Annotated in this window: 57 protein-coding genes and 1 pseudogene (1 of these 58 only partly in view); 29 read left to right on the top strand and 29 right to left on the bottom strand. The window is 66.2% G+C overall.

The window, feature by feature from the left end; genetic code table 11:
- Positions 1-61, top strand: the 3' portion of a protein-coding gene (locus tag A7W11_RS22135) for a VOC family protein (RefSeq protein WP_066419497.1). Its footprint begins 419 nt before the window's first position; only the last 61 of its 480 coding nucleotides appear in the window; its start codon lies off the left edge, out of view; it ends in the stop codon at positions 59-61.
- A gap of 107 nt (positions 62-168) precedes the next feature.
- Positions 169-585: a hypothetical protein gene (locus A7W11_RS22130; RefSeq protein WP_066419495.1), complete on the top strand. Its 417-nt coding sequence runs from the start codon at positions 169-171 to the stop codon at positions 583-585.
- Positions 586-680: 95 nt separating this feature from the next.
- Here the strand turns inward: A7W11_RS22130 and A7W11_RS22125 are convergent, their stop codons facing one another.
- From A7W11_RS22125 to A7W11_RS22115, 3 genes are all read right to left on the bottom strand, one after another.
- Positions 681-1,184, bottom strand: a complete 504-nt coding sequence (locus A7W11_RS22125) for a hypothetical protein (protein WP_082887428.1) — start codon at positions 1,182-1,184, stop codon at positions 681-683.
- Between the two features lie 146 nt (positions 1,185-1,330).
- On the bottom strand, positions 1,331-2,248 hold the full coding sequence (locus tag A7W11_RS22120; RefSeq protein WP_066419487.1) for an MBL fold metallo-hydrolase: 918 nt from the start codon (positions 2,246-2,248) through the stop codon (positions 1,331-1,333).
- A 37-nt stretch (positions 2,249-2,285) separates the two neighbouring features.
- A complete protein-coding gene (locus tag A7W11_RS22115) occupies positions 2,286-3,248 on the bottom strand; it encodes an alpha/beta fold hydrolase (protein ID WP_066419483.1) in 963 nt (320 codons plus the stop codon).
- Positions 3,249-3,519: 271 nt separating this feature from the next.
- Here A7W11_RS22115 and A7W11_RS22110 point away from each other — a divergent pair, with 271 nt between their 5' ends.
- The 4 genes from A7W11_RS22110 to A7W11_RS22095 all read left to right on the top strand — a co-directional run bounded on the left by A7W11_RS22110 (position 3,520) and on the right by A7W11_RS22095 (position 7,233).
- Positions 3,520-4,521, top strand: coding sequence for a bestrophin family protein (locus A7W11_RS22110; RefSeq protein WP_066419481.1), 1,002 nt, complete (start codon positions 3,520-3,522; stop codon positions 4,519-4,521).
- Positions 4,522-4,612: 91 nt separating this feature from the next.
- The gene (locus A7W11_RS22105) at positions 4,613-5,485 is read left to right on the top strand and encodes an RNA polymerase sigma-70 factor (protein WP_066419475.1); all 873 of its coding nucleotides are present in this window, start codon (positions 4,613-4,615) and stop codon (positions 5,483-5,485) included.
- A 144-nt stretch (positions 5,486-5,629) separates the two neighbouring features.
- Positions 5,630-6,085: a cupin domain-containing protein gene (locus tag A7W11_RS22100; protein ID WP_082887427.1), complete on the top strand. Its 456-nt coding sequence runs from the start codon at positions 5,630-5,632 to the stop codon at positions 6,083-6,085.
- Positions 6,086-6,231: 146 nt separating this feature from the next.
- Positions 6,232-7,233: a LysR family transcriptional regulator gene (locus A7W11_RS22095; protein ID WP_066419471.1), complete on the top strand. Its 1,002-nt coding sequence runs from the start codon at positions 6,232-6,234 to the stop codon at positions 7,231-7,233.
- Between the two features lie 8 nt (positions 7,234-7,241).
- Here the strand turns inward: A7W11_RS22095 and A7W11_RS22090 are convergent, their stop codons facing one another.
- From A7W11_RS22090 to A7W11_RS22075, 4 genes are all read right to left on the bottom strand, one after another.
- Positions 7,242-7,736 carry an Ohr family peroxiredoxin gene (locus A7W11_RS22090; protein WP_066419469.1) on the bottom strand — a complete coding sequence of 165 codons (495 nt, stop codon included), beginning with the start codon at positions 7,734-7,736 and terminating at the stop codon, positions 7,242-7,244.
- 23 nt (positions 7,737-7,759) lie between these two features.
- Positions 7,760-8,515, bottom strand: coding sequence for an SDR family oxidoreductase (locus tag A7W11_RS22085; protein ID WP_066419468.1), 756 nt, complete (start codon positions 8,513-8,515; stop codon positions 7,760-7,762).
- A 9-nt stretch (positions 8,516-8,524) separates the two neighbouring features.
- Positions 8,525-9,004 carry a carboxymuconolactone decarboxylase family protein gene (locus tag A7W11_RS22080; protein WP_066419464.1) on the bottom strand — a complete coding sequence of 160 codons (480 nt, stop codon included), beginning with the start codon at positions 9,002-9,004 and terminating at the stop codon, positions 8,525-8,527.
- A gap of 118 nt (positions 9,005-9,122) precedes the next feature.
- Positions 9,123-10,049: a LysR family transcriptional regulator gene (locus A7W11_RS22075; RefSeq protein WP_066419461.1), complete on the bottom strand. Its 927-nt coding sequence runs from the start codon at positions 10,047-10,049 to the stop codon at positions 9,123-9,125.
- 92 nt (positions 10,050-10,141) lie between these two features.
- Between A7W11_RS22075 and A7W11_RS22070 the strand changes: the two genes are divergently transcribed.
- The 5 genes from A7W11_RS22070 (at position 10,142) to A7W11_RS22050 (ending at position 14,476) form a co-directional block, all read left to right on the top strand.
- Entirely contained in the window at positions 10,142-10,936 is a 795-nt protein-coding gene (locus A7W11_RS22070; protein ID WP_066419455.1) for an SDR family NAD(P)-dependent oxidoreductase, read from the top strand.
- A gap of 15 nt (positions 10,937-10,951) precedes the next feature.
- On the top strand, positions 10,952-11,767 hold the full coding sequence (locus A7W11_RS22065; RefSeq protein WP_066419452.1) for an SDR family NAD(P)-dependent oxidoreductase: 816 nt from the start codon (positions 10,952-10,954) through the stop codon (positions 11,765-11,767).
- A 96-nt stretch (positions 11,768-11,863) separates the two neighbouring features.
- Positions 11,864-12,376 carry a carboxymuconolactone decarboxylase family protein gene (locus A7W11_RS22060; protein ID WP_066419450.1) on the top strand — a complete coding sequence of 171 codons (513 nt, stop codon included), beginning with the start codon at positions 11,864-11,866 and terminating at the stop codon, positions 12,374-12,376.
- Between the two features lie 63 nt (positions 12,377-12,439).
- Positions 12,440-13,411 (top strand): Bug family tripartite tricarboxylate transporter substrate binding protein, encoded by a 972-nt coding sequence (locus A7W11_RS22055; protein WP_066419448.1) that lies wholly within the window; start codon positions 12,440-12,442, stop codon positions 13,409-13,411.
- A gap of 156 nt (positions 13,412-13,567) precedes the next feature.
- Complete coding sequence (locus A7W11_RS22050; protein ID WP_066419446.1) at positions 13,568-14,476, top strand: DUF808 domain-containing protein; 909 nt, start codon at positions 13,568-13,570, stop codon at positions 14,474-14,476.
- Positions 14,477-14,515: 39 nt separating this feature from the next.
- On the opposite strand, the gene A7W11_RS22045 is transcribed toward A7W11_RS22050, so the two are convergent.
- Positions 14,516-15,277, bottom strand: coding sequence for a hypothetical protein (locus tag A7W11_RS22045; RefSeq protein WP_066419444.1), 762 nt, complete (start codon positions 15,275-15,277; stop codon positions 14,516-14,518).
- 25 nt (positions 15,278-15,302) lie between these two features.
- Complete coding sequence (locus tag A7W11_RS22040) at positions 15,303-15,911, bottom strand: LysE family translocator (protein ID WP_066419442.1); 609 nt, start codon at positions 15,909-15,911, stop codon at positions 15,303-15,305.
- 120 nt (positions 15,912-16,031) lie between these two features.
- On the opposite strand from A7W11_RS22040, the gene gcvA reads away from it, so the two are divergent.
- Entirely contained in the window at positions 16,032-16,928 is an 897-nt protein-coding gene (gene gcvA / locus A7W11_RS22035) for a transcriptional regulator GcvA (protein ID WP_066419440.1), read from the top strand.
- A gap of 34 nt (positions 16,929-16,962) precedes the next feature.
- Here gcvA and A7W11_RS22030 read toward each other — a convergent pair whose 3' ends face one another.
- The gene (locus A7W11_RS22030) at positions 16,963-17,139 is read right to left on the bottom strand and encodes a hypothetical protein (protein WP_175582041.1); all 177 of its coding nucleotides are present in this window, start codon (positions 17,137-17,139) and stop codon (positions 16,963-16,965) included.
- Positions 17,140-17,183: 44 nt separating this feature from the next.
- On the opposite strand from A7W11_RS22030, the gene pdxR reads away from it, so the two are divergent.
- The 9 genes from pdxR (at position 17,184) to A7W11_RS21985 (ending at position 26,865) form a co-directional block, all read left to right on the top strand.
- The gene (gene pdxR / locus A7W11_RS22025) at positions 17,184-18,653 is read left to right on the top strand and encodes a MocR-like pyridoxine biosynthesis transcription factor PdxR (RefSeq protein WP_156523199.1); all 1,470 of its coding nucleotides are present in this window, start codon (positions 17,184-17,186) and stop codon (positions 18,651-18,653) included.
- Positions 18,654-18,794: 141 nt separating this feature from the next.
- Complete coding sequence (locus A7W11_RS22020; RefSeq protein ID WP_066419432.1) at positions 18,795-19,346, top strand: helix-turn-helix domain-containing protein; 552 nt, start codon at positions 18,795-18,797, stop codon at positions 19,344-19,346.
- Positions 19,347-19,453: 107 nt separating this feature from the next.
- Positions 19,454-20,371 (top strand): LysR family transcriptional regulator, encoded by a 918-nt coding sequence (locus A7W11_RS22015; RefSeq protein ID WP_066419430.1) that lies wholly within the window; start codon positions 19,454-19,456, stop codon positions 20,369-20,371.
- 392 nt (positions 20,372-20,763) lie between these two features.
- The gene (locus tag A7W11_RS22010; protein WP_066419428.1) at positions 20,764-21,816 is read left to right on the top strand and encodes a TRAP transporter substrate-binding protein; all 1,053 of its coding nucleotides are present in this window, start codon (positions 20,764-20,766) and stop codon (positions 21,814-21,816) included.
- Positions 21,817-21,924: 108 nt separating this feature from the next.
- Positions 21,925-22,545 (top strand): TRAP transporter small permease subunit, encoded by a 621-nt coding sequence (locus A7W11_RS22005; RefSeq protein WP_066421564.1) that lies wholly within the window; start codon positions 21,925-21,927, stop codon positions 22,543-22,545.
- On the top strand, positions 22,542-23,825 hold the full coding sequence (locus A7W11_RS22000) for a TRAP transporter large permease (protein WP_066419426.1): 1,284 nt from the start codon (positions 22,542-22,544) through the stop codon (positions 23,823-23,825). Before A7W11_RS22005 ends, A7W11_RS22000 begins: the two co-directional genes overlap by 4 nt.
- Before the next feature lie 70 nt (positions 23,826-23,895).
- On the top strand, positions 23,896-24,582 hold the full coding sequence (locus tag A7W11_RS21995; protein ID WP_066419420.1) for a DUF2848 domain-containing protein: 687 nt from the start codon (positions 23,896-23,898) through the stop codon (positions 24,580-24,582).
- Positions 24,583-24,644: 62 nt separating this feature from the next.
- Positions 24,645-25,997 carry an amidase gene (locus tag A7W11_RS21990; protein ID WP_066419416.1) on the top strand — a complete coding sequence of 451 codons (1,353 nt, stop codon included), beginning with the start codon at positions 24,645-24,647 and terminating at the stop codon, positions 25,995-25,997.
- Between the two features lie 79 nt (positions 25,998-26,076).
- Positions 26,077-26,865, top strand: a complete 789-nt coding sequence (locus tag A7W11_RS21985) for a putative hydro-lyase (RefSeq protein ID WP_066419415.1) — start codon at positions 26,077-26,079, stop codon at positions 26,863-26,865.
- A 65-nt stretch (positions 26,866-26,930) separates the two neighbouring features.
- On the opposite strand, the gene A7W11_RS21980 is transcribed toward A7W11_RS21985, so the two are convergent.
- From A7W11_RS21980 to A7W11_RS21960, 5 genes are all read right to left on the bottom strand, one after another.
- Positions 26,931-28,229, bottom strand: a complete 1,299-nt coding sequence (locus tag A7W11_RS21980) for a TRAP transporter large permease (protein ID WP_066419414.1) — start codon at positions 28,227-28,229, stop codon at positions 26,931-26,933.
- Positions 28,222-28,722, bottom strand: coding sequence for a TRAP transporter small permease (locus A7W11_RS21975; protein WP_066419411.1), 501 nt, complete (start codon positions 28,720-28,722; stop codon positions 28,222-28,224). Before A7W11_RS21975 ends, A7W11_RS21980 begins: the two co-directional genes overlap by 8 nt.
- Before the next feature lie 6 nt (positions 28,723-28,728).
- Positions 28,729-29,703, bottom strand: coding sequence for a TRAP transporter substrate-binding protein (locus A7W11_RS21970; RefSeq protein WP_066419408.1), 975 nt, complete (start codon positions 29,701-29,703; stop codon positions 28,729-28,731).
- Between the two features lie 132 nt (positions 29,704-29,835).
- Positions 29,836-30,489 carry a hypothetical protein gene (locus A7W11_RS21965; RefSeq protein WP_328587244.1) on the bottom strand — a complete coding sequence of 218 codons (654 nt, stop codon included), beginning with the start codon at positions 30,487-30,489 and terminating at the stop codon, positions 29,836-29,838.
- Positions 30,490-30,716: 227 nt separating this feature from the next.
- On the bottom strand, positions 30,717-31,649 hold the full coding sequence (locus A7W11_RS21960; RefSeq protein ID WP_066419403.1) for a LysR family transcriptional regulator: 933 nt from the start codon (positions 31,647-31,649) through the stop codon (positions 30,717-30,719).
- Between the two features lie 128 nt (positions 31,650-31,777).
- Here A7W11_RS21960 and A7W11_RS21955 point away from each other — a divergent pair, with 128 nt between their 5' ends.
- Together A7W11_RS21955 and A7W11_RS21950 are read left to right on the top strand one after the other, a co-directional pair.
- Complete coding sequence (locus tag A7W11_RS21955; protein ID WP_066419401.1) at positions 31,778-32,290, top strand: winged helix DNA-binding protein; 513 nt, start codon at positions 31,778-31,780, stop codon at positions 32,288-32,290.
- Between the two features lie 98 nt (positions 32,291-32,388).
- Entirely contained in the window at positions 32,389-36,012 is a 3,624-nt protein-coding gene (locus A7W11_RS21950; protein ID WP_066419398.1) for a hydantoinase B/oxoprolinase family protein, read from the top strand.
- Positions 36,013-36,067: 55 nt separating this feature from the next.
- Here the strand turns inward: A7W11_RS21950 and A7W11_RS21945 are convergent, their stop codons facing one another.
- Entirely contained in the window at positions 36,068-37,090 is a 1,023-nt protein-coding gene (locus A7W11_RS21945; protein WP_066419396.1) for a C45 family autoproteolytic acyltransferase/hydolase, read from the bottom strand.
- A gap of 303 nt (positions 37,091-37,393) precedes the next feature.
- Between A7W11_RS21945 and glnH the strand changes: the two genes are divergently transcribed.
- From glnH to glnQ, 4 genes and pseudogenes are all read left to right on the top strand, one after another.
- Entirely contained in the window at positions 37,394-38,146 is a 753-nt protein-coding gene (gene glnH, locus A7W11_RS21940) for a glutamine ABC transporter substrate-binding protein GlnH (RefSeq protein WP_066419394.1), read from the top strand.
- A gap of 196 nt (positions 38,147-38,342) precedes the next feature.
- Positions 38,343-38,483: pseudogene (glnP, locus tag A7W11_RS29180) on the top strand (glutamine ABC transporter permease GlnP); the annotation flags it as partial.
- 141 nt (positions 38,484-38,624) lie between these two features.
- Positions 38,625-39,215 carry an ABC transporter permease subunit gene (locus A7W11_RS21935; RefSeq protein WP_082887513.1) on the top strand — a complete coding sequence of 197 codons (591 nt, stop codon included), beginning with the start codon at positions 38,625-38,627 and terminating at the stop codon, positions 39,213-39,215.
- A gap of 106 nt (positions 39,216-39,321) precedes the next feature.
- On the top strand, positions 39,322-40,050 hold the full coding sequence (gene glnQ, locus A7W11_RS21930) for a glutamine ABC transporter ATP-binding protein GlnQ (RefSeq protein ID WP_066419392.1): 729 nt from the start codon (positions 39,322-39,324) through the stop codon (positions 40,048-40,050).
- 77 nt (positions 40,051-40,127) lie between these two features.
- Here the strand turns inward: glnQ and A7W11_RS21925 are convergent, their stop codons facing one another.
- From A7W11_RS21925 to gmk, 8 genes are all read right to left on the bottom strand, one after another.
- Entirely contained in the window at positions 40,128-40,763 is a 636-nt protein-coding gene (locus tag A7W11_RS21925; protein WP_066419390.1) for a hypothetical protein, read from the bottom strand.
- The gene (locus A7W11_RS28875) at positions 40,763-41,146 is read right to left on the bottom strand and encodes a hypothetical protein (protein WP_156523198.1); all 384 of its coding nucleotides are present in this window, start codon (positions 41,144-41,146) and stop codon (positions 40,763-40,765) included. The genes A7W11_RS21925 and A7W11_RS28875 overlap by 1 nt, the downstream gene beginning before the upstream one ends.
- A gap of 92 nt (positions 41,147-41,238) precedes the next feature.
- Positions 41,239-41,787 carry a hypothetical protein gene (locus A7W11_RS21920; RefSeq protein WP_066419388.1) on the bottom strand — a complete coding sequence of 183 codons (549 nt, stop codon included), beginning with the start codon at positions 41,785-41,787 and terminating at the stop codon, positions 41,239-41,241.
- Between the two features lie 20 nt (positions 41,788-41,807).
- Complete coding sequence (locus A7W11_RS21915; RefSeq protein ID WP_066419384.1) at positions 41,808-42,539, bottom strand: site-2 protease family protein; 732 nt, start codon at positions 42,537-42,539, stop codon at positions 41,808-41,810.
- Positions 42,540-42,546: 7 nt separating this feature from the next.
- Entirely contained in the window at positions 42,547-43,455 is a 909-nt protein-coding gene (locus tag A7W11_RS21910; protein ID WP_066419382.1) for a DUF2167 domain-containing protein, read from the bottom strand.
- A gap of 138 nt (positions 43,456-43,593) precedes the next feature.
- Positions 43,594-45,879 (bottom strand): RelA/SpoT family protein, encoded by a 2,286-nt coding sequence (locus A7W11_RS21905; RefSeq protein ID WP_066419380.1) that lies wholly within the window; start codon positions 45,877-45,879, stop codon positions 43,594-43,596.
- Between the two features lie 21 nt (positions 45,880-45,900).
- Positions 45,901-46,104, bottom strand: a complete 204-nt coding sequence (rpoZ, locus tag A7W11_RS21900) for a DNA-directed RNA polymerase subunit omega (RefSeq protein WP_025516363.1) — start codon at positions 46,102-46,104, stop codon at positions 45,901-45,903.
- 58 nt (positions 46,105-46,162) lie between these two features.
- Positions 46,163-46,795 carry a guanylate kinase gene (gene gmk / locus A7W11_RS21895; protein ID WP_082887426.1) on the bottom strand — a complete coding sequence of 211 codons (633 nt, stop codon included), beginning with the start codon at positions 46,793-46,795 and terminating at the stop codon, positions 46,163-46,165.
- Between the two features lie 147 nt (positions 46,796-46,942).
- Between gmk and A7W11_RS21890 the strand changes: the two genes are divergently transcribed.
- Entirely contained in the window at positions 46,943-47,710 is a 768-nt protein-coding gene (locus A7W11_RS21890) for an SDR family oxidoreductase (RefSeq protein WP_066419375.1), read from the top strand.
- A 76-nt stretch (positions 47,711-47,786) separates the two neighbouring features.
- Here A7W11_RS21890 and A7W11_RS21885 read toward each other — a convergent pair whose 3' ends face one another.
- The 4 genes from A7W11_RS21885 to A7W11_RS21875 form a co-directional block, all read right to left on the bottom strand.
- The gene (locus A7W11_RS21885) at positions 47,787-48,377 is read right to left on the bottom strand and encodes a C40 family peptidase (protein WP_066419373.1); all 591 of its coding nucleotides are present in this window, start codon (positions 48,375-48,377) and stop codon (positions 47,787-47,789) included.
- Positions 48,374-48,526 carry a hypothetical protein gene (locus A7W11_RS28135; RefSeq protein ID WP_156523197.1) on the bottom strand — a complete coding sequence of 51 codons (153 nt, stop codon included), beginning with the start codon at positions 48,524-48,526 and terminating at the stop codon, positions 48,374-48,376. Before A7W11_RS28135 ends, A7W11_RS21885 begins: the two co-directional genes overlap by 4 nt.
- Positions 48,527-48,602: 76 nt before the next feature.
- Positions 48,603-50,693 (bottom strand): TonB-dependent receptor, encoded by a 2,091-nt coding sequence (locus A7W11_RS21880; protein ID WP_066419371.1) that lies wholly within the window; start codon positions 50,691-50,693, stop codon positions 48,603-48,605.
- Positions 50,694-50,840: 147 nt separating this feature from the next.
- Positions 50,841-51,203, bottom strand: a complete 363-nt coding sequence (locus A7W11_RS21875; RefSeq protein ID WP_066419370.1) for a DUF2946 family protein — start codon at positions 51,201-51,203, stop codon at positions 50,841-50,843.
- Positions 51,204-51,367: 164 nt separating this feature from the next.
- On the opposite strand from A7W11_RS21875, the gene A7W11_RS21870 reads away from it, so the two are divergent.
- Positions 51,368-52,858 (top strand): AMP nucleosidase, encoded by a 1,491-nt coding sequence (locus A7W11_RS21870; RefSeq protein WP_066421557.1) that lies wholly within the window; start codon positions 51,368-51,370, stop codon positions 52,856-52,858.
- 18 nt (positions 52,859-52,876) lie between these two features.
- Here the strand turns inward: A7W11_RS21870 and A7W11_RS21865 are convergent, their stop codons facing one another.
- Positions 52,877-53,857, bottom strand: coding sequence for a LysR substrate-binding domain-containing protein (locus A7W11_RS21865; protein WP_066419367.1), 981 nt, complete (start codon positions 53,855-53,857; stop codon positions 52,877-52,879).
- Positions 53,858-54,129: the final 272 nt, after the last annotated feature.

The following is a 54,129-nucleotide window of genomic DNA, read 5'->3' as shown; positions in this document are numbered from 1 at the left end:
GGCGATGATGACCATGATGAAGATCGATGTCGCGAAGATCGAGGCGGCTGTCCGGGGATAGATGGGCGTTGGAGAATTCCGGCCTGCCGGAACCGGGGAGCGCCCTGTGGAGGATGGCAGTCCGCCAAGGATGCGAACGTAATTGCCGACGTGAGAGACCCCCCATCAATGGATGGCCTGACGTACTTCATGAACCGCATGGGCGAGGGCGAACTGGAGCGCCTGGTCGGCCAGCGCAAGTCGTTCTACCTTGAGAACATCGTCGACTACGACGCCACGGTTGCCCAGGTCCGCCGAGGCGTCGTGGCGCTGGGGCTGACCTGGGGACGCAGGCCGGATTCCAAATTCGTCTGGAACGTTCCGAACGTGCTTGAAGTGTTGGCCCAGCCTGGATCGATATTGATCTTGTGGGTGTTCGCCATTTTCAGGGTTACCTATGGACGGTCCGCTGAGGCCCGCATCAATGCGCTGGGCGGGGCGAAGGATCCCGACGTTGTTATCGAGAGAAACGGCGATAGCGCCATGGCGGTCCACTTCGTCGACCGCATCGCAGAAGGCGCCAGCCCAGGGGTTCAACAGCGGTAGTGTTCACTGTCCCACGAAGACCTGAGTGCCGGAGACATCGCGGACAGGATCCGTGGCGTACAAACAGATCCTGCTGTGACAGTCGGCCGGCGCGGTCAGTAGTAGATGTCGACGTAGTCGGTCAGTCCGCCGCACACTTCCATCTGCTGAAGCCGCCAGTACTTGCGCTTGCCGGTGGCGCGGAATTCGTAGTCGCCGGTGCGCTCGCAACGGCGGCCCTTGTCCGGCGCATCCAGGATCAGGATGGTGCCGCGAAAGGTGAAACGGTCGGCCGAGATCGACACCACCTCGCCCTTGAGTTCGAGCTTGCCGGATTGATTGCTCTGGCCGCCTTCCAGGCGAATCACGTCTTTTTCATCCACGGCCTTCAACTGGCCACGCGTGTCGGCCCAGAGCCACTGCAGGCTGATGCCGCTGTTGTGCAGCAGGCGCTCATAGGCGGTCTGGTCCTTGATCTCGGTTTTCTGAACCGGTTGCAAGGTCGACGTGCTGGCGGATGTCTGGTCCTGGGCTGCCGAGGCGGTGGAGAAGCAGGCTACGGCGATGCTCAACGCCAGCACGGACAGGCTGGCCTTCCATGCCTTCCCTGCGCGATTCAAGAGACGATCCGGGTTCGTTTGCATGGTGGATAAGAAATGGATGGATAGCTTGGTTCGCGCACTGCGTCCAGGGCGCGAACGGGGGCTAACTTAGCACGCGGAGTCCGCCCAGGAAAGCCGCGCGCGCCTGCCTTCGCGGCAGAAGGTCAGTAATCCCAGATGACCGGCACCCAGCGGTACGCGTCGCCCTCCACGGCCACGCGGCCGACGGACGGGAAGGGCAGGTGGGCCGCCACCAGCAGGCCGCGGTTCTGCGCGAGTTCATTGAACAGGTCGATGCGTACGCGCGCCGACACTTCCGGATCGTGCTCGAAGCCGTTGTGCCAGCCCGGATGGTCGAAGCCGACCGGAAACACGGCGTCGCCGGCGAACGTCAGGCGTTCGCCGCCCGAGACCAGATCCACCACGCAGTGGCCGGGCGTATGGCCGCCGGTGAGGCGGGCCGTGACGCCCGGGGCGACTTCCTGCCGGTCGTCGAAAATGCAGAGGCGGTCGCGGTACGTCTCGTAGAAGCTGGCGGCAGTGGTCCGCAGCACGGCGGGCACCGGCTTGGGCATGACGGTGTGGGTGAAGTCGGGCGACGTCCAGAAGGCCACTTCGGTGGCGCTGACGTGGATGCGCACGTCGGCCCGCAGGCGCTGCCTGACGCCTTCGACCAGCAGTCCGCCTACGTGGTCCATGTGCATGTGCGTGATGATCACGTCGGTCACGGATTCGAGCGGGATGCCGGCGGCTTCGAGGCGCTGGGGAAACTGCCCGGCGCGCGGGAAACCGGGGAATTGCCCGCCCAGGCCGGCGTCGATCAGGATGGTCTGGTCGCCGCTGCGGGCGACCATGACATTCAGCGGCCAGTCGAATGCGTCCGGCGGCATGAACATGTGATCCAGCCATTGCGCCAGGTCGGCGGGGTCGGCGTTGGTGGCCATGGTGGAGGTCGGCAACGGCAGCACGCCGTCGCTGACCACCAGCGCCTCGATCTCGCCGATCTTCACGGCATAGCGGGAGGGGACCAGGTCCGTGGGGGCGGCGGCGGGGGCGGCCGGCGGTCGGGTTGCGGTAAGCATGGTGATAGCTCCAGAGAGGTGAGAGGCCGGACGGATGTCAGGCCGAGGTGCGGATGAAGGCCAGCAGGTCGGCGTTGATGCGGTCCTGCATGGTGGCCGTCAGGCCGTGGGGGGCGCCGGGGTAATAACGTTCTTGGGCGTTCTTCACCAGCCGCGCGGCCTTCATCGCGGAGGTATGCAGCGGCACGATCTGGTCGTCCTCGCCGTGCATGAAGAGCGTGGGCACGGTGATCTTCTTCAGGTCTTCGGTGAAATCCGTCTCTGAGAACGCCTTGATGCATTCGTAGGCATTCTTCTGGCCGCTTTGCATGCCCCACAGCCAGAACTGGTCCAGCGTGCCCTGCGGCACCTGGGCGCCGGCGCGGTTGGCGCCATAGAAGGGCACGGCGAATTCCCGGTAGAACTGCGAGCGGTTGCCGGCCAGGCCTGCCCGGATGCCGTCGAACACGTCGATGGGCAGGCCCTCGGGATTGGCGCCCGACTTCAGCATCACGGGCGTCACGGCGCCGATCAGCACCGCCCGGGCGACGCGCGTGTTGCCATGGCGGCCGATGTAGCGCGCGACTTCGCCGCCGCCCGTGGAGTGGCCGACCATCGTGATCTGCTTCAGGTCGAGCGCCTCGATCAGTTGCGCCAGGTCATCGGCATAGCCGTCCATGTGATTGCCCGACGACGGCTGCGACGAGCGGCCATGGCCTCGGCGGTCGTGCGCGATCACGCGAAAGCCGTTGTTGACCAGGAACTGCATCTGGCCGTCCCAGGCATCCGCGTTCAGCGGCCAGCCGTGCGAGAACGTGACGGCCGGGCCTTCGCCCCAGTCCTTGAAATAGATCTGCGCGCCATCGCGGGTGGTGAGGGTATCGCCGGTGATGGCGCCGCGCCGGCCGGCTTTGGCCGGATGCGGCGGAGCGGCGTCGGCGCGCATCGCGAGCGTGCTGGCCGCCAGGGCGGCGCTGCCGGCGATGAGGCCGCGCCGGACCGGGTTGTGTAGGTCGTTCATGAGGGATTCCTGGGAAGGGGTGGACAGTGGCGCCATCCTAGGTTCGGCCCGCCAGGCGCGGTAGGCGTGCGAAGCGAAGCATGCTGTTGTGCGGTTTGCACCAATGGCGCCTGTTCTCCCGGGACATTCCGCGGCCGGGCGGGCGCGCGGATTGTTGCCGCCAAGGCAACGCCGCGCGTCCTTTCCGGCCGCTACCGCCGCGGGCGCCGTTTCTTTAGCATCCGTCGTCACGCGCGGCCGATCGCGCGTCCCGGTGAAACAGGAGCGGCACATGCATCTGGGCAAGTCTTATCGCTTGTGCGAATTCGTCGTATGGAGCCGCAGAAGCATCTATGCACTGCTGGGGTTGGGGCTGGTGCCGGTGCTGCTGCACCAGGTGGCGGGCGTCCGATGGTTCACGTTGCCGCTGTCGGTGGTGACGCTGCTGGGCACGGCCACGACTTTCGTCGTGGGGTTCAAGAATGCGCAGACCTACGCCCGCACCGCGGACGCGCAGCGGATCTGGATGGGCATCGTCAGTACGAGCCGCTATTGGGGCGTGCTCAGCCATGCCTGCGCCCGCGATGCCGCGCAGACCGACGCATTGATACGGCGCCATCTGGCCTGGCTGACGGCCTTGCGCTATCAATTGCGCGAGCCGCGCGCCTGGGAAACGCTGGGCAAGCCCATCAATGCCGAATACCGCAGACACTATGTGATTCCGGAGCAGTGCGAGCCGCTGCCGGACGCGTTGCGCCGCTATCTGCCGTCCCAGGCGGTGGATGCGCTGATGCGGGCCGACGACAAGGCCGCGCAATTGCTGGCCGCGCAGGGGCTGGCCGTGCGGCAACTGCTGGATGCGGGCGTCATCACGGTCGCGGAATACGCGGACTGCAATGGCCGCCTGCGCGAATTATCGGATCTGCAGGGGCAGGCCGAGCGCATCAAGAATTTTCCGTATCCACGCCAGTACGCCATCATCAACACGCTTTTCGTGCGGTCCTTCTGCGTGGTGCTGCCCTTCGGCCTGACGGCGCAGTTCGACCAGGTCGGGCAGAGCCTGCCGGGCGTCATGCAGGGTCACATGGTGTGGCTGGCGGTGCCCTTCAGCGTGATCGTCTCCTGGATCTACACCGCGCTGGAGCAGGTGGGCGAGAGCACGGAGAATCCGTTCGAAGGGGGCGCCAACGATGTGCCGATCAGCCACCTGAGCACGATGATCGAACGGGATCTCAGGCAGATGCAGGGACATGCGGATCTGCCTTCGCTGTCCGCTGGCCGGATCGTCCTCTAGCCCCAGCCCGGCAGGTATGCTGGCCGCTTGTTGCGGCCGGCCCTCTGCTGCAAAATAGCCTGCCCCGCTTGCCGCGGGGCCTGACCGCGCCATGACCGATTCCGTCCACCTGTTCGACCGCCACCGTCCGCGCCTGTACGGCATCGCCTACCGCATGCTGGGCGCGGTCGCGGAAGCCGAGGACGTCGTGCAGGATGCCTGGCTCCGGTGGCACGGCGCCGACCGGACCGCAGTGGAAAATACCGAGGCCTGGCTGGTGCGGGTCACCACCCGCCTGGCGATCGACCGGCTGCGCGCGGCCAAGGCCGAACGCGAATCCTATGTCGGCGTATGGCTGCCCGAACCCATGCTGATGGCCGCGCCCGCCACCCCCGAACAGATCCACGAGCTGGCCGACGACGTGTCGGTCGCGTTCTTGTTCCTGCTGGAACGCCTGTCGCCCGACGCGCGCGCGGCCTTCCTGATGCGTGACGTGTTCGATTCGGAGTATGCCGATATCGCGCGGATACTCGACAAGACCGAGGCGGCCACGCGTCAATTGGTGCGCCGGGCCAGGCTGCAGTTGCGCGACGGCGCCCCGCGCGAGACCGTGCCGCGCGCCACGCTGCGGCGTCTCTTGCTGGCCTTCTCCGATGCGATGCAGCGCAGCGACTTCCATGGCCTGCATGCCTTGCTGAGCGACGATGCCCAGTTGATCGGCGACGGCGGAGGCAAGGTCGCCAGCTTCGCCAGCCTGGTGGGCGGCAAGCGCCTGGCCCAGTTGTTCTACGCAGGAAAGCGCCGCTTCCGCGAGACGATGCGCACCGAAGTGGTGGAGGTGAACGGCCAATGGACCCTGTTGCGCTTCATCGGGGACGAACTCGAATCGGTGCAGTCCTATGAAACCGATGGCCGGCGCCTGACCCGCGTGCTGGTGCAGCGCAATCCCGACAAGCTCGCCCGGATCGCGCGAGCGCTGGGATAGCACACTAGGGCCTGTTCACACTAAAAGGAGCCTGGCGCAGGGCTTTGGTGCGCGGCGGGCAACACGATGGTCCCTCGCGGGGATCTACTGCGGCGCGGCCCGCGCTTCTACGATGGGCTGCCATTCCCCAACCGAGGACAGTCCATGTCAAAGATTGCGAAGTCCGTTGCACCGCCGGCCGCTGCCGCGCTGGCCGCCGCCGCGCTGCTCGCGTTCAGCCTCACCACCGCCGCGGCTGGGCCGCATCACGCCGCGCCCGCCGCCCGCGCCGCCGACCCTGTCGTCACGGCGTTGATGACGCAGGCCCTGGCGGACAGCCCGGGCAAGGAGGGCATGATGATTCTGGTCGACTATCCGCCCGGCGGCGCCGATCCTGTCCATCGCCACGATGCCTCCGCGTTCGTCTACGTGCTGCAAGGCAGCATCGTCATGCAGGTCGAGGGCGGCAAGGAGGTGACGCTGACGCCCGGGCAGACGTTCTACGAGGGCCCGGACGACGTCCATACCGTCGGCCGCAACGCCAGCCTGACGGAACCCGCCAGGTTCCTGGCCGTGCTGTTCAAGAAACAGGGCGCCCCCGCACTGATTCCCGTGCCGTAGCGGGGCATCGCCGCCCCGCGCCGGCCAGGCTGGTCGGCTGGGGCGGCAAGCCGCAGGCGCCGCGTGTTTTTTTCACGGACGGTGTCACAAGTGGGCAGGCTGGCCCGTCTTGGTGGGTAGGATCAACCCATCACGGTGCCGCCACCATGACGACTCTCTGTTCCGCCTCGCCCCACGCCCCGGCCCAGCCGCCGGATTCCCTCGCCGATACCTTTGCCGCCAGCTACGCCGGCGTGATGGCCTTCATGGCCGTCGCCGCCGAAGGCAACTTCGCCAAGGCGGGCGACCGGTTGGGCATCGGCCGCTCGGCCGTCAGCCGCAGCGTGCAGAAGCTCGAAGACCAGTTGGGCACGCGCCTGTTCGTGCGCACCACGCGCAGCACCGTCCTGACCACGGAGGGACAGCGGTTCTATGAACAATGCCATCCGGGGGTCGAGCGCATCGTCCAGGCGCTGGACGACATCCGCGAGCTGCGCGAGGGGCCCCCGGCGGGGGAACTGCGCGTCTGCGCGACCGTGGGATTCGGCCGCAAGGTCGTGGCGCCGCTGCTGCGCGGCTTTTGCGCGGCGTATCCCAACGTCAGCGTCGATCTCCTGCTCGATGATGGCGTGACCGACTTCACCACCGACCGCGTCGACCTGTCTTTCCGCAACGGCCGGATGGAAGACAGCCAGGTCATCGCCAAGAAACTGATCCCGATGCAGATGATGCTGTGCGCCTCGCCCGAGTATGCCGCCCGGCATGGCATGCCGGCCAGCGTGGAGGCCCTCGCGGATCACCGTTGCATCAATTTCCGTCTGTCCTCGGGACGCGTCTATGAGTGGGAGTTCAAGGTGGATGGCCAGTTGCGCAAGTTCGCGCCGTCCGCCATGCTGACCTTCAACGATGCCGATCTCGTGCTGCAGGCGGTGCTGCAGGGGCAGGGCATCGCGCAGATCGCCGGCTACCAGGCGGTCGGGCCTCTGCGCGAGGGGACGCTGCTGTCCTGCCTGCCGCAGCATGCGCCGGACGACCGCGGCCATTACCTGTGTTTCCTGAGCCGCCAGCATCTGCCCGCGCGCATGCGCGTGTTCATCGACTACATGACCGAGCACATCCGCGCCCTGGACCTGCACGGCATCGAGGTGACGCTCGCCAGGCAGGCATGACAGGCTGTTTATGGCGTGAGGACCACCGAGCTTCGGATGCCGTCCTGCGCCATCTTGGCGTAGGGGCAGAGGCGCTCGGTGTTGCGCACCAGCTCCTCGGCCAAGGCCCTGTCGACGCCGGGCATGTGTATGTTGATGTCCGCCTGCAAGGCGAACAGCCCATCCACCGCATCCCGGCCGAACGACACTGTCACGGTCACTGCGGCATCCCCGAACGGGACGCCGGCGCGTTCGGCCAGCAGGGCCAGCGCCCCGTGGAAGCAGGCCGCATAGCTGGCGGCGAACAGTTGTTCGGGGTTGGTGCCGCCTCCGGCCCCGCCCAATTCGACCGGCAGACGCAACTCGACCGCCAGTTCGCCGTCATCCGACATCGCGATGCCGGACGCGCGGCCGTGCTGGGCCTCGCCGCCTCGCACCGTCACGCTGGTGGTGTACAGCGCGTGGAATGGCTGGCCCTGGTACTTGTCGAGAAACGCGGGAGAGGGCCGTTGCGGTCTGCTCATGGGGGATCCCTCGTGCGCCGTGATCAGGCCCTGGCGCCCGCGCGGCTGAACCAGGTGTCGAAGTCGATCGTGCCCAGGCGGGGGGACGTTCCGGGAACCAGCGTGCTGTCGTCGAGCAGCGCGCCGAAATAGCGCGCGCGCCGGTCGGCCACGACGGTGCGTGTGTCACCGATCTTGCCCATGTAGTCCAGCACCAGGTCCGCCAGGCGGACCCGCTGCGGGCCGGCGATCTCCACCGTACCGTTCAGCGGCCTTCCCACAGCGAAGTCGGCCATGGCCTGCGCTACGTCGTCCGAGGCGATGGGCTGGACAAACGCGGGCGACAGCCGGACTTCGTTGCCGACGGCGCCCGCTTGCAGGATGCCTCCCAGGAACTCGAAGAACTGGGTGCTGTGCACGATCGTGTAGGGGATCTTGCCCGCCTGGATGAGCGCCTCCTGCGCAATCTTGCCGCGGAAGTAGCCGCTTTCGGCCAGCCGCTGCGTGCCGACCACCGACAGCGCCACGTGATGGCGCACGCCGGCGCGCGCCTCGGCCGCCAGCAGGTTGCGGCCGGAGGCCTGGAAGAACGCCAGCACGGCTTCGTCTTCGAAGGAAGGCGAATTGGCCACGTCCACCACGGTGTCCACGCCGGCCAGCGCCGCATCCAGGCCTTCTCCGGTCACCGTGTTCACCCCGGTGGCGGGCGAGGCCGGGATCGTCTGGTGTCCGGCTTCGGCCAGCCGCTTCACGAGTTTCGAGCCGATCAGGCCCGTACCGCCGATAACGAGGATCTTCATGTCCGGTCCTCAGTTGAACTTGGCCTTGTCCAGGCCATAGGCCTTGTCGGCCGAGCCCGGCACGGTCTGGAACCCCACGTTCAGGCGGTTCCAGCCATTGATCGCCATGACCGCGAAGCTGAGGTCGGAGATCTCCTTTTCCGACAGTTGCGTGCGCACGCGCTCGTAGATCTCGTCGGATACGCCGTGGGCGCCCAGCGTCGTCAGGGCTTCCGTCCAAGCCAGGCAGGCGCGTTCGCGTGGCGTGAACTCCGTCGATTCGCGCCAGATCGCCAGGTGGTGCAGGCGCAGCTCGTGTTCACCATCGATCTTCGCCTGCTTGACGTGCATGTCCAGGCAGAACCCGCAGCCGTTGAGCTGCGACGCGCGGATCTCGATCAGGTGCAGGATCGGCTGCTCGATCGCGCCGGACTTCAACAGCATGCCGAATTCGATGAATTTCTTGAAAAGCTCCGGCGATTGCGCAAACGCGTTCAGACGTTGACTCATGATGGGATTTCTCCATTGGAAAAGGGGGCCGGCGGTGCGGCGGCGCCGCCCGTGGCGGGAGGAAGTGCATGGGAATCGTAGGTCTGGGGGCGGCGCGGCAGAAGGTAGGGCGATGGGATCATGGTGTTGCCCTGCCGGAAACAATGGCGTCAATCTGTCGATCTCTGCCCGCTAATCTCAACTCGGCCAGAGCCATTCCCACCAAGGCCGACGCTCGATACTCTCTCCTCACGTACATTCCCACTGACCGCGTCAAAGCCCCTCGCAGCAGGCCTTTACGCATTCCCCTCTGCCCCTCGCTATCAATCGACGATTCCGGTAATAGCGCCACCCCACATTCCCCCTGCACGAACCGAGTGATCGTATTCAAGTCCCTCAACGAGTACACCGGATTAAAGGGCTGTCCAGCCTCCTGGAACGCCCGCTCCGTCAACACCCGCACGCTAGTGCCCGGCGGCATGCTGATCAACGGCAACTCCGCTAGCGCTGCTGGCGACCACTCCTTCACGGACGGCACCATCCGCTCACTGTGAAACAGCACGAACGGTTCGGTAAACAACTCCTCATAAACCAAGTCCGCAGCACTCTCATCCTGCTTCGCCGTCACCGCAATATCCACCCTCCGATCCCTGAGTAACGCCAACGCCTCATTAGCCACCGGATCAAACACCTCCACCCGAATCCTCGGATCCCTGGCCGTCAAATTCCGAATCACCTGCGGAATCACCGACGCGGCCAACGTCGGCAACGCCGCCAACGCCACCCGGTTATTCCTCTCCCGCAACCGCTGCTCCAACTCCTGCATCCCCTTCGCATGCAGCGCCGTAATCCTCTTCGCCGTCTCCAGAATATCCTGCCCCTCCCGCGACAACCTCACCATCCGGGTACTCCGCTCGAACAGCTTGATCCCCAACCCTTCCTCGATCTCCTTCACCAGCTTGCTCAACGTGGGCTGCGTCACATGCAGCATCTCCGCCGTTCGATGAAAGCTAAGCGTCTCCGCCAGCAACACAAATATCCTGAGTTGTCTCGTCGTCAGATTCATTCTTTTTGTCTATGAATAGCGTTCACATCGGAACTTAATCTCCCTGCCAACCTGCCTTAGCCTGTCCATCACGATCTCTCTTTGGAGCTGGGATGTTTCGCCTTGATGGAAAGGTAGCGCTCGTGACAGGGTGCGGCACGCTGGGTGAGGGGTGGGGCAATGGCAAGGCGACCGCGGCGGTGCTCGCGAGGCAAGGCGCCTCGATCTACGGCTGCGACCTGAACCTCGACGCCGCCAAACAATCGGCAAACGTCATCGCCGAAGCCGGCGGCAAGATCGCGGTACAGCAAAGCGACGTCACAGACGGCGCGCAAGTGCAGCAGCTTATAAAGGCCTGCCTCGACACCTACGGCCGCATCGACATCCTGGTCAACAACGTGGGCCGATCCGAACCCGGCGACCCCGTCAGCATGAGCGAGGAGGCCTGGCACGATCAGATCCAGGTCAACCTGACCTCCGCCTTCCTGTGCTGCAAGCACGTCATTCCTCTCATGAAGGAAGCGGGCGGCGGGTCCATCATCAATATTTCATCCATTGCCGGCCTGCGTTATGCGGGCAAACCCCAGGTAGGCTATGCGGCGGCCAAGGCGGCGTTGATGCAGATGACGGCCACGACCGCCGTCCTGTACGCCCAGGACGGCGTGCGCCTGAATTCGGTGGTGCCTGGCCTGATGTTCACGCCATTGGTGGAACGTCTGGCGCAGAAGTACGCGAAGGGCGACTACGAGGGCTTCGTGGCTCACCGGCACAAGCAGGTGCCGGCCGGCCGCATGGGCGATGCCTGGGACGTGGCGCACGCGGTGGCCTTCCTGGCCAGCGACGAAAGCCGCTACATCACGGGCCAGCAGATCGTGGTGGACGGCGGCATCACCATGGCCACGCGCTGACGGGAGACGCAATCGATGCAGGCATCTGAAAGCACGGGGCGTCTGGCCGGCAAGGTGGCATTGGTCTTCGGAGCGGGTTGCGTGGGGCCGGGCTGGGGTAACGGACGCGCCATCACCGTGCGCTTCGCTCAGGAAGGCGCCACGGTGATCGCCGTGGACAACCGGCCAGAGTCGCTGCCCGAAACACTGGAACGCGCTGGAACAAGCCGCGGGCGTATCGAAACGAAGATCTGCGATGTGCTGGACGAGAAGCAGGTCGCGGAGCTGGTGCGAGACGCCCATCAACGCCACGGCCGCATCGATATCCTGATCAACAACGTGGGCGGCCCCATCTCCGGCGGCCCGACCGCCTTGTCGCAAGCGGACTGGCAGAAGCAGCTCGACCTGAATCTGACCTCGGTCTTCACGACCTGCCAGCACGTGCTGCCCATCATGCAGGAGCAGGGCGGCGGCGCGGTGGTGAACGTGTCTTCGACATCGGCCATCCGCTGGACCGGTGCGGCGCAGGTGGGCTACGCCGCTGCCAAGGCCGGCGTGATGCAGTTCGGGCGCGTGGTGGGCGTGGAGCTGGCGGCGAAGGGGGTGCGCATCAACACGGTGCTGCCCGGGCAACTGCATACGCCATTGGTCGATGCCTTCCTGGCCCGCCAGCAGAGTTCGGGCGATGTGGAGGCCTTGCTGCAACGCCGCCGCAAGCGCATTCCCATGCTGGTGGAGGGCGATGGGCGGGACACGGCGAATGCCGTCTTGTTTCTGGCCTCGGACGAGGCTCGCTTCATTACAGGCACCGAGCTGGTGGTGGATGGCGGCATGAGCGCCCGCTGCGATTGATCGAATAATCACTATCCCCTGGACGCGCAGGCAAGGCCAAACGCCTCGTCTAGAAGACAACGCACGATACACAGACCCGAAGGAGACAGAAAGAAGATGGCACGAGTCGATTACGCCGACATCAACCACCCCGACACCCGCCCGCTGGTGGAGCGCATCCGGAAAGAGCGTTCCAGCCTGCCCAATCTGTACCGCATGCTGCTGAACAGCCCGCCCGTGGCCGAAGGCTGGCTGACCTATCTGACGGCGATCCGCCAGAAAAGCAGCCTGACCCCGAGGCTGCGCGAACTGCTGATCCTGCGGGTCGCGGTGCTGAACGACGCGGACTACGAGTTCGAGCAGCATCTGCCCATCGCGGTGAAAGCGGGCTGCACCGATGCCCAGGTGGCCGCGCTGAAGACCGGCGACTTCAGCACGCTGGAAAAAGGCGAGGGCGCCGCGCTGACCTACTGCGACGAGATGACGCGAAACATCCGTGTGAAGGACACGACGTTTGCCGCCTTGCGCGCCGCCTTCAACGACAAGGAGATCGTCGAGATCACCGCCACGGTAGGGGCCTACAACATGGTGTCGCGCTTTTTGGAGGCCATCCAGGTAGACCACGAATGACTGATCAGTAGAAAAGCCGGCAAAAACGACAAAGCCGGCCCGTCCAAACCAAAGGAGACAGACATGCAACACATCCACGCATGGCGAGGCGCGTTGGCGTCGATCGCGCTCGGATTGGCGATGAGCGGCCCGGTGCTGGCCCAGAAGGCCTTTCCCGACAAGCCAGTGCAACTGGTGATTCCCTTCGCGCCCGGCGACACTGACCAGATGCTGCGGCCCGTGACGGAACGCATGGGTCAGTACCTGGGGCATCCCATCGTGATGAACTACAAGCCTGGCGCAGGCGGTGGTATTGGCGCGGCCTTCACGGCCTCGGCGCCGCCGGACGGCTATACCATCGTGGGCAGTTCGCCAGGCTCTCTGGTGGTGGTGCCTCTGGCCAACAAGGAGATGAAATACACCACCGACTCCTTCGCGCCGGTGGCGGGCATTTCGCTGGGCGGCATGATGATCGTGGCGCCGGGCAAGTCGAAGTACAAGACGCTGGCCGACGTGGTGGCCGACGCGAAGGCGCGGCCCGATGGCATTGCGTACGGCACCTCGGGCGCGCTGGGCATCAGCCATCTGCTGGGCGAGACCTTTGCCCATGAGGCCAGGATCAAGCTGCGCCATATCCCGTTCCAGGGCAGCACGCCGGCCGTGACGGCGCTGCTGGGCGGCCATACGGACATCGCCGTGTCCGCCGTGGGACCGGCGCAAGCGCATATCCAGTCTGGCGGGTTGCGGCCACTGGCCGTGTTCAGCGACAAGCGCCTGGCGGTCTATCCGGACGTGCCGACGGTGCGCGAGCTGGGCTACGATGTGGGCAGCCCGACGATCTACGGCGTGGTGGCGCCCAAGGATACGCCGCCCGAGGTGGTCGACAAGCTGTACCAGGCGGTGCGCAAGGTGGTGGCCGAGCATGGTGACGAGGTGACCAAGACGCTGGGCACGATCGGGGCGGAAACCCGCGTGCTGGGGCCGAAGGAGTACGGCCAATATCTGCAGGAACAGCGGGCACTGTTCTCCAAGGCGATCGGGTATATCCGGGAGTGACACGCATGCGGGACGGCTGCACGCAGGCCCGCCGCATGCTCCCGTGCCACACAGCAGGTGTCAAAACTTCCTGAAACGGCGATACGCACCCTTACATAGCCCGTCATATCCCGCGGATACACTCCCGCCATTCTCGGCTTTCAATGGGCTTAAAAAATGGCGGGCAGCAGCTTTTTCGCGGTATTCGATGACATCGCCATGCTGTTGGACGACGTGGCGGCCATGAGCAAGGTCGCCCTGAAGAAGTCCGCCGGCGTCTTGGGCGACGATCTGGCCCTGAATGCGCAACAGGTCACGGGCGTGCCGGTCAACCGCGAGCTGGCCGTGGTCTGGGCGGTGGCCAAGGGATCGTTGCTGAACAAGGTGATCCTGGTGCCGGCCGCCTTGCTGATCAGCGCGTTCGCGCCCTGGCTGGTGACCCCGCTGCTGATGCTGGGCGGGGCCTTTCTCTGCTACGAGGGCTTCGAGAAGGTGATGCACAAGGTGCTGCATGCCGATGAAGGCAGGCATGCCGAACGCGTGCGGGCCTTGCAGGACCCGAACGTGGACGTGGTGGCCTTCGAGAAGACCAAGATCAAGGGCGCGGTGCGTACCGACTTCATCCTGTCCGCCGAAATCATCGCCATCGCGCTGGGCGCGGTGGCGGGCGCGACGCTGATGACGCAGGCGCTGACGCTGGCGGGCGTGGCCTTGTTGGTGACGGTGGGCGTGTATGCCCTTGTGGCCGGCATCGTGCGGCTGGACGACTGGGGCCTGGCGCTGAGCCAGCGCAGTTCGGCGTTCGCCCAGGGCCTGGGCCGGGGCATCGTCTCGGCTGCACCCTATCTGATGAAGACCTTGTCGGTGGTCGGCACGGCGGCCATGTTCATGGTCGGCGGCTCGATCCTGGTGCACGGCGTGCCCGCGGTGGCGCATGCCGTCGAGGCGGTGGTGGCGGCCAGCGGGTCGAATGGGCTGGTGCAGGGGTTGGTCAATACCCTGGCCGGGGCAATCGTCGGCATCGTGGCCGGTGGCGTCATCGTCGGAGCCGTGATGCTGATCAAGAAGATGCTTGGCCGGAGATAAGCCCAAGACCGCCTGAGCACTGATCGGTGAGGCGGGCGACTAGACGGATGCCCGGATCAAACGCAATGCCATGGCTTGAACGCCCAGTGCGCAGACAATAGCCAGCCCATAAGCCACGCCATAGGGCAGGCGCGTTACAGCAAGGCTGACGACGTAGAAGAAGGCGGCAAACCCGAACAGGCCGGCGCACAGGCCTCGCATCACGAGCCTCGCCGATTCAGCGCCTTGCATTCGATGGGCGAAGCCTCCCAATACGGCGGCCATGAAAGGAAAGGATGCCAGGACGCCTGCCGGGCCGGCGCCCATATGCCGGGCGCCCATCGTCACGCCCAACACCAGGCCGGCCATGATCACGATCCGTGCGGGCAGATCCCACCACAGCGATCGCGGCAGGCTGGTGGCGTGCTGTCCTGCCGGCATCCATTGCAGCGCCGTCCCCAGCGCCAGTATTGCGATGAGAAACAGCGCAATACCCGGCGGCCCGCTCCATTGAAGCGTCATGGCTGCCGCCACGAATGCGATGCTTGCGCCAGACAACGCCGTCGACCAACCTTTGCCTGCCAAAGCGTAATACGCGGCGGCGAATGCCGCCTGGCCGGTCGTGGCCGCCAAGGAGCCCGCCGACGCGTGCATGGCGAACAACGGGCCCTGCTCCAACGCGAGAAACAGTGAGACAGGGCCGGAAGTCAGCGGAAGCCCGACGAGGAACCCCCCTATGGCGGCTCCCCAGCGCCTTGCGGCGAGACTGGCCGTCAGCAGCAGCAGCGGGGCGCAAACTAACTTGATGAGCAAGAGATCCATGCGGTTGCCAGGGCCAAGGCATGCATCAGCGCAATGGCAGCAGGGCTCCCACGGCGACGAACAGCCCGCCGCAAACCCGATTGAACCGGCGGCCCATCCTGCCGAGCCAGGGGCGGACGCGATCCGCGGTGGCGGCGATCAGGTACTCCACCACGAATTCCGCCGCAAGATAGGTGGCCGTAACCACCACGAACTGCGTCAGCAGGCTGCGATGCGGATCGATGAACTGCGGCAGGAATGCGCTGAACAGCAGCAGCGCCTTGGGGTTCGCCAACGCTGAGAAAAGACCCTGGCGAAACAACACGGCCGGGCGGGCCGACCGGCTGTCGATCGGGGCCGACACCTGCATCGGCGGCGCGCGCCACAAGCCGGCGCCCAGCCAGATGAGATAGGCGCCGCCTATCCATTTCAGGGCGGTCAGCCCGTGCACCGAAGCCTGGACCAGTGCGGCGATTCCGAACAGGCACAGGGCGATCATGGCCACGAATCCGGCAAGGCCGCCCGCGATGGTGGACAGGGTCCTTCTTGAGCCGTGCATGGCGCCGTGTGTCAGGACCAGAAGGGCGTTGGGTCCCGGCGTCAATGAGATGCCGAGGGTAGTGACCAGGAGCAAAAGCCAGGTGTTGAACTGCATGCGACTACTTCCGCTGAAAGACGTCAAAAAAACCAAGCGCCCAATGCTCCTCCTGCCGCAGGGTTGCTGACAATCGATTTGATGTCCCATAATGCGTGAGCAGAATTCACACGTAGAGCCATGTTCGACCATCTTCCTCCGCTGCAGACACTGCGCGCCTTCGAGGCTGCTGCCCGGCATCTCAGCATGTCCATCGCGGCGGATGAGCTTCATGTCACGCACGGCGCGATCAGCAGGAACATCAAGACGCTGGAAGGGCACCTGGGCGTTCCGCTATTCCTGAGGCTGACGCGGCGTATCGTCCTGACCGAAGCCGGTGCTGCCTATCATCTGGCCATCGCCCGGTTATTGGGTGAGCTGACTCGCGAGTCCGAGCGGCTGCGCACGGAAACCGGCGCAACGCGCCTGCGCATCAGCACCAGCGTGTCGTTTGCAAGCAAATGGCTTGCACCCCGCCTGCATCGCCTGCGCGCGCGGCATCCCGAATTCGACATCCATCTGGACGTTACTGACGTCAATGTCGAGCTCGATGATGGCCAGGTCGACGTGGCGGTCCGTTACGGGTATGGCCGCTACCCGCGGGCCGCTGCCGAGCGGATATTCGAGGAACACGTCACGCCGGTGTGCAGCCCAGGCTACCGGGACGCGCATGGCGGCCTGGCCGAGCCTGCGGATCTTGCCCATTGCATGCTGCTGCACGAAGACCGCATGCTGGCCAACTGGGATCAATGGCTGGCGGCCGAAGGGATGAACAGGCGACTGGCGCGGCGCGGACCTTTTTACAGCCACGGCAGCATGGCGATCGAAGCGGCGATCCGGGGAGAGGGCGTGGCTTTGGGCAGAAGCGCCCTGGTCGCCGAAGACATCGCCTGCGGCCGATTGGTTGCGCTGTTTCCGGAACGCACCTTGAAAGCCGATAAAGGCTATGACCTGGTCTACTGTCACGGCAACGAGCAACACCCGAAGGTCAAGGCATTACGATCCTGGCTGGACGAAGAGACCAAGACTCTCGATTAGGCTGGGCGTGCCTGGTGGTCCGGCTCAGGACGCGTCATTCTTCTGGCGGATTCAAGGGATGAGGAATGCGTCTATTCCCATACGATCCGATCACCTCGCACACCACCACCTGATATCCCTTGAGCCAGCGCGCCTGCCGCTGCTTGGCGGCGAGATGCGCGGGATGCCGCATCAACTGCTGCATTGCTTGTGGCACAATGAAAACATCCACTCGCAATGTTTTTTATCAGTCCAGTTTTGCCTGGATCCCACGCCATGCGCGCCAGCCGGACCCTCTACGAATCCTTGCGCAGCCAGATCGTCCAGGGCGAAAGGGCGGCGGGCACGCAACTGCCGTCGACACGCGTGCTGGCCGAAGAACTGGGCGTGTCGCGCACCACGATCACCGCCGTCTACGAGCAGCTTGCCGCCGAAGGTTATGTGGAAACCTCGGCCGGCACCAAGGCGCGGGTGGCTTCGGGCGTGGCGGCGCGGGCGGAACACGGCAATGGCACTGCACGCGAGGCCGCTTCGCGCACGCAGGCGGCCTCGCTTTCCCGCTTCGGCAGCCGGGTCGCGGGCTTCACCGGCAGTTCCGCTCGCCTGGATCAAACGAAGCGCTCCATCGACTTCCTGTACGGCGCCGTCGCCTTCGACGACTTTCCCACGCTGGCCTGGCGCCGCGCGTACAACCGCGTGATCGTGCAGCGCCAGCCCCGTCTGTACTACGAAGAACCCGAAGGCGAGCTGGCCCTGCGCGAGGCCTTGCAGGGATATCTGCTGCGCGCCCGCGGCATGCGGTGCCGGGCCGAACAGATCCTGATCGTGCACGGCTCGCAGCAGGCGCTGGACCTGTGCGCCCGGGTGCTGCTGGATACCGGCGACGACATGGTGATCGAAGAACCGTGCTATCTCATGGCGCGCCGCCTCTTCGAGGCCATGGGCGCGCGCCTCCATGCCTGCCCGGTGGACGAGCAGGGCCTGAACACGACGGCCTTGGCCGATCTGCAAGGCAAGCTGGTCTACGTGACGCCGTCGCACCAGTTCCCCTTGGGCGGCGTCATGCCCATCGGCCGGCGCCGCGAGTTGCTGGACTGGGCCAGCCGGGTGGGCGCCTGGGTGATCGAGGACGACTACGACGGCGAGTTCCGCTATGGCCTGCGGCCCGTGGACGCCCTGCAATCGGTGGACGGGACCGGCCGCGTCATCTACCTGGGCACGTTCTCCAAGACGCTGTCGCCGCAGATGCGCCTGGGCTACATGGTGCTGCCGCCCGCGCTGGTGCACGTGTTCCGCGAAGCCAAGCGCCTGATGGACCGCCATGCGCCCAGCGTCGAGCAGCGGGTGCTGGCGGCGCTGATCGAGGACGGCTCGTACGAGCGCCACGTGCGCAGGTGCCGCCGCGAGAACGAGCAGCGCCGCGAGGCCTTGTTGAAGGCGTTGCAGCGGCATGTCGGCGACGGCGTGGACGTGGAGGGCTCGGCCTCGGGCCTGCATGTGGTGGCCTGGTTCACTCGGGTTGCCCGTAAGAATGAGAACGCGCTGGTCGAGCAGGCGAAGGCTCGGGGCGTGGGCGTGCGGCCCATCTCGCCGCTGTACGCGCAGACAGCGCATCCTGGCCGGCGTCCCTGCGCGGGGTTGATCCTGGGTTACGCCAGCCTGGATACGGCCAGCATCGAAACCGGCGTACGCCAGTTGGCGCAGGCGGTCCAGGCGTTGGCCCTAAGCCCGACTTCACCGGCCTGAGAATGCCCAGCGTTTATGCTTGATAAAAAAACAGAGACAGGCCATGACCGGTGTGGGCGCCGCAATGCCTACAATCGCCCGATCACGCACGCGGCACGCCGGCCATCGGCCGGAAAAGAAGATTCGTCTAAGGGTTAATTCGTGGCATTGAAGCTGAAACTACTGCGCGTCCAGGCAGGCCTGACCCTGGAGCAACTGGCCCAGGCCTGCGGCCTGAGCCGCAGCTACCTGTCCAAGGTCGAGCGCGGCATCTCCACGCCTTCCATCGAGACCGCCTTCAAGTTGTCGCACGCGCTGGGCGTGAACGTGGACCGCCTGTTCGGCAAGACGGAACAGGAGCCCGAGGCCTCGTTCTTCCGCGCCAGGGATGTCGATCCCGAAGAGGCCAACGAGTACCTGTCGCTGGTGGCGGGCGCCGACGGCAACCGCCTGATGCGGGCCTTCGTCATCCGTCCCGGCCAGTTCAATGGCGGCCGCGCCAAGAAGCGCGTGCTGAGCCACCACGATGGCGAAGAGCTGCTGTACGTGCTGTCCGGCAAGCTGGAACTGACCATCGGCTCGCGCAAGGAAGTGCTGGAAGAGGGCGATTGCGTGCAGTTCAACTCATCGATGCCGCACAAGCTGGTATCCGTGGGCCGCAAGGAGGGCCGCGCGCTGATTGTGGTGACCAGCCGCGATCCGCTGTCCTTGTAGGGCTCGTTCGTCGCGCGGCGGGCGACGCCACGGCCTGCCCCGTCTGCGCCGGGCCACGCTGCATCTGCCTCTAAAATGCCGTCTAGCCCCAACCGGACCCGCCTCAATTGATAGACCTGCGTCACATCGAGACCTTTTTCTGGGTGGCGAATCTGGGTAGTTTTCGAGCCGCTTCGGAGAAGCTCAACACCACCCAGCCCGCCATCTCGCAACGTATCGCCTCGCTGGAAAGCGACCTGGGCGTGCGCCTGTTCGAGCGCGATGCGCGCGGCGTCACGCTGACCGGCAAGGGCCAGGAGCTGCTGTCCCACGCCGAACGCATGCTGCAGATGCGCGCCGACATGATGCAGGCGGCGCGCGAGCAGAACGTGATGAGCGGCACGGTGCGCATGGGCGTGGCCGAGACTATCGTGCAGACTTGGCTGCCTGCCTTGATCGAGCACGTGCACACTGCCTATCCCGCGCTGGTGCTGCAGATCGAGGTGGACACCACGCCCATGCTGCGCGCGCAATTGCTGGCGCGACAGATCGACCTGGCGTTTCTCATGGGGCCCTTGCGCGAGGCGCGGGTCGAGAACCTGCCGCTGTGCACGTATCCGCTGGCCTGGGTGGCCAGCCCCCGGCTGGATCTCGGGCCCGAGCCCCTGACGATGGAGCGCATCGGGCAACTGCCGGTCATCACGTATCCGTCCAGCAGCAGTCCCTACCGCGCCGTGCAGGACATGCTGACGCGCGCCGGCGTGGCCGCGCCGCGCATGTATGGCAGCGCCTCGCTGTCGATGGTCGTGCGGATGACGATGGACTGCATCGGCACCAGCGTCATCGCGCCGGTGTTCCTGGACAAGGAACTGGCCCGCGGGGAACTGCGTCTGCTGCACGTGCAGGCCGAGCCGCTGCCCGACCTGGCCTTCACGGCCACCTGGGTCGAAGGACCCGACAGCCACGCCGCGCGGGCCATTGCCCGGCTGGCGCAACGCATCGCCGCCGAACACGAACGGGCGCGCTCGCCGCAACCGGAAATCTGACGCCCACGCCACATTTTCAGGTGGCGCAAGGATAGGGACTTACCCTTGCTGCAAGGCATGGCGCGGCGTTTTTCTGCGCTCGGCCAATGCATGGGGAGTCGTCTGCAAGTCCTTGTCGGGATTGGGTTTTCTGGCTGTTCTCCAAGGCTGGGACATGAGGGTTAAGAGAAATTTATACCCCCTCATCCCAACTAACGATTGGACGCTCCAGACCCCCTGCGTTGCAATGCGCAACATCGAGATTTACTTATAACCACACACGGGGAATGGACGCATGCGCGGCGCGGGCCGCGCCGCCTGTCCGCTTGCCCGTGGCATTTTCCCAAGCGCGCCGCCAAGGGTGACGGGGCCCGGCGCGCGACGAAATCCCGCCCATGCCAGGAGCTCTCTCCATGATGAAGTCGCTTGCCTACGCTGTTGCCGCCGCCGCCGCCGCCGCGCTGACCGGTACCGCTCACTCGCAGGAACTGCCCAAGACCGAACTGAAGGTGGTGGGCGGCCTGAGCAACCTGACGGCCTACCAGGACTACGAAGCGCCGTTCTGGACCAAGACCATTCCGGAACTGTCCAAGGGCCAGGTAACGGCCCAGATCAAGGGCTTCAACGAAATGGGACTGAAAGGTCCGGAACTGCTGCGCCTGATGTCGCAGGGCGTGGTCGAGTTCGGCACCGCCACGCTGTCGTACTTCGCCAGCGACAACCCCATCAACGAAGCCATCGACCTGGCCGGCCTGGCCCCGGACATCAAGACCGCGCGCCAGGTGACCGACGCCTTCACGCCCATCTACTCCAAGACCTACGGCGACGGCGCCAACGTGAAGCTGCTGGGCATCTCGACCTATCCCGCCCAGGTACTGTTCTGCAACGCCACCATCAACAGCCTGGCCGACATGAAGGGCAAGAAGGTGCGCACCAGCAGCCGCACCCAGGCCGAGTTCGTCGAGGCGCTGGGCGGCACCAGCGTCACCATGGCCTTCGGCGAGGTCGTGCCGGCCATGCAGAACAAGGTGGTCGATTGCGCCATCACCGGCTCGCTGTCGGGCTACTCGGCCAAGTGGTACGAAGTGTCGACCCACTTGGTGGCGCTGCCCATCAACTGGAACCAGCAGATCCACGCCGTCAACCAGAAGGCCTGGGACAAGCTGGATCCCAAGGTGCGCACCTTCCTGCAGGAAAACGTCACCAAGCTCGTGTCCGACATCTGGGACGCCGCTGCGCGCCAGACGCAGGAAGGCTATGACTGCAACACCGGCGCGGCGGCCTGCCCGTTCCCGGTCAAGGGCAAGATGACGCTGGTGCAGCCGTCGGATGCCGACCGCGCCCTGCTGAAGAAGATCACCGAAGAGCAAGTGCTGCCGAAGTGGGCCGCCCGTTGTTCGGCCCAGTGCGTCAGCGACTTCAACGCCACCATCGGCAAGCAGCTGGGCCTGGTCGCCAAGAAGTAACAGGCCCGCAAGGGCTCGTGTAAGCGGCCGGAGCCCTCCGGCCTCATGCAATACGCCGGCATGGACGTCCCGATCGGGGCGTGGCCATGCCGGCCTCTGGGTTCCATCATGACTCGAACTGAACATTTCCAAGTGCTGGGCGCCTTGCTGCGCCGCGCGGAGACGTGCTCGCGCGTGGCGGTCTGGGCGGGCGGCGCGCTCACCCTCGCCAGCGTGCTGCTGATCTCCTTCGAAGTGCTGGCGCGCAAGTTCTTCGGCTTCACCACCGGTGGCGCCGATGAGCTGTCCAGCTACGCCTTCGCCATCAGCACCTCGTGGGCGCTGGCCTTCGCCACGCTGCAGCGCGCCAACGTGCGCGTGGACGTGCTCTATCAATACCTGCCCGTGCGCCTGTCCGCGCTGGTGGACTGGATCGCGCTGGTCGCGCTGGGCGTGTTCATGGTGATACTGACCCGCTATGCCTTCGACGTGGTCGAGGCCTCGTGGGTGCAGAAGTCCGCGGCCAACACGCCGCTGGCCACGCCGCTGTGGATTCCGCAGGCGCTGTGGCTGGTGGGCCTGGCCTGGATGTGCATCACGGTGGCGCTGATGCTGGTGCGCGCCTCGGCCGCGCTGGTCACGGGCGACGTCGAGCTGGTCAAGGCCATCTGCGGCGTGCGTTCGGCCAAGGAAGAAGCCGAGGAAGAAGCCGCCGCCGGCGAGCGCATGGTCAAGGGAGACGCCGCATGATCGCCACCGCATTGACCCTTCTGCTGGTCCTGATCGGCATTTCCATTCCCGTGGGCGCCGCCCTGGGCGTGCTGGGCCTGATCCTGGATCCGCTGTATTCGATGCTGCCGCTGACGCGCGCCATCGGCGAGCTGTCCTGGAGCACCAACAACGAATTCCTGCTGGTCGCCATTCCGCTGTTCATCCTGCTGGGCGAAGTGTTGCTGCGCTCCGGCTTTGCCGAACGCATGTACGGCGCGATGGCCCTGTGGCTGTCGTGGCTGCCCGGCGGCCTGATGCACGCCAACATCGGCGCCTCCACGCTGTTCTCGGCGACCTCGGGTTCCAGCGTGGCCACGGCCGCCACGGTGGGCACGGTGTCCATTCCCCAGATCAAGAAGTACGGCTACAACGAGCCACTGTTCCTGGGCAGCCTGGCTGCCGGCGGCACGCTGGGTATCCTGATCCCGCCCTCGATCAACCTGGTGATATACGGCGTGCTGACCAACTCGTCGGTGCCCAAGCTGTACCTGGCCGGCATCATCCCCGGCTTCATGATGGCAGGCCTGTTCATGCTGACGGTGATCGTGGCCTGCGTGCTGCGTCCGTCGTGGGGCGGCCAGAAGATCCGGGCCTCATGGGGCGAACGCCTGGCCAGCCTGGTGCACCTGGCGCCGCCGATGGGCATCTTCCTGCTGGTGGTGGGTTCCATCTACGCCGGACTGGCCACGCCCACCGAGGCGGCCGCGCTGGGCGTGCTGGGCGCGCTGATCCTGGCCGCGTGCTTCGGCAGGCTGTCGCTGAAGATGCTGCGCGAGGCGGTGGAAGGCACGATGCGCTCGACCGCCATGATCATGCTGATCGTGATCGCCGCCAGCTTCCTGAACTTCGTCATGTCGGCCACCGGCCTGACCGACGCGCTGACGCAGTCCATCTCCGGCCTGGGCCTGTCGCCCGCCTGGATGCTGCTGATCATCGTGGTCTTCTACCTGGTGCTGGGCTGCTTCATGGAAACGCTGTCCATGATGATCACGACCATTCCCATCGTGGCGCCCATCATGATCGGCCTGGGCTATGACCCGATCTGGCTGGGCATTCTCATCATTATCCTGGTGGAAGCCGCGCTGATCACGCCGCCCGTGGGCCTGAACCTGTTCGTGGTGCAGAGCCTGCGCAAGAGCGGCTCGATGAGCGCCGTCATCAACGGCAGCCTGCCGTTCGTGGCCGCCATGTTCGTGATGCTGCTGCTGCTGGCGCTGTTCCCGGACCTGGCGCTGTGGCTGCCGCAGGTGTTCGGCTGATTCCTTCATCGTGCCGGCTTCCGATGGGGGCCGGCCATTACAGATTCCCTTGTGTAGGACCCTGATTCCCATGAAGACCGTATTCCAGATCGAAAGCAACGGCACGACGCGTACCGCCGAAGTGGACATCCGCAACCTGGTGGTGGCGGGCTGGGCCGGCCGCGACCGCGCGGCCATCGAGCATCACATCGAGGAACTGGCCGCCATCGGCGTGCCGCGTCCCAGCAGCGTGCCGCTGTACTACCGCGTGGCCTTCAACCAGGTGACGCAGGACGAGCGCGTGCAGGCCGTGGGCGGCGAGTCGTCGGGCGAAGTCGAGCCCTTCGTGTTCATGCTGGACGGCGAACTGCACGTCAGCATCGCCTCGGACCACACCGATCGCAAGCTGGAGGCGCACAGCGTGGCGCTGTCCAAGCAGTTGTGCGTCAAGCCCGTGGCGCGCCAGGCCTGGCGCCATGCCGACGTGGCCGGCCACTGGGACGAGCTGGTGCTGCGTTCGCGCATCGTCGAGAACGGCGCGGAAGTGCTGTATCAAGAGGGGCCGCTGTCCTCGCTGCGCACGCCGCTGGAACTGATCGAAGGCTACACGCAGGGCGGCAAGTCGCTGCCGGACGGCACCGGCATGACCTGCGGCACCGTGGGCGCCATCGGCGGCATCCGCCCGTCGGCCACCTTCATCATGGAACTGCACGATCCGCGCCTGGGCCGCACGATCAGCCATCGTTATGATGTCGAGGTCTTGCCCGAAATCGCCTGATCGAGGCGGCCGCTTCGGCGGCCGTTGTTCTTCCCACCTTTGCCTGGCGTCAGCCGTCCATCATGTCCATCTCCTTGCATGAACAAGCCCAGGCCCTGCAGCAGGGCCGTACCTCGTCGCTGGAACTGACCGAAGCCGCCATCGCGCGCGCGGCGGACCCGTCGGGCGAGGGCGCCCGCGTCTATACCAGGCGCTACACCGAGCGCGCGCTTGCGGCGGCCCGCGCTTCCGACCTGATGCGCGGGGCCGGCCTGACGCGCTCGGTCATCGACGGCCTGCCGATCTCCATCAAGGACCTGTTCGACGTGGCCGGCGAGGCCACCCCGGCGGGGTCCGTGGCCTTGCGCGACGCCGCGCCCGCCGCCGCCCACTCGGTGGTGGTACAGCGTCTGCTGGCCGCCGGCGCGGTGCTGACCGGCCGTACCAACATGACCGAGTTCGCCTATTCGGGCCTGGGCATCAATCCGCACTACGGCACCCCGTTGAATCCCTGGGATCGAGCCACGGGACGCATTCCCGGTGGCTCGTCCTCCGGCGCCGCGGTGTCGGTGGCCGACGGCATGGCCATTGCCGCCATCGGTTCGGACACGGGTGGTTCGGTGCGCATTCCCGCCGCGCTGTGCGGCCTGACGGGTTTCAAGCCCAGCGCGCAGCGCGTGCCGATGGACGGCGTGCTGCCACTGTCGGCGCAGCTCGACTCCATCGGCCCGCTGGCGCCGACCGTGCGCTGCTGCGCGGCGGTCGACGCCGTGCTGGCGGGCGACGTCGATCCGACGCTGCCGGAACCGGCCGAGCTGCATGGCCTGCGCATCGCCGTGCCGACCACGCTGGCGCTGGACGGCATGGACGAGCACGTCTCGAAGACGTTTTCCGCCACCTTGGCCAAGCTGTCGGCGGCGGGCGCGCAGGTCGATGACATCGAGATGCCCGAGTTCGCGCAACTGGCGCAGATCAACGCCAAGGGCGGCTTCACCGCCGCCGAGGCCTGGGCCTGGCACCGCGAGCTGATCGGCCGTGCTGCGGACCAGTACGACCCCCGCGTGGTGTCGCGCATCCGCCGTGGGCAGGAGATCACGGCCGCGGACTGGATCGAGCTGATGGCCGCGCGCCGGGCGTGGATCGCCTCGGTGCAGCGCCGTATCGCCGGTTACGACGCGCTGGTGCTGCCCACCGTGCCGGTGGTGGCGCCGGTGGTGTCCGAACTGGTCGAGTCCGACGCGCTGTACGGCAGCACCAATCTGCTGATCCTGCGCAATCCCACGCTGATCAATTTCCTGGACGGCTGCGCGTTGTCCGTGCCTTGCCAGGAAGAAGGCAGCGCACCCGTCGGATTGATGATTGCCGGCGCCAATGGCGCCGACCGCCGCATCCTGTCCATCGGCATGGCCGTGGAAGACTTGCTGGCGACGCACTGAAACCGGCCGGTCGGGAGCCTGGCGGGCTGCGCGAGGCGCCCGCCGGTCTGCGATTTACCTGTAGACCAAGAGGTATCCCATGACGCAACGCGTCGATTCCGCCTATCAGGCACGGCTGGACGCCCGCAGCGGCGCGCTGACGGGTCCCACCGCCAATCTGGCGCCCGGCCACGTGCAGGCCAACCTGGCGATCCTGCCGCGCGCGCTGGCGGCCGATTTCCTGCATTTCTGCCAGCGCAATCCCAAACCGTGCCCCTTGCTGGCCATGTCCGAGCCGGGCAGCCCGGCCTTGCCCGCGCTGGGCCATGACATCGACATCCGGACCGACATCCCGCGCTACCGCGTGTGGCGCAATGGCGAACTGGTCAGCGAGCCCACCGACGTGCGCGACGTGTGGCGCGACGACCTGGTGTCGTTCCTGATCGGCTGCTCGTTCTCCTTCGAGGAAGCGATGCTGCAGGACGGCTTGCCCGTGCGCCACATCGAGCTGGGCCGCAACGTGCCGATGTACCGCACCAGCATCCCGACCAACGCCGCCGGTCCGTTCAATGGTCCGCTGGTGGTGTCCATGCGTCCGTTGAAGGCCGCGGACGCCATCCGGGCGGTGCAGGTCACCTCCCGCTTTCCGGCGGTGCACGGCGCGCCCGTACACCTGGGCGATCCGGCGCTGATCGGCATCGCCGACATCGACCGCCCGGACTACGGCGACGCCGTGGAGATCCGTGAAGGCGAGATGCCCGTGTTCTGGGCCTGCGGCGTCACGCCGCAATCGGTGGTGGCGGCGGTGAAGCCCGAGTTCTGCATCACGCATGCGCCGGGTCACATGCTGGTGACCGATCTGCTGAACAGTCGAATGGCGGTGCTGTAGGCGGTCTTGAAAGAAAAGCCCGGCATGTGAATGCCGGGCGATTTTGCCGATGCAGGCCTGGCGCGCTACATCATCTGCCGGGGCAGCCAGGTGGCGATGCCGGGCAGGAAGTACAGCAGCATGACGGCGAGGATCATCAGGATGAACATCGGCATGGAGACACGCGCGATGTAGGGCAGTTCACGGCCCGTCATGCCGGACAGCACGAACAGGTTGAAGCCCACCGGCGGCGTGATCTGCGCCATCTCGACCACCAGCACGATGAAGATGCCGAACCAGATCAGGTCGATGCCGGCGGCCTGCACCGTGGGCAGCAGCACGCCCATGGTCAGCACCACGATGGAGATGCCGTCCAGGAAGCAGCCCAGCACGATGAAGAACACCATCAACGCGATGATCAGCCCGAACTGGCTGAGGCCCAGGCCGCCGATCCACTCCGCCAATGCGCGCGGCAGGCCGATGTAGCCCATGGCCAGCGTCAGGAATTGGGCGCCCGCCAGGATCAGCGCGATCATGCAGTACAGCCGCGTGGCGCCCAGCAGCGACTGCATGAAGCTGGCGCGGGTCAGCGACCGTTGCAGCGCCGACAGCGCCAACGCGCCGACCACACCCACCGCGGCCGCTTCGGTGGCGGTGGCGAAGCCGGTGTAGATCGAGCCCAGCACGGCCGCGATCAGCAGCATCACCGGAATGAGATGGCGCGACTGGTGCAGTTTCTGCATGAAGGTCAGGCCGGCATCGGCCTCGGGCACGGCCTCGGGATTGCGCAGCGCCCACCACGCGATGTAGCCCATGAACAGCAGGGCCAGCAACAGGCCGGGCACGACGCCCGCGATGAACAGGCGCGAGATCGACACGTCGGCCGCGACCCCGTACACGATCATGATGATCGAAGGCGGAATCAGCAGGCCCAGCGTGCCCGCGCCCGACAGCGTGCCCAGGATCTTGTCCTGCGGATAGCCGCGCCGCGTGAGCTCGGGAATGGTCATCTTGCCGACCGTGGCGCAGGTGGCCGCGGACGAACCGGACACCGCGGCGAAGATGGCGCAGCCGATGACATTGGTGTGCAGCAGGCGGCCGGGCAGGCGGTTGAGCCAGGGGGCGAGGCCCTTGAACAGGTCTTCGGACAGCCGGGTGCGGAACAGGATCTCGCCCATCCAGAGGAACAGCGGCAGGGCCGTCAGCGTCCAGCTGGAAGAGGCGCCCCAGATCGTCACGGCCATGGCGTCGCCGGCCGGGCGGCTGGAGAAGATCTCCATGCCGATCCACGCCGCGCCGGCCAGCGTGAGGCCGACCCAGACCCCGCAGCCCAGCAGCAGGAAGATCGAGACGATCAGCAGGGTGATGACTAGGATTTCATTCATGGGTTTGCTGCGAGGTGGGTGCGGCCTTGCCCTTCATGCGGCGGACCAGTTCGTCGACGATGGCGACCAGGAACAGGATGGTGCCGGCGGCCATGGTGAGCTGCGGGATCCATAGCGGCGTGGCGTCGTTGCCGGTGGAGATGTCGTTGTAGAGCCAGGAGTCGTGGGCGAGCTTGACGCTGTAGTAGGCAAAGGCAGCGCACAGCAGCACGGCCACCAGCAGCGCGAAGATGTCCAGCCGCCGATTGCCTGCCGGGGCCAGCGAGTTCAGCAGCAGGGTGACGCGGATGTGCTCGCCATGCTTGAACGTGCTGGCCAGGGCGAGAAAGCCGGCCGCGGCCATGAAGTATCCGGCGTAGGCATCCGTGCCGGGCAGGTTGATCGCGAACTGGCGGGACGCAATGCCCGCCAGCACCGAGATCAGCACGCCCACCGTGCACAGGCCAGCCAGCAGGCCGGCCGCGCCGTACAGGTTGTCGAGAAAACGGCGCATCGTGGATTACGGCTTGCGGTAGGCGTCGATCATGGCCTGGCCGTCGGGGCCGGCCTTCTTCAGCCAGTCGTCGAGCATGCGGCGGCCGATGGCGCCCAGGCCTTCACGCAGTTCGGGTGTGGGCTTGACGATTTCCATGCCGTTCTTCTGCAACTGCTCGAGATACCAGGTGTTCTTTTCTTCCGACGACTTCCAGCCGCGTTCTTCGGCCTGCGCAGCGGCTTTCTTCAGCGCTTCCTGCGTGGCCGGGTCCAGCGCATCGTAGGCACGCTTGTTCACGATGATGGCGTTCTTGGGCAGCCACGCCTGGGTGTCGTAGAACTTCTTGATGTACTCGAAGGTCTTGGTGTCGTAGCCCGTGGAGCCCGACGACATGTACGAATCGATCACGCCGGTGGCCATGGCCTGCGACAGTTCCGCCTGCTGCACGGTGACGGGCTGCGCGCCCACCTGTTCGGCGATCTTGGCGGTGACGGGGCTGTAGGCGCGCCACTTCAGGCCGGCCATGTCCTTGATCTGGCGCAGTTCCTTGTTGGCGAAGATGCCCTGGGGCGGCCAGGCCACGGCGTACAGCAGCATCATGCCCTGCGATTCCAGCTTCTTCTCGAGGTAGGGCTTCTGCGCCTGGTACAACTTGTACGAGGCCTTGTAGCCCGAGGCCAGGAAGGGCAGGCCGTCCAGCTCGTACACCGGATCTTCGTTGGCGAAGTTGCTCAGCAGGATTTCACCGGCCTGGGCCTGGTTGCCTTGCACGGCGCGCTTGATTTCAGGAGCCTTGTACAGCGAGGCGTTGTTGTGCAGCGTGATCTTCAGCTTGCCGCCGGACAGCGTGTCGACGTCCTTGATGAACGTGGTCAGGTTCTCGACGTGGAAGTTGCTGGCGGGATAGGCGCTGGGCAGATCCCACTTCGTCTGGGCGTTGGCAGCGCCGCTGAACGCCAGCACGACGGCGCCGGCCAGAAGGGAAACTCGCTTGTACATGGGGGAAAGTCCTTGATGAGCAGTGAAGGATTCGGGGTCGCGGCAAGCCGCGTGCGGGGCCGCGAAAGCAAGGCAATTCTACGGTGCGCATGCCCCGCAAAAGGGCATGAACAGTGGGTTTACGGGTAATCACTAGGGCTGCGGCGTGACAGGCGCCACATCGTTCAGGTCGCTGGATTGCAGGTCCCAGAGCAGGTTGAAGACGTGGCTGCCGGAGGCAGGCAGGACCAGGGCTTCGGCAAGCATGCGCAAGGCTTGCGTGGCCGACGCCTCGGTCGTGGCATCGACCAGCAGCATGGGCTCCAGCACGCGCGTGGCGCTGTCCTCGGACGGCAGCGGCGTGGACAGCGCGGGATCCGGCGTCAGCACGCGCAGCGCCAGCACGCCATCGATCTGCATGGCTTGCGCCGCGAGCGCGGCCGCGCGGGTGGCTGCATCCTTGTCGCCCAGCCTCAGCATGCCCAGCGAGGCGCCGGTGCCGGCGCCAGCCAGCGGCGACACGGCCATGACGCGGCGCGAGGTGTCGCGCATGCGGGCAAAGTTGGCGTGGGACCATTCCGTCTGCTGGCCGAACGCCTGCTTGTAGGCAGGGCTTTCGAACACGTTGAGCGAAGCCGTGCGGTACAGCGCCAGGTAGGGGCGCGGCCCCGAGGCCGCGCGATAGCGGCGCGACCACCTGAAGCCCGGGATGGCGGCGCGTTCCGCCATGTGTTCGCGGTCGTACCAGCGGTTGAAATCGGTGTCGTGCGCGGGATCGATGTCTGTCCAGATGAACAGTTCGCCCATGGCGTCGCGATCGGTGCGGATCGGTGCGGTCACGCAGGTTCCTTGAAATAGGGGCTGACGGCAACGATTCTGGGTGGCGCGGGGGCGGTACTCAAACGGTTTATTGTGGTTCGGCGGATTAAGAAAAACTTATCTGCCTGCGCGCCCTGGGAATGCAGGCTCTGCGTGCGCGCCCGCGCCGTACGCCCTGGGGGAAAACCCCGAAGGCACTGCGCGTGCCGCACGGGCTACATGGCAAGCACGCCGCTGTCCAAAGGCGGACCACAGTCAGGGCATTGCGCCGCATAGGCGCGCGCTTCGTCCAGGGCCAGCCGCACCACGGCCTCGGCCAGGCCCGAGACGGGATCGGGCCGCCAGCTGGCCACCAGCCGCATGTCCGGCAACTCGTCCGGGGACTGCACGAGCATGTACCGGCCGCTGTCGATGCCGGCCCGCACGGCGGCCACGGGCAACGCGGCAATACCCAGCCCCGCGTCGATGAACTGGGTGCTGGCGGCGATGGACGAGACGAAATGGATGCGGCCGGGGCGCACCCCGGCCTGTGCCAATACGTCCAGCAATTGCAGGTGCGGCTGCGAGTGGCGGGGGAAGGTGATGAGCTGATGGCGCGCCAGTTCCGCGGCGGGCGCCTGCTCGGAAACACCGAGACCAGGGCTGCAGATCCAGCCCATGCGCAGGGTGCCGAGGTCGCGGTTGCGCACGTCCTCGGCCACCACGGGGTCGGTCTGCAGCGCGGCATCCACGTTGCCCTGCTTGAGCATGTCCTGCAGCCGCCGGGTCGACGCGGCGGTCATTTCGATGTCCAGCTCGGGATGCGCCTCGTACAACCTGCTGATGAAGGGCGTGAACCAGGTATGCACGATGGACTCGACCACGCCCAGGCGCACCACGCCGCGCAGGACCGGTGGACCTTTCAGGGCCTGCCGCATGGATTGGTCGGTTTCCAGCATGTGTTGCGCGTACTCGAGCAAGGTGCGGCCTGCGGCCGTCAACCGCGTGTCGCGGCTGCCGCGTTCGAACAGTTGCTCGCCCAGGTCGCTCTCCAGCGCGGCGATGCGGCCCGAGATGGCGGCCTGGGTCAGGTTGAGCTTGCCGGCGGCCGCCTTGAAGCTGCGCAGCCGCGCCGCCCAGAGGAACGTCTCGAGGAAGCGGATGTTCATGTCATACCCCTTGTCTGCGCCGATTAGGGAAAGCCCTAGCGGGTTGGCTCGTGTTTTCAGGCCAAGTTTTGTTGATGAAATATAGATAAATTATTAGTATTTCGTCTACAAAAACTCGCTTTGCCATCATGCCCAATCCGCCTTTGATCGCTTCGTCCGCCCATCTGGTCAGTCCGCGCGCGCCTGATCTGTCCGAAGTCGAGTTCGGTCTGATGATCGCCACCCATGCGTTCGACCGCTGGATGGTCCGTTGCATGGCGGCGGCCGGGCTGCCGGACCTGACCGCTACCGACATCATGGTGCTGCATCACGTGCATCACCGGCAGCGCGCCAAGAAGCTGGCCGACATCTGCTTCACGCTGAACGTCGAAGACACGCACATCGTCAACTATTCGTTGAAGAAGCTGGAACGGCAGGGCGTGGTGCGCGGTGAGCGCAATGGCAAGGAAGTGTTCTACAGCGTCACGCCGGAAGGCGTGGGCTATATCGACCGCTATGTCGAGGTGCGCGAGCAGTGCCTGATAGACGGCCTGGAAACGGGCTCGGCCAGCGGCCTGGAGTTCTCCAGGCATCTCGCGCATACGCTGCGGGCGCTGTCGGGCCTTTACGACCAGGCGGCGCGCGCGGCGACGTCTCTTTAGTTTTTCTACCTGTCATGCGTGCCGGCCTGTGCCATCGCGGCCACACAGGCGCGCAACCTCTGTTCGGCTAGCAGCCGTTTTCAAGGATTTGAACCGATATGAAGTGGCAATTCTGGGTCGACCGTGGCGGCACGTTCACGGACATCGTGGCGCGCCGTCCCGATGGCGGTACGACCACCGCCAAGATGCTGTCCGAAAATCCCGAGCAGTACCGCGATGCGGCGGTGGCCGGCATCCGCAAGCTGCTGGGCCTGGCGCCGGGCGAGCCCGTGCCGGCCGATCAGGTCGAATGCGTGAAGATGGGCACCACGGTGGCCACCAATGCATTGCTGGAGCGCAAGGGCGAACGCACGCTGCTGGTGGCCACCCGTGGCTTCCGCGATGCGCTGCGCATCGCCTACCAGAATCGCCCGCGGCTGTTCGACCGCAACGTCGTGCTGCCCGAGATGCTGTACGAATCGGTGGTCGAGGCCGACGAGCGGCTGGACGCCACCGGCGCCGTGGTGAGCCCGCTGGACGACGCCGCGCTGCGCAACGATCTGCAGGCGGCCTATGACGGCGGCCTGCGCGCCGTGGCCATCGTGTTCATGCATGCATGGCTGCAGCCCGCGCACGAGCAGCGCGCCGCCGAACTGGCGCGCGCCATCGGTTTCACGCAGATCTCGGTGTCGCACGAGGTCAGTCCGCTGATCAAGTACGTGTCGCGTGGCGACACCACGGTGGTCGACGCCTATCTGTCGCCCATCCTGAAGCGCTATGTGGACCAGGTGGCCGGCGAGCTGCCCGGCATCCGCCTGATGTTCATGCAGTCCAGCGGCGGCCTGACCGACGCGCACCGCTTCCGCGGCAAGGACGCCATCCTGTCGGGTCCGGCGGGCGGCATCGTGGGCATGGTGCGCACCAGCGAACTGGCGGGCTTTCATCGCATCATCGGCTTCGACATGGGCGGCACCTCCACCGACGTGTCGCACTATGCCGGCGAGTTCGAGCGCGAGTTCGAGACCCGCGTGGCCGGCGTGCGCATGCGCGCGCCCATGATGAGCATCCATACCGTGGCGGCGGGCGGCGGGTCGATCCTGCACTTCGATGGCGCGCGCCTGCGCGTGGGGCCGGATTCGGCCGGCGCCAACCCGGGACCGGCGTGCTACCGGCGCGGCGGCCCGCTGGCCGTGACGGACTGCAACGTGCTGCTGGGCAAGATCCAGCCCGACTTCTTCCCGCGCGTGTTCGGCCCGCAGGCCGACCAGCCGCTGGACCGCGAAGCCGCCGCCGAGCGCTTCGCCGCGATGGCGGCGGACGTGCGCGCGGCCACGGGCCGCGAGATGACGCCGGAGCAACTGGCCGAGGGTTTTCTCGAGATCGCCGTGGGCAACATGGCCGAGGCCATCAAGCGCATTTCGGTGCAGCGCGGCCATGACGTGACCGGCTATGCGCTGACGGTGTTCGGCGGCGCGGGCGGGCAGCATGCCTGCCTGGTGGCCGATGCATTGGGCATGAGCACCGTGTACGCGCATCCGCTGGGCGGCGTGCTGTCGGCCTATGGCATGGGCCTGGCCGACCAGACCGAAATGCGCCAGAAGACCGTTGAGAAGGTGCTGTCGCCCGCCGTGATGGACGAGCTGTCCACGCTGCTGGACAGCCTGGCCGGCGAGGTCGAAGGCGAGCTGCGCCGCCAGCACGTGCCGGCCGAGGCCATCACCGTGCAGCGCCGCCTGCACCTGAAGTACCGGGGCACCGATACGGCGCTGGAAGTGGCCTACGGCACGATCGACGAGGCGCGCGCGGCCTTCGAGGCGGCCTATCGCCAGCGTTACTCTTTCCTGATGCCGGGCCGCGATCTGGTGGTGGATACGGTGTCGGTCGAGGCCAGTGGCGGTGGCGATACGGCCGCCGAGGCGCCCGTGACCCGCACGCGCACCGAGCCCCTGGCGGCCCGCCGTTCGGTAGGCATGTACAGCGGCGGCGCCTGGCGCGACACGCCCCTGTACGTGCGCGAAGACCTAGTGCCGGGCGACGTGATGGCCGGTCCGGCCATCATCTCCGAGCCCAACCAGACCACCGTGGTCGAGGCCGGCTGGCAGGCCGAGGTGACGCCGCTGGACCACCTGGTGCTGCGCCGCGTCGAGGCCCGGCCCCAGCGCCGCGCCATCGGCACCGATGCCGATCCGGTCATGCTGGAGGTGTTCAACAACCTGTTCATGTCGATCGCCGAGCAGATGGGCTACCGCCTGCAGAACACGGCGTACTCGGTCACCATCAAGGAACGCCTGGACTTCTCGTGCGCCATCTTCGACGACCAGGGCAACCTGATCGCCAATGCGCCGCACATGCCGGTGCACCTGGGGTCGATGGGCGAATCCATCAAGACCGTGATGAACGCCAACGCGGGCCGCATGCAGCCGGGCGACGCGTACGTGGTCAACGACCCTTACAACGGCGGCACGCACCTGCCCGACATCACGGTAATCACGCCGGTGTTCGACCGCGCCGGCCGCGAGATCCTGTTCTACGTGGGGTCGCGCGGGCACCATTCGGACATCGGCGGCACCACGCCGGGCTCGATGCCGCCCGATTCGCGCACGGTGGACGAGGAAGGCGTGCTGTTCACCAACTTCCAGATCGTGCGCGGCGGCGAGTTCCGCGAGGCGGCGGTGCGCGACATCCTGGGCTCGGGCAAGTGGCCCGCGCGCAATCCGGACCAGAACATCGCCGACATGCACGCGCAGATCGCCGCCAACGAGAAGGGCGTGCAGGAACTGCTGCGCATGTGCGACCACTTCGGGCTGGACGTGGTGCGCGCCTACATGGGCCACGTGCAGGCCAATGCCGAAGAGGCCGTGCGGCGCGTGATCTCGGTGCTGAAGGACGGCCGCTACGAGTATCCCCTGGACAACGGCGCCGTGGTGCGCGTGGCGGTGACGGTGGACCGCGAGGCGCGCAGCGCGGTGGTGGACTTCACGGGTACGTCGCCGCAGCTGGACAACAACTTCAACGCGCCGGGGGCGATCTCGGTGGCGGCGGTGCTGTACGTGTTCCGCACGCTGGTGGACGACGAGATCCCCATGAACGCGGGTTGCCTGAAGCCCATCGAGATCATCGTGCCGGAAGGTTCGATGCTGCGGCCTCGTCCGCCGGCTTCGGTGGTGGCGGGCAACGTCGAGACGTCGATGTGCGTCGTCAACGCGCTGTACGGCGCGCTGGGCGTGCTGGCCGCCAGCCAGGGCACGATGAACAACTTCACCTTCGGCAATGCGCGGCACCAGTACTACGAGACCATCTCGGGCGGCACGGGGGCAGGGCCGGTGCGTATCGACGCCACGGGGCCGGACGACGCCGGTTTCCCGGGTACGTCGGTCGTGCAGGCGCACATGACGAACTCGCGCCTGACTGACCCCGAGGTGCTGGAGCTGCGCTTCCCGGTACGGCTGGAGTCGTATGAGATCCGTCATGGCTCGGGCGGCGCGGGGCGCTGGCCGGGCGGCGACGGCGGCGTGCGGCGCGTGCGTTTCCTGGAGGAAATGACGGCGGCGATCCTGTCGAACAACCGCAAGCACGCGCCATTCGGCCTGGCCGGAGGCGGGGCGGCGCAAATGGGGCGCAACTACATCGAGCGGGCCGATGGCACCGTGCAGGAACTGGGCCCGCAGGACAGCGCCCAGTTGCAGGCGGGCGATGTGTTCGTGGTCGAGACGCCGGGAGGCGGAGGCTACGGGCCGGCTTGAGGCCGGGTTGTGCGGGTATCCATCGAGGCGGGCAGGGCGCCCGCTTCGGTTGGTCCTACACGATCCTGATTTCCGTCAATGGCTTCGGCGCACGGTCGTATACCCGCAGCGTGACGCCGCCGTCGCGCAGTTCGAACAAGGCCGTCGCCATTGTGTTCTCGCCGTCGGGATCGTCCTTGTCCATCCGCAGGATGGGCAGATCCCCGGCGTTGTCCAGCAGCGCGCCCACGACGTTGTCCGGGCCGCTGTCGGCGTCCCATTGATCCATCAGGTTCTCGACCCGTTGCTGCCGGGCGCGCGACGAATCGGTGATCACCTGCGGGACGGTGGACGTGCCCGGATGCAGCAGATGGTTGGCATGCCCCGTGCCGCGTTCGATCGGCGCCACCGAGCATGCGCCCGGCACGCTTTCCACGCCGACCAGCCTGCCATCGGGGGCCGAGCCCAGCAGGTGATGGAAGCCGCCCGCGCGCGGGTGCGCATCCAGCAATGCCAGGGCCTCGTCCAGCGTGGCGCAGTCCAGCACCGCCCGTGCCAGGAAGATGCGCGGCACGCCCGAGCGCCGCGTCTTCACCCGCACGTTGTTGATGGTCTGGGCCAATCCGGCCCGGTTGGCGCCGAAGGCGTGGCCCGGCAGCGAGCCGGGATAGGCGAAGGCCACATAGCCCGGCGCGTCGTCGGGCCGCACGTCGACCAGCGCGCAGCGGCCGTACAGATACGGATCGCCGTCTTCGTTGTGGCCCATCCAGCACGCGCCGTCACGGCCACGCCAGGCGATGGACGTGCAGCCGTCGGCGGCGGGATGCAGCAGGTCGCCGCGGCTTTGCCAAAGCAACAGGTCGGGCAAGGGCACGCGCAGGCCTTCGGCCATGCCTTCGAATTCTTCCCAGACGGCGGGCAGCGCCCGCTGCGCATGCCCCGCCAGTTCGTCCAGGTACGCGTGGCCTCTCCAGGGCCGCAACGCCGCCCATAGCGGACTTTGGTCGAGAAACGAACTGAACCGCGCGCGGCCCAGTTTGCCCAGTTCCACGCCGACGCGCCGACGCGCGCCGGAAATGCTTGCCGGTTTGAACCACATGACGGCCTCCAGGGTTGTGGTGATTGTAGGAGGGGCGGCGGATCGGAGCCGAGGGGAGCGCAGCGGCTGGTCCAGCTTTTTTATCGCGATCGCACCGCAGCAAGTGCCGTTGCCAGGATTTTGTCTTGGGGACGGCCCGGCGACAAAAAATAACCGAGGTGGCGTAGCCGGGGACACATTGCTAAGATGGCCCAAGCCGACGTCCTCACCCTGGACGCCGTGCTCCAGGCCACTATCAAAAAACAGGGCCAGCCGTTGCGTGCATGTATCTGAACCAGATCCTGACCCAGAGGGAGCAACTCCATGATCAAAACAAAATTCGCCGCCGTCCTGGCGGGCATGTCCGTCGCGCTGTATGCCGTGGCGCCCGTCGCCTCGGCCCAAGACCGTGAGCTGATCGTCGCCACCGACACCGCGTTCGTGCCGTTCGAGTTCAAGCAGGGCAACGTCTACACCGGCTTCGACATCGAACTGTGGGCCGCCATCGCCAAAGAGCTGAACCTGAAGTACAAGCTGCAGCCCATGGATTTCAACGGCATCATCCCGGGCCTGCAAACGAAGAACATCGACGCGGCCCTGGCCGGCATCACCATCCGTGACGACCGCAAGAAGGTCGTGGACTTCTCCGATCCCTATTACGAAAGCGGCCTGGCCATCCTGGTCAATGCCAAGGACGACAAGGTCAAGCAGGCCAAGGACCTGTCGGGCAAAACGGTGGCCGTGAAGACCGGCACCGCCACGGTCGACTTCATGAAGAGCCAGGTGCCCGACGCCAAGCTCAAGCTGTTCCCCAACATCGACAACGCCTACCTCGAGCTGGCCACCGGCCGTGTCGACGCCGCCGTGCACGACACGCCCAACGTCCAGTACTACGCCAACACCGCCGGCAAGGGCCGCGTGAAGGTGGCGGGCCTGGTCAAGAGCGGCGATTTCTACGGCATCGCCTTCCCCAAGGGCAGCGACCTGGTGCCCAAGGTGAACAAGGCCCTGGCCACGCTGAAATCGAATGGCCAGTACGACGCGCTGTACACCAAGTGGTTCGGCAAGCAGCCCTGATGCCCCATACGGGTTGAGCCCGCCCATGCGCGGGGCGCGCGGCGCGTCCCGGTGCATCGGCGCAAGCGTATCGATGGGGATGCTGCCTGCGGGTGGCGCCCTGGTTTTCTTTGCCGCTGCGTTGCGCGACAACCGTTGCCCAGACAAGGGCGGTGGGCTGCGCGCATGACACACGCGGCATCTATGGGGAGCAACCGTGGACTTCGATTGGTCTGTCATCTGGGACGCGCTGCCCAATCTGCTCGACGGCACGTTGATGACCGTCAAGATCACCCTGGCCGGCCTGATCGGCGGTTTTCTGCTGGGTGTGCTGGCGGGCGTGGCCAAGACCTATGGTCGCGCCGCCGTGCCTGATTCCATGCAGGGTCTCGGCCTGCGCGTCACCGCGCTGCCGTGGGTCCTCATCGCGGCCGTGCTGGTCTACTTCATCGTGCTCACGCGCTATGTGCTCCTGGCCCAGTTGGTCTACTGGATCGTGATGCTGGCGGTGATGGCGGTGATGTTGGCGCCCGCCTTGCGCAAGGGAGGCCTGGCCGCATTGGGCGCGCAACTGGGCATGCTGGCTGCCGACGTGGCGTCGATCTACGTGGCTGTGGTGCGCGGCACGCCGATCGTGGTGCAGGTGATGTTCATCTACTTCGCGCTGCCCATCGTGTCCGACATCCGCGTCGAGGCCGTGCCGGCCGCCATCGCCACGCTCATCATCAACTCCGGCGCCTACATCGCCGAGATCGTGCGGGGTGCGTTGCAGTCCGTGCACAAGGGCCTGCGCGAAGCGGGCCAGGCGATGGGCCTGCCGTTCCGCAAGATCCTGCTGCACATCGTCGGGCCGGTGGCATTTCGCCGCATGATTCCGCCGCTGGGCAACCAGTGCATCATCAGCCTGAAGGATTCGTCGCTGTTCATCGTGATCGGCGTGGCCGAACTGACCCGCCAGGGCCAGGAGATCATGGCCAGCAACTTCCGCGCGCTGGAAATCTGGTCGGCGGTGGCCATCGTCTATCTGGCGCTGACGGGGCTGATCGCCCTCAGCCTGCGCCTGCTGGAGAAGAGGATGCGCATCCTATGAGCCATCCCGCACTCTTGAAACGCGCTGGGATCTACACGCAGCGGTTGGCTGGCGCAGGGCTCGCCGAGCCGGCTTCCATCACCGATCAGCGGCAGGAGGGTATCGAATGAGCATGGTCGAATTCCGCAACGTCATCAAGCGCTTCGGCGAGACCACCGTCCTGAACGGCATCACGCTGGACATCAACGCGGGCGAGGTGGTGGTTGTCGTCGGGCCGTCGGGCTCCGGCAAGTCCACATTCCTGCGCTGCATCAACGTGCTGGAGACCATCCAGGAAGGCGATCTCCTGGTCGACGGCCTGAGCGTGCATGGCTCGTCGCAGCAGGTGCGCGACATCCGCCGCGAGGCCGGCATGGTGTTCCAGCAGTTCAATCTGTTCCCGCAGATGACGGCGCTGGACAACGTGATGTTCGGCCCGATCCATACGCGCGGCGCCGGCCGCGCCGAAGCCCGCCAACTGGCCGAGGAGCTGCTGGGCAAGGTGGGGCTGGCCGAGCGCATGAACCACTATCCGTCCGAGCTGTCCGGCGGCCAGCAGCAACGCGTGGCCATTGCCCGCGCGTTGGCCATCCGCCCCAAGCTGATGCTGTTCGACGAGCCGACGTCCGCGCTGGACCCCGAACTGCGCCACGAAGTGCTGAAGGTGATGCGCGACCTGGCCGAAGAGGGCATGACCATGGTGGTGGTCACGCACGAGATGGAGTTCGCCCGCAAGGTGGGCAGCCGCCTGATCTTCATCGACGGCGGCAAGATCGCGCACGATGGCCCGCCCGCGGAACTGCTGGCCAATCCGCCCAGCCAGCGGCTGAAGGATTTCCTGCAGCACGTGGCGTAGATACGGGCATTCAGGCGAGGGACACTGCACTGTCGCGGGGAGTCCCTCGTTTCTGCGAACGCTGTGACTGCGATGTCTTACGATGGGTTCTGACGTATCCAGTCTGCCATCGTTGCCTGGAGGTCATTGGCATAGTCCCATGAGCGAAGTTCGCTCAACTCAACTTTTTGCGCCTTGGCGGCCTTGGCCAGCACGCCTTCAAAAGCCAGGTAGCGCTGAGTGACATGAGCCGCGCCAGGGAGCGACGTGGCGGATTTCTTGCGTAGGAAGTCGCGAACGCAACTGATGGCCTTATCGCGATCGTTATGGTGAATCTTTGGGTCCAGCCCAGCCAGGTCGCTGATGCTGGCGTTGTGCTGATACGGCACCTCGTCCAGTATGCCTATGTGGTGATCGCGCTTGTATGGGTTCATGGCGTAAACCGCATAGGCGATGCCAGCCTCGAACGGCATATTGAAGCGGGGAAGGTGGTTGGCTCCCAATTGCACACGACTCATGTCATGCAATGAGTACTTGCAGGTCGCGATCTCGCTGGCAATGCGCTCGACGCGCAATGCCGAGGCGTTGTCGATCAAGGCATGTCGGGCTTGGAAGCCGAGATCCTGGATCGTAAAAATGATCGCGTCGAAAAGCGGTTTGAAATCGTCGTCGAACGGGCAATTGAGAAACACGCGGTACTCATAGTCCGCGGGCTTTTTCGCTGGGATGACCATTACTTCAGCAGCATGGATGCCAACAGCGACCGGCGCGTTTCCTCGTCGAGCTTCAAAACGCTTTTTGGTGCCGGGCGAGGTTTGATATCAGGGTACTTGTCTACCAGCTTGCGTCGAGAAAGATCAAAGGTGGTTTCTCGCCCCGATGCCGAAGTGGTCGTCGCTTTGAGCACTCCGTTGGCAGACACGGTAACGGTCGTCTTGCCCCATTTCGTGGAAGCGGGGATGACAGTGACGACCTGGCTCTTGCCCGGTGAGGTTTGGGTGGCAGGCCTGGTCACCTTGCGCGCCGGTTGCGCGGCCTTCGCCGTGGCTTTTTTGGCAGCCCCGCCAACACTTGTGGCTTTCTTTGCCGCAGGTGCTTTTTTTGCCGTAGTCATCATACTCGCCTTGTCCCGTGCTGTGCTTCAAATCATAAGCTCAAGCCAAGCCGAGTGTCATCCACTGTGATATTTCTGCTGCACGCGAAATCGGCTCACTCCAGCTCGTAGCGGTAATTGAAATCCGCATGGAATCCGCCATCGGCCGGTCCGATGACGAACTCGATGACAGTCTCCTCGTCGCCATCGATCAGCGCGTAGCCCGCCAGCACTTCCACGCCGTACATGCCATTGGGCAGCGCGAACGAAGGCCGGTGATCTTTCAGGTGGGGCAGGCCGCTATCCCAATGCCGTAGATACGGGATGGTGAACAGAAAGATGCGTTCGCTGGTGACGTCCAGCAGATAGCCGGCCTGCCGGTGCACGATGCGGTTCTGTGCTGCTTCCAGAACCGGCTTGCCGCTGCGGTTGAAAATCACCGTATACGGATGGTTGGCGATACCGGGCAAAGGCAGCAGCGCGCCTTCTTCCACGATCCGGTCGCCGAGTTCCGTCGTGACCATCGGCGTGAGCATGTCGTCGCCGATGGCGTGCCGGTTCTTGAAGTCCTGGACGGTCTGGAGGTCAGCCAGCAGAAAGTAGTCCTGCAGGTCGTTCAAGACCTCGTCATAGATCCGTATCTGTTCGGTGACGTCCACTCTCATGGGGGCATGCCTCGCGGGGATCAGTACCGCCGCACATGCGACAGCATCTCATGCACATCATGCGACAGGATGGCCAGCAAGGCCACCAGCGCCAGGTACGCGCAGCCATACGTCAGCTTGCTTTCCAACGTGGTCGCGCCGTAGTAGGCCTGGTTCTCGGGCAGGTCCGGGTCGTACTTGAACGCCTTGATGGCATTGGGCAGGGCCAGGATGGCCACCAGGATCAGGATGGGGCTGGGCGACCAGAAGAACAGGCCCACCAGCACCGGCACGCCCAGCAGCCAGACGCGCGGCGACAGCACCGCGGTGATGCGGCCGCCGTCCAGCGGCGACACCGGAATCAGGTTGAACAGGTTGATGAAGAACCCGGAATACGACAGCGCCAGCAGCAGGTCGCTGCCGGTATCGCGAGCGGCGAAGTAGCAGGCCAGCGACGCGAGGGTGCCGGCGAACGGCCCGCCCAGGCCGACATAGGCCTCGGTCTCGGCATCGTGCGGCATGTCCTTCAACTGGATCCAGGCGCCCACGAACGGAATGAAGGTGGGCGCGCCGACGTCCAGCCCGCGCTGGCGGGCCGCCACGTAGTGGCCCATCTCGTGCACGAAGATCAGCAGCACGAAGCCCGCCGCGTAGCGCCAGCCGAACACCAGCGCATACGCGCCGATCGACAGCAGCATGGTGCCGCCGGTCGTCAGCAGCTTGCCGAACTTCAGGAACTTCAGTCCGGAAAACAGCAGCAGTAGCAGCTTCATCGCGCGCTCAGGCCGGGGTCTGGGGCGTCTGGTTCTTCTTGCCGCGCAGGCGGCGGATGAGAGGCATGATGACGGCGGCCACGGCAATGAAGCCCACCTTGGCGAACTTGGCCAGGAAGGCCGCGATCACCGCGAACAGACCCAGCTTCTTGGCCGCCACGCCCGCCACCAGCGCAGCCAGTCCGTATTCGGCGACCTTGTCGGTGGACGAATCGAAGTCGGCGTAGCGCTTGCCTTCGACGTAGCCGATGTTGTCCAGCAGGGACAGGGCCACGGATTTGTCCGCCGGCAACTGGCTCTGGCTGGTGATCAGGTCCACCGAGATGTAGCCGTCACGGCCCAGCGCATAGGTGTTGTAGTTGACCGTGGGATCCTCGTCCGGGCCGTTCTTGTTCCTGGCCAGGGCCGACCACACCAGGCGGTGCGAGGCGGCGTCGTACTTCGGCACCTCGGTCCATCCACCCACCACGATCTCGTCGAAACCGCGTTCGCGCCGCGCCTTGTTGGCTTCTTCGGTGCCGTCCTTCAGGCTTTGCAGCAGTTCGTCGGTATCCCAATCCTTCGCGTCGTCTTCCTTGATGTAGCCGGCCTTCTCGAAATCGATGGTGGCCAGCCATTCGCCTTCGCCGGTGGGCAGCACCAGGCCCATCATCTCGGGGTTCGTGCCGTTGCCGTGGGCCTGCATCAGGCGCTGCGCCTGGGCCTTCGGCACAAACACCATTCGGGCCGGCAGTTTCAGCGTGGCCTGGTCGTCCAGCTTGATGTCGGCCGGGCCTTCCTGCGCGGCGGCCATCGCGGCCTGAGAGGCCGCGTCGATCTCTTTCTGGGCGGCGGCATTCTGGGCCGAGGCGATCGTGGGAGCGAAGGCGGCGGACAGGGAGACGGCAAGCGTCAGACTGCGGAGCAGGGCGCGCATATTGTTGTCAGGTCTCGGTAGGGAAAAGGGGCCCCATTGTCCAAGCCCGCGACTTTCAACTTTCTGAAAGCTCGCGGGCCGTTTGCTACCGGATCTGTCTGAACCCGCTCGCTGGAAACGGACGGTATCGAAGGCGTATCAGCCTTTTACACGCACGATCTTCTGGACCTGCGGAACGTGCCGGACGGCGCGGATGACCTGGGCCAGATGCTTGCGGCTGTCGACCTGCACGGTAAGGTGCAGCGAGACCGTGGAGACCGCGTCGTCGTGCATGGTGACGTGCACGATGTTGGCGTCGGCCGCGGTGACTTCCGCGGCCAGCCGGCCCAGCACGCCGCGCTCGTTGCGCGTGATGATGTCCAGGCGGGTGGACAGGTGCTTGGCGGTCTGGCTGTCCCAGGCCACGGGCACCCAGCGTTCGGGCTCGCGCGTCTGCGCGCGGATGGCGACGGGGCAGTCGGTGGTGTGCACCACCACGCCCTGGCCCAGCCGCATGCCGGCGATGATGGGATCGCCGGGCAGGGGGCCGCAGCAGGTGGCCAGTTGCACCGCCTGGCCTTCGTTGCCCTGGATGAGGATGGGCGCGGCGCGGGCGGAGGTGATTTCGTCGACGGCGGCGGCCGTGGTGGCCACCAGCGGGTTGTCGGGCGTGAAGCGGCGCGCCACCACGGCGGCCAGGCGCTTGCCCAGGCCGATGTCGGCCAGGATCTCGTCGCGCGAACTGGCGCCGGTGCTGCGCGCCAGTTTTTCCCATTGCGGATCGTCGGCGGGCGGCAGCGTCAGGTGCAGGGCCTGGAACGCCTGCGCGAGCAGGCGTTCGCCGAAGCCCACGGACTCTTCGTACTTGACCGTGCGCAGGTAGTGGCGGATCTCGGAGCGCGCACGGCCCGTGCGCACGTAGTTGAGCCACTGCGCGTTGGGCCGCGAGGCCGGCGACGTGATGATCTCGATCGTGTCGCCGCTGTTGAGCTCGGTGCGCAGCGGCACGAACTCGTTGTTGATCTTGGCCGCGACCGCCTGGTTGCCGATGTCGGTGTGGATGGCGTAGGCGAAGTCGACCGGCGTGGCCCCGCGCGGCAGCGAGATGATCTTGCCGCGCGGCGTGAAGACGTAGACGGCGTCGGGGAACAGGTCGACCTTGACGTGTTCGAAGAACTCGCCCGAATCGCCCGTCTGGCTCTGGATGTCCAGCAGCGACTGCAGCCATTGGTGCGTGCGCTTCTGCAGGTCGTTCAGGCTGAGTTCGTCTTCCTTGTACAGCCAGTGCGACGCCACGCCTTCCTCGGCGATGTGGTGCATGTCGCGCGTGCGGAACTGGAACTCGACCGGCGTGCCGTACGGACCCACCAGGGTGGTGTGCAGCGACTGGTAGCCGTTGACCTTGGGGATCGCGATGTAGTCCTTGAACTTGCCCGGCACCGGACGGTAGAGCTGGTGCAGCGTGCCCAGCGCCAGGTAGCACTCGGGCAGCGTGTGCACGATGACGCGAAAGCCGTAGATGTCGAGCACTTCGGAGAAGGACTTCTTCTGCTCGAGCATCTTGCGGTAGATGCCGTAGAGCGTCTTCTCGCGGCCCGTGACCTCGGCCTCGATGCCGGCGGCGGGCAGGGCGGTGCGCACCGCGTCCTCGATCTTGCCGATGACCTCGCGCCGGTTGCCGCGCGCGGCCAGCACGGCGCGATACAGCACCTGGTAGCGGTTCGGATGAATGGCCGCGAAACAGAGATCCTGCAGTTCGCGGAACAGCAGGTTCAGGCCCAGGCGGTGCGCGATGGGCGCGTAGATTTCCAGCGTCTCGCGCGCGACACGGCGGCGCTTTTCGGCGCTGACGGCCTCGAGTGTGCGCATGTTGTGCAGGCGGTCGGCCAGCTTGATGAGGATGACGCGCACGTCGCGCGCCATGGCCAGCAGCATCTTGCGGAAGCTTTCCGCCTGCTGCTCGGCCTTGGTGGCGAAATCCAGCCGTTCGAGCTTGGACAGGCCATCGACCAGTTCAGCCACCTCGGGGCCGAACTTCTCGGCCAGTTCCTGCTTGGTGATGCCCTGGTCTTCGATGACGTCGTGCAGCAGCGCGGCCGACAATGCGTTGGCGTCGAGCTTCCAGCCGGCACAGATCTCGGTGACCGCGATGGGATGCGAAATATAGGGCGAACCGCTGGCGCGGAACTGGCCCAGGTGGGCCTGGTCGGCGAAGCGATAGGCTTCGCGCACGCGTTCGACGTCTTTGGGGTCGAGGTAGCTGCCGATGATTTCGGTCAGCGGCGCCAGCGATGCGACGGGCGAGGCGGCGGGCTCCGCCGCTTGCGCCGCGGCATTATTGCCGACGGCAGGATTCTTGCGTTCGGATCGCCGGCCAAGCCGCGAACCGGCGCGTAGCGCGGCCAGCAGCCCAGACGATGCGTGTCTCAGTCCGGGAAATGCCATGCCGCGCCTCGCGGGGCCCGATCAGGTCGGGACTTTGCGGAGCATTTCCAGGCCGGTCAGGCCCGAAGCGATTTCACGCAGTGCCGTCACGGTCGGCTTGTCCTTGGTGTCCAGGCGCGGGGCATGACCCTGGGCCAGCTCGCGGGCGCGGTAGGTGGCGGCCAGCGTGAGCTTGAAGCGGTTGGGGATCTGGTTCAGACAATCTTCGACGGTAATACGGGCCATGGACGATACCTGGAGGGAATACGGATGGAAGGAAGGGATGCGCGGCGGAAGGGGACGGCTAGTGCGCCGCGGGGATGCCCAACTGCGCGAACAACTGGGCATTGCGGGCGGCCTGGGAAGCAAAACGCAGCCGGGCGGCACTGACAACTTGGCCTAGCTCGGACAGCGCCACGCTAAATTCTTGATTAATAATAACATATTCGCATTCAGGCGCATGGGCGATCTCGCCCCCCGCGGCCAGCAGGCGGCGCTCGATCACGGCGGCGTCATCCTGTCCGCGCGCCTTCAGGCGGGCCGCCAGTTCCTCGATGGAAGGCGGCAGGATGAAGATGCCGATGGCCTGCGGATAGCGCTGCTTGACTTGGCGGGCGCCTTGCCAATCGATTTCCAGCAGCACGTCCTGGCCGGCGGCCGTGGCCGCATCGATGCGGTCGCGCGGCGTGCCGTAGAAGTTGCCATGCACCTCGGCCCACTCCAGCAAGGCGTCTGCCTGGCGCATCTGCGTAAATGCTTCTGTTGTGACGAAACGGTACTCGCGGCCGTCGGCCTCACCCGGACGCGGCTGTCGCGTGGTGCACGAAATCGACAGGATGATGGAAGGATCACGGTCGAGCAGGGCGCGAACCAGGCTCGATTTGCCGGCCCCGCTGGGGGCGACGACCATGAACACGTTTCCGGGCGAGTGGGTCATGTGGCTGAAACAAAAACGGCAAGACACGAAGAATAGCAAATCGGCAGGCTGTGTTGCGGATTGTCGGCAAGACTGTGGCCGTTGCTGCTAGGATGCGCCGATTCCCTTGCCGAAGAATTCCCCCAGCCGAAGAATAAGGAGATGGGCATGCACACGAACGATCAACCCGCCAAGGTCGCCCTGGTCACTGGCGCCGGTACCGGCATCGGCCGCGCCGTGGCCCTGGAGCTTCTGGCGCGCGGCTACCGCGTGGTGCTGGCGGGCCGCCGGCCCGAGCCGCTCGAACACACTCGCGTGGCGGCGGGCGACGACAGCGCCCGCGCGCTGGTGGTGCCCACCGACGTGACCCGCGAGTCCTCGGTGCGCGAACTGTTCGACGAAACCCAGCGCGCCTACGGCCGGCTGGACGTGCTGTTCAACAATGCGGGGCGGGGCGCGCCGGCGGTGCCGATCGAGGAACTGCCCGTGGAGACTTGGCGAGAGGTGGTCGACACCAACCTGACCGGCATGTTCCTGTGCGCGCAGGCGGCCATCCGCCTGATGAAGGCGCAGAATCCGCGCGGCGGCCGCATCATCAACAACGGGTCGATCTCGGCGCACGCGCCGCGGCCGTATTCCATCGCCTATACGGCGACCAAGCATGCGGTGACAGGGCTGACCAAGTCGATCTCGCTGGACTGCCGCAACGACGGCATCGCATGCGGGCAGATCGACATCGGCAACGCGGTGACGGAGATGACCGACCGCATGGCGGCCGGCATTCTTCAGGCCGATGGCAGCACGCGCGTGGAGCCGCGCATGGACGTGGGCCACGTGGCCCGCGCGGTGGCGGACATGGCCGCGCTGCCGCTGGATGCCAACGTGCAATTCATGACCATCATGGCGACGACCATGCCCTTCGTGGGGCGGGGGTAAGTCCCGCGCCGCCCCGGCGGCAGGGGTTGCCGCGGCGGGCGTTCCGGCGCCCGGCGCTTCGGCGCCCGGCCAGCCTTCAGGGTTGGCCGGCGCTGGCGACCCGCGTTTCGCCGCCCTTCAGGTAACGGCGCGCGCCCGCATAATTGCGGTGCCAGTACGTGTTGTCCAGGCGGTCGACGCGAACCGAGTCGCCGCGGCTGGGAGCATGCACGAACTCGCCACGACCGATATACATGCCGACGTGCGAGATACCGCCGCGGCGGCCGCGCGTGGTGAAGAAGACCAGGTCGCCGGGCTGCAGTTGCGTGCGGGTGACCGCCTTGCCCGTCTTGCGTTGGGCACGCGCCGTGCGGGGCAGATTCACGCCGGCGATCTCGCGATACACGAACAGCACCAGGCCGCTGCAATCGAAACCGTCTTCGGGATCGTCGCCGCCCCACGAGTACGGAGTGCCGATGGCTTCCATACCCGCGCGCACGACCATGTCGCGCAGCGTGGGAACGGTGGCTTCACCCACCAGGCGCAGGCCTTCCAGGCTGGCGCGGGCTGGCGGGTTGGAGAGCGTGGCTTGCGCGGGAAGCGACAGCAGGCTTAAGGCAAGGGCTGATGCGGCCAGCGGAAAAGTAAGCGGAATCGTGAATGATTTTTTTCGCTGTGGCGGAGTCATTGGACGTCGGGGAAGAAAGCGCGGATGACGGCGGCTAGCGAGGGGAAGCCGGCGCAAATGAAGAAGATGACGGCGTGTTGCGCCGAAGCATCATGAAAGTTGTGACGATTATAGGGGTATAAAGTTTCATTGCGTTCGTCATATTTCATGAAGTATTTCCAATCCGTTTCAGAAGCATGGACAAGGGGCGGACCGCTACATTCCGTAGGTCCGCCCCATCAACGCCTAGAAACTGCCGCGCAGCCCCACCAGCACGGCGCGGCCGCCTTGCGGCGCCACGTCACGCAGCACCGAGGTCGCGTAGCGGATGTCCTGGTTGGTCAGGTTGATGCCGCGCAGGTAGGCCTGCCATTGCGTGGCGTTCAGCTTGAAGCGGTAACCCAGGTTGCCGTCCAGGCTGTAGTAGCCGGCGGTCGAGGTGTCCTCGTCGGGACGGCGGTGCTGGGAGAAGGCCTTGGACAGGCTGACGCCGGCGTCGAACGGACCGTAGCCGTAGTCCAGCGCCACGCGCAGGCGCAGCGGCGGAATGCGGGGCAGCGGCTCGCCGGTTTCCAGATTGCGGGCCAGGGTGTAGTCACCGGTCAGGCCCAGGTCCAGGCGGTGGCCGTTGCGCTCCAGCACGCGGGTCACGCTCTCTGCTTCGATACCGTACAACTGGGCGCGCACGCCGCGGTAGCGGGCTTCGGGCAGCGCGTCGTCGGTGCTGGCGTCCACCACGTCGCCGTCGTCGTTGCGATAGCGTCCGGTGTTGAATTCGCCCAGGTAGTTGGCGAAGCGGCTATAGAACACGCCGATGCTGCCGTGGTTGGCATTCTGCTTGTAGCGCAGCGCCAGGTCGGCGGACCAGGCGCGTTCCTTGCCCAGGTGCTGGTCGCCCGTCAGGAACTGGCCCGTGGCCTCATGCGGGCCGTTGGAGTACAGCTCATAGAACGTGGGCGCGCGTTCGGTGTAGGCGCCGTTGGCCGCCACGGACCAGGTCGGATCCAGCTTGTAGACCGCGCCCAGCGAGGCGCTGCCCGCGGTGAAGTCGCGTTCTTCCGAGCCGTCGAAGCGCTCGTTGCCGCCAGCGGCGGGCGACAGGCGCGTGTGGTCGGCTCGGGCGCCCGCCGACAGCGTCAGGCGGTCGTTCACCTTCCATTCCTCGACCAGGAACAGCGCCATGCTGTCGGTGTCGGTGGTGGGCACCAGGGCTTCGTCACCCAGGGCCGAGAACTTCGTCTGGCCGAATTGCAGGCCGATGGCGCCGTGCACCGGGCCCAGGTCGGCGTGGCGCGCTTCCAGGCGGGCTTCGTAGCCGCGGTTCTTGAAGATCGTGCCGGTCTCGCCGTCCTCGATCTCCTTGTGCTGGTAGTCGGTGTAGGCGAAATTGGCCTTCACGCTCTTGATGAAGCCGTCCAGGTCGCGGATTTCGCCGGCCATGCCGAAACGTTCCTGGCGCATGCGGATGCGCACGGCGGACTCGGCCACCGAGCCGTATTCGGATTCGAAGCCGCTGTAGGAAACGCCGCCATAGCCGTGGTCGCCGGTGATGGACAGGCCGAACGCGCCGCCGTCGTCGTGGCCGTCGGAGTTGGGCAGGCGGTTGCGCGCCTGGTCTTCGCCGGCGGGGTCCAGCGCGCGTTGCGAGGCGCTGTGGGCGTAGCCGGGGATGCGCAACTCACCGGTCTTGCGGCCGTAGACGTCGGCATGGATGGCCACGGTGCCGTTGCCGCCCTCGACCTGTACGCCGCCGTTGCGGTCCCGGCTGCCGCTGCCGTAGCTGCCCACCACGGTGCCCTGCACGCCGTCGATGGGTTCCATGGGGATGCGGTTGTCGATGGTGTTGACCACGCCGCCGATGGCGTTGCCGCCGTACATCAGCGCGGCGGGGCCGCGCAGGATCTCGACGCGGTCGGCCGACAGGGGATCCTGCGGCACGGCATGGTCGAACGACAGCGAGGAGGCGTCCAGTGTGCCGACGCCGTTCTGCATCAGGCGGATGCGGTCGCCGTCCATGCCGCGGATGATGGGACGGCCCACCATCGGGCCGTAGGTGGTGGTGGAGATGCCGGGCAGGCCATTGAGCGTCTCGCCCAGGGTGGCGCCACGGCGCAGATCCAGTTCCTTGCCCTGCACGACCGTGGAGGGGGAGGACAGTTCGTCGCTGCCCAGCGGGTTGCCGGTGACGATGACCGGGGCCAGCGTGATGCCGCTGCCCGCATCGTTCTGGGCGTGGGCGCAGGAGGCGGCCAGGGCGAGGGCCAGCGCGAGAGGGGTGAGGGACAGGCGCGCGGCGGCGCGTGCCGCGCGGGGCGCGGACGGAATGTGGTTTTGCATGGTCGATGTGATCCAGGGATTGGCAACTGCCCGATCGGTGTCCTGTGCCATCGACGCATCGCGCGAGCGCGAACCGGCGCATCGCGGGAGGGTCGTGAAGCAGGTTCATCGGGTGGGCAGCGCGGGCGAAAGGCGCTTGCGGGCGTTTCAGGCCTGGATGGGCGGGGCGCGGGGATGGAACCAGCGCGGCGCGGCGGTGCGGGGAGTGGGCGCGCTGGCCAGGACCGGCGGCAGGGCGCGTGGCGTGGCCGCCGGCAGCAAGGGCGGCGTGCTGGGCAGTGCGCTGCCCAATTCGTGCCAGGCCGCGCAGAGCTCGCATTGTTCGTCGTGGTGCGTCGCCGGCGTGTCGTCCCGGGTGCTGGCGGCGGTGCTGGCCACGTGCGACAGCACGTGCAGCGTTGCCGCGCCGGGCGTGCCCAGGATGCAGGCCAGCAGCCACAGCAGCGCCGCCAGGCGAGCCAACGGCTGCCTGGGCAGGAACGCAAGAGGGCCGATGCGGCGCACGGGCATGACGGGAGAGGCAGTGATAAGTCTTGTAATGATATATTGTTCTTTTTTGAAAAGCGACCGCCGCACCGGGGCGTGCATACGGCGGTCGGCCGGCTCGGGCATAATCGGCCACAGTTCGCCGCGCCGGCGCACGCCGGCACGGCGCTTCAGGAGCCGAATCGATGATGCACGCTGCCCCCGGACCGAACACCCTGCGCCGGCCCGATCCCATTCCGTTCCAGCCTTTCGACGACGCCCGCGCGGCGGTCGAGCGCCTGATCCATATCTACGACCGCAATACCGCCTTCCTGCGCCAGGCCTTCCAGGACGTGCTGGCCCGCACCGACGACGCGGGCCGCGCGCGGGTGTATTACCCCGCGGTGCGCATCGCCGTGGGCACCCATGACCTGATCGATTCGCGCCTGTCATACGGGCACGTGGCCGAGCCGGGCGCCTACCAGACCACCATCACGCAGCCCATCCTGTTCCGCGATTACCTGGAGCAGCAGATCCGCCTGCTGCTGCAGAACCACGGCACGTCGGTCGAGGTGGGCGAGTCGGACATGCCGATTCCCCTGCATTTCGCCTTTCCGGACGGCGCGTATGTGGAGGGCGAGCATCTGGAGAACCTGGGCCGTCCCTTGCGCGACGTGTTCGACGTGCCCGACCTGGCGGTGACGGACGACGCCATCGTCAATGGCACCTGGCGCGGGCAGCCGGGCGAACGCCGTCCGCTGGCGCCGTTCACCGCCACGCGCGTGGATTATTCGCTGCATCGCCTGCAACACTACACCGCGACGGCGCCCGCGCATTTCCAGAACTACGTGCTGTTCACCAATTACCAGTTCTACGTGGACGAGTTCTGCGCCCGGGCCCGCGCGCTGATGGCGTCAGGCGAAGGGGATTACGAGGCGCTGGTCGAGCCGGGCAACCGCATCACGCGCCGCGGCGATGCCGAGCCGCCCACGCCCGGGATGGCGCGGCTGCCGCAGATGCCGGCCTATCACCTGGTGCGGGCCAATCATTCGGGCATCACGCTGGTGAACATCGGAGTCGGGCCGTCCAATGCCAAGACGATCACCGATCACATTGCCGTGCTGCGTCCGCATGCGTGGCTGATGCTGGGACACTGCGCGGGCCTGCGCGATTCGCAGCGGCTGGGCGATTACGTGCTGGCGCATGGTTATGTGCGCGACGATCACGTGCTGGATGCCGACCTGCCCACCTGGGTGCCCGTGCCGCCGCTGGCCGAGGTGCAGGTGGCGCTGGAGCAGGCGGTGGAGGAAGTGGCGGGGCTGTCGGGCTGGGACCTGAAGCGCATCATGCGCACGGGCACGGTCGCCACCATCGACAACCGCAACTGGGAACTGCGCGACCAGGGGGAGCTGGTGCAGCGTTTCGCGCAGTCGCGCGCGATCGCGCTGGACATGGAGTCGGGCACCATCGCCGCCAATGGCTTCCGCTTCCGCGTGCCCTACGGGACCTTGCTGTGCGTGTCCGACAAACCCCTGCATGGCGAGCTGAAGCTGCCCGGCATGGCCAGCGCGTTCTATCGCCGGCAGGTCAACCAGCATCTGGAGATCGGCATCCGCGCGTTGGAGCTGCTGCGTGAAATGCCGCCCGAACGGCTGCATTCGCGCAAGCTGCGCACGTTCATGGAGACGGCGTTCCAGTAGGCGTTCCCGCTGGCTCGTCTATCCGCCCGATGGGCCGGCATCCGGGTAGTACAACCGGCAACTCTCGCGCAACGCCGCCGAAAACAGGCGTTCCGCCGCGCGTGGCGCCGCGCCCGCGCGGCTGTATAGCGCGATGGGGGGCGGACTCCAGTGGAAGGAGTAGGGCACCACCGCCACGCCGGTCACCCGGCCCAGCTCTTCCGCGATATCCGCCGGCAGGATCGAAATGGCGCGTTCGCTGGCGCTGATCATCTCTCCGATCAGGCGCGGCGAGCCGCTTTCGGCCACCGGCATGGGCGGCGGCACGCCCGCGCCCAGGAACAGGTCGGTCAGTTGTGCGCGCGTGCCCGTTTGCGGCGCGCCCAGGATCCAGTCCAGCTCGGCCAATGCGCGCCAGTCCAGGCGTTGGCGCCCCAGTTGCGCGGCCAGGCGGCGGCTGGCGATCAGGCGCGGCGGCTGGCGGTACAACGTTTCGAAGGCGAGCTGCGACAGGTCCAGGCCGGCGACCGCGGGGCCGATGACCAGATCCAGCGTGTGATCGCGCAGTTGCGCCAGCAGTTGCGCGACGGCGCCTTCGTGCAGGGTGACCGTCAGGCGCTGGCCGTCGGGACGGGCCTGGTGCACGGCGGCCGACAGGATGCGGCCGGGAATGAAGGGGGTGACGCCGACCTGCAGGTGGGCGGCGTGGCCGGCGGCCACCGCTTCCATGTCGTCGACCATGCGCTGCAGGTCCTGCAGCATGGCCTGGGCGCGGCCCAGCACCACGTCGCCCAGCGCGGTGGGCGTCATGCCGCGCACCGAACGCTCGAACAGCGGGGCGCCGAACATGCCTTCGAGTTCGGTCAGGGTGTTGGTGAGAGCGGGCTGGCTGATGGCCATGCGTTCGGCCGCCCGGGTCAGCGAACCGTGCTGCCGAATCTGTAACAACAGGGCCAGGTGCCGCATCTTCAGGCGGGCCGTCAGGCGCCGCGCGGCCTCGCTGGACGGAGATTCAGGCATGGGGACGCATCAAACCATAAGCGTTAGGTGATGAAATCATAGCAAAACCAAATAATCACCTTATGGATGGGGCGTAGCATTGTCACCGGTTCGTCATTTCATTTACACAATCGGACGCCAATGGACACCAACAATCGTCAAGCCGCCCTGGATTACCACGAGTTTCCCAAGCCCGGGAAGATCGCCGTCAACGCCATCAAGCCGCTGGTCACCCAGCGCGACCTGGCGCTGGCCTACTCGCCCGGCGTGGCCGCGGCCTGTGAGGAAATCGT

It is taken from the genome of Bordetella ansorpii, from assembly GCF_900078315.1.
Taxonomy (GTDB): domain Bacteria; phylum Pseudomonadota; class Gammaproteobacteria; order Burkholderiales; family Burkholderiaceae_B; genus Bordetella; species Bordetella ansorpii.
The sequence above is the reverse complement of the archived record's forward strand: the minus strand, read 5'-3'. Positions and strand labels throughout refer to the sequence as shown.

Excerpts from the sequence above, each read along its gene's own strand:
- A7W11_RS28875 (WP_156523198.1), bottom strand. The coding sequence starts at position 41,146 with ATGATGACTACGGCAAAAAAAGCACCTGCGGCAAAGAAAGCCACAAGT.
- A7W11_RS21985 (WP_066419415.1), top strand. The coding sequence starts at position 26,077 with ATGACGCAACGCGTCGATTCCGCCTATCAGGCACGGCTGGACGCCCGC.
- glnQ (WP_066419392.1), top strand. The coding sequence starts at position 39,322 with ATGAGCATGGTCGAATTCCGCAACGTCATCAAGCGCTTCGGCGAGACC.
- A7W11_RS22075 (WP_066419461.1), bottom strand. The coding sequence starts at position 10,049 with ATGAATCTGACGACGAGACAACTCAGGATATTTGTGTTGCTGGCGGAG.
- A7W11_RS22000 (WP_066419426.1), top strand. The coding sequence starts at position 22,542 with ATGATCGCCACCGCATTGACCCTTCTGCTGGTCCTGATCGGCATTTCC.
- A7W11_RS22070 (WP_066419455.1), top strand. The coding sequence starts at position 10,142 with ATGTTTCGCCTTGATGGAAAGGTAGCGCTCGTGACAGGGTGCGGCACG.
- A7W11_RS21910 (WP_066419382.1), bottom strand. The coding sequence starts at position 43,455 with ATGCGCGCCCTGCTCCGCAGTCTGACGCTTGCCGTCTCCCTGTCCGCC.
- A7W11_RS22040 (WP_066419442.1), bottom strand. The coding sequence starts at position 15,911 with ATGCAGTTCAACACCTGGCTTTTGCTCCTGGTCACTACCCTCGGCATC.
- A7W11_RS21990 (WP_066419416.1), top strand. The coding sequence starts at position 24,645 with ATGTCCATCTCCTTGCATGAACAAGCCCAGGCCCTGCAGCAGGGCCGT.
- A7W11_RS22120 (WP_066419487.1), bottom strand. The coding sequence starts at position 2,248 with ATGCTTACCGCAACCCGACCGCCGGCCGCCCCCGCCGCCGCCCCCACG.
- A7W11_RS21970 (WP_066419408.1), bottom strand. The coding sequence starts at position 29,703 with ATGTACAAGCGAGTTTCCCTTCTGGCCGGCGCCGTCGTGCTGGCGTTC.
- pdxR (WP_156523199.1), top strand. The coding sequence starts at position 17,184 with ATGCGCGCCAGCCGGACCCTCTACGAATCCTTGCGCAGCCAGATCGTC.
- A7W11_RS22105 (WP_066419475.1), top strand. The coding sequence starts at position 4,613 with ATGACCGATTCCGTCCACCTGTTCGACCGCCACCGTCCGCGCCTGTAC.
- A7W11_RS28135 (WP_156523197.1), bottom strand. The coding sequence starts at position 48,526 with ATGAAATATGACGAACGCAATGAAACTTTATACCCCTATAATCGTCAC.
- A7W11_RS21925 (WP_066419390.1), bottom strand. The coding sequence starts at position 40,763 with ATGGTCATCCCAGCGAAAAAGCCCGCGGACTATGAGTACCGCGTGTTT.
- A7W11_RS21875 (WP_066419370.1), bottom strand. The coding sequence starts at position 51,203 with ATGCCCGTGCGCCGCATCGGCCCTCTTGCGTTCCTGCCCAGGCAGCCG.
- A7W11_RS21960 (WP_066419403.1), bottom strand. The coding sequence starts at position 31,649 with ATGAACATCCGCTTCCTCGAGACGTTCCTCTGGGCGGCGCGGCTGCGC.
- A7W11_RS21935 (WP_082887513.1), top strand. The coding sequence starts at position 38,625 with ATGCTGGCGGTGATGGCGGTGATGTTGGCGCCCGCCTTGCGCAAGGGA.
- A7W11_RS21890 (WP_066419375.1), top strand. The coding sequence starts at position 46,943 with ATGCACACGAACGATCAACCCGCCAAGGTCGCCCTGGTCACTGGCGCC.
- A7W11_RS21920 (WP_066419388.1), bottom strand. The coding sequence starts at position 41,787 with ATGAGAGTGGACGTCACCGAACAGATACGGATCTATGACGAGGTCTTG.
- A7W11_RS21980 (WP_066419414.1), bottom strand. The coding sequence starts at position 28,229 with ATGAATGAAATCCTAGTCATCACCCTGCTGATCGTCTCGATCTTCCTG.
- A7W11_RS22010 (WP_066419428.1), top strand. The coding sequence starts at position 20,764 with ATGATGAAGTCGCTTGCCTACGCTGTTGCCGCCGCCGCCGCCGCCGCG.
- A7W11_RS21880 (WP_066419371.1), bottom strand. The coding sequence starts at position 50,693 with ATGCAAAACCACATTCCGTCCGCGCCCCGCGCGGCACGCGCCGCCGCG.
- A7W11_RS21915 (WP_066419384.1), bottom strand. The coding sequence starts at position 42,539 with ATGAAGCTGCTACTGCTGCTGTTTTCCGGACTGAAGTTCCTGAAGTTC.
- A7W11_RS21995 (WP_066419420.1), top strand. The coding sequence starts at position 23,896 with ATGAAGACCGTATTCCAGATCGAAAGCAACGGCACGACGCGTACCGCC.
- A7W11_RS22060 (WP_066419450.1), top strand. The coding sequence starts at position 11,864 with ATGGCACGAGTCGATTACGCCGACATCAACCACCCCGACACCCGCCCG.
- A7W11_RS22090 (WP_066419469.1), bottom strand. The coding sequence starts at position 7,736 with ATGAGCAGACCGCAACGGCCCTCTCCCGCGTTTCTCGACAAGTACCAG.
- A7W11_RS22095 (WP_066419471.1), top strand. The coding sequence starts at position 6,232 with ATGACGACTCTCTGTTCCGCCTCGCCCCACGCCCCGGCCCAGCCGCCG.
- A7W11_RS21885 (WP_066419373.1), bottom strand. The coding sequence starts at position 48,377 with ATGACTCCGCCACAGCGAAAAAAATCATTCACGATTCCGCTTACTTTT.
- A7W11_RS22065 (WP_066419452.1), top strand. The coding sequence starts at position 10,952 with ATGCAGGCATCTGAAAGCACGGGGCGTCTGGCCGGCAAGGTGGCATTG.
- A7W11_RS22110 (WP_066419481.1), top strand. The coding sequence starts at position 3,520 with ATGCATCTGGGCAAGTCTTATCGCTTGTGCGAATTCGTCGTATGGAGC.
- A7W11_RS21950 (WP_066419398.1), top strand. The coding sequence starts at position 32,389 with ATGAAGTGGCAATTCTGGGTCGACCGTGGCGGCACGTTCACGGACATC.
- A7W11_RS21965 (WP_328587244.1), bottom strand. The coding sequence starts at position 30,489 with ATGGGCGAACTGTTCATCTGGACAGACATCGATCCCGCGCACGACACC.
- A7W11_RS21870 (WP_066421557.1), top strand. The coding sequence starts at position 51,368 with ATGCACGCTGCCCCCGGACCGAACACCCTGCGCCGGCCCGATCCCATT.
- A7W11_RS22130 (WP_066419495.1), top strand. The coding sequence starts at position 169 with ATGGATGGCCTGACGTACTTCATGAACCGCATGGGCGAGGGCGAACTG.
- gcvA (WP_066419440.1), top strand. The coding sequence starts at position 16,032 with ATGTTCGACCATCTTCCTCCGCTGCAGACACTGCGCGCCTTCGAGGCT.
- A7W11_RS22080 (WP_066419464.1), bottom strand. The coding sequence starts at position 9,004 with ATGAGTCAACGTCTGAACGCGTTTGCGCAATCGCCGGAGCTTTTCAAG.
- A7W11_RS22085 (WP_066419468.1), bottom strand. The coding sequence starts at position 8,515 with ATGAAGATCCTCGTTATCGGCGGTACGGGCCTGATCGGCTCGAAACTC.
- A7W11_RS21975 (WP_066419411.1), bottom strand. The coding sequence starts at position 28,722 with ATGCGCCGTTTTCTCGACAACCTGTACGGCGCGGCCGGCCTGCTGGCT.
- A7W11_RS22055 (WP_066419448.1), top strand. The coding sequence starts at position 12,440 with ATGCAACACATCCACGCATGGCGAGGCGCGTTGGCGTCGATCGCGCTC.
- A7W11_RS21865 (WP_066419367.1), bottom strand. The coding sequence starts at position 53,857 with ATGCCTGAATCTCCGTCCAGCGAGGCCGCGCGGCGCCTGACGGCCCGC.
- A7W11_RS22115 (WP_066419483.1), bottom strand. The coding sequence starts at position 3,248 with ATGAACGACCTACACAACCCGGTCCGGCGCGGCCTCATCGCCGGCAGC.
- glnH (WP_066419394.1), top strand. The coding sequence starts at position 37,394 with ATGATCAAAACAAAATTCGCCGCCGTCCTGGCGGGCATGTCCGTCGCG.
- A7W11_RS22100 (WP_082887427.1), top strand. The coding sequence starts at position 5,630 with ATGTCAAAGATTGCGAAGTCCGTTGCACCGCCGGCCGCTGCCGCGCTG.
- A7W11_RS21955 (WP_066419401.1), top strand. The coding sequence starts at position 31,778 with ATGCCCAATCCGCCTTTGATCGCTTCGTCCGCCCATCTGGTCAGTCCG.
- A7W11_RS22005 (WP_066421564.1), top strand. The coding sequence starts at position 21,925 with ATGACTCGAACTGAACATTTCCAAGTGCTGGGCGCCTTGCTGCGCCGC.
- rpoZ (WP_025516363.1), bottom strand. The coding sequence starts at position 46,104 with ATGGCCCGTATTACCGTCGAAGATTGTCTGAACCAGATCCCCAACCGC.
- A7W11_RS21905 (WP_066419380.1), bottom strand. The coding sequence starts at position 45,879 with ATGGCATTTCCCGGACTGAGACACGCATCGTCTGGGCTGCTGGCCGCG.
- A7W11_RS22045 (WP_066419444.1), bottom strand. The coding sequence starts at position 15,277 with ATGGATCTCTTGCTCATCAAGTTAGTTTGCGCCCCGCTGCTGCTGCTG.
- A7W11_RS21945 (WP_066419396.1), bottom strand. The coding sequence starts at position 37,090 with ATGTGGTTCAAACCGGCAAGCATTTCCGGCGCGCGTCGGCGCGTCGGC.
- gmk (WP_082887426.1), bottom strand. The coding sequence starts at position 46,795 with ATGACCCACTCGCCCGGAAACGTGTTCATGGTCGTCGCCCCCAGCGGG.
- A7W11_RS22050 (WP_066419446.1), top strand. The coding sequence starts at position 13,568 with ATGGCGGGCAGCAGCTTTTTCGCGGTATTCGATGACATCGCCATGCTG.